The 57,671-nt window shown below is 69.6% G+C and carries 52 protein-coding genes and 2 pseudogenes; 43 read left to right on the top strand and 11 right to left on the bottom strand.

Going from position 1 to position 57,671, the window contains the following annotated elements; genetic code table 11:
* Positions 1-463: 463 nt before the first annotated feature.
* The 10 genes from ACFXI4_RS27765 to ACFXI4_RS27720 all read right to left on the bottom strand — a co-directional run bounded on the left by ACFXI4_RS27765 (position 464) and on the right by ACFXI4_RS27720 (position 7,328).
* On the bottom strand, positions 464-988 hold the full coding sequence (locus ACFXI4_RS27765; RefSeq protein ID WP_384995893.1) for a hypothetical protein: 525 nt from the start codon (positions 986-988) through the stop codon (positions 464-466).
* A gap of 32 nt (positions 989-1,020) precedes the next feature.
* Entirely contained in the window at positions 1,021-1,599 is a 579-nt protein-coding gene (locus ACFXI4_RS27760; RefSeq protein WP_384995890.1) for a hypothetical protein, read from the bottom strand.
* 218 nt (positions 1,600-1,817) lie between these two features.
* Entirely contained in the window at positions 1,818-2,054 is a 237-nt protein-coding gene (locus ACFXI4_RS27755) for a hypothetical protein (protein WP_384995888.1), read from the bottom strand.
* A gap of 277 nt (positions 2,055-2,331) precedes the next feature.
* Positions 2,332-3,159 (bottom strand): hypothetical protein, encoded by an 828-nt coding sequence (locus ACFXI4_RS27750; protein WP_384995885.1) that lies wholly within the window; start codon positions 3,157-3,159, stop codon positions 2,332-2,334.
* Entirely contained in the window at positions 3,156-3,596 is a 441-nt protein-coding gene (locus ACFXI4_RS27745; protein WP_024126623.1) for a hypothetical protein, read from the bottom strand. The genes ACFXI4_RS27750 and ACFXI4_RS27745 overlap by 4 nt, the downstream gene beginning before the upstream one ends.
* Before the next feature lie 8 nt (positions 3,597-3,604).
* Positions 3,605-4,648 carry a hypothetical protein gene (locus ACFXI4_RS27740; RefSeq protein ID WP_384995881.1) on the bottom strand — a complete coding sequence of 348 codons (1,044 nt, stop codon included), beginning with the start codon at positions 4,646-4,648 and terminating at the stop codon, positions 3,605-3,607.
* Positions 4,645-4,806 carry a hypothetical protein gene (locus ACFXI4_RS27735; protein WP_384995878.1) on the bottom strand — a complete coding sequence of 54 codons (162 nt, stop codon included), beginning with the start codon at positions 4,804-4,806 and terminating at the stop codon, positions 4,645-4,647. Before ACFXI4_RS27735 ends, ACFXI4_RS27740 begins: the two co-directional genes overlap by 4 nt.
* A 61-nt stretch (positions 4,807-4,867) precedes the next feature.
* Complete coding sequence (locus ACFXI4_RS27730; RefSeq protein ID WP_384995875.1) at positions 4,868-6,412, bottom strand: DUF2637 domain-containing protein; 1,545 nt, start codon at positions 6,410-6,412, stop codon at positions 4,868-4,870.
* Positions 6,409-6,693: a hypothetical protein gene (locus ACFXI4_RS27725; RefSeq protein WP_384995872.1), complete on the bottom strand. Its 285-nt coding sequence runs from the start codon at positions 6,691-6,693 to the stop codon at positions 6,409-6,411. Before ACFXI4_RS27725 ends, ACFXI4_RS27730 begins: the two co-directional genes overlap by 4 nt.
* On the bottom strand, positions 6,690-7,328 hold the full coding sequence (locus ACFXI4_RS27720) for a WhiB family transcriptional regulator (RefSeq protein ID WP_384995926.1): 639 nt from the start codon (positions 7,326-7,328) through the stop codon (positions 6,690-6,692). Before ACFXI4_RS27720 ends, ACFXI4_RS27725 begins: the two co-directional genes overlap by 4 nt.
* Positions 7,329-7,474: 146 nt before the next feature.
* Between ACFXI4_RS27720 and ACFXI4_RS27715 the strand changes: the two genes are divergently transcribed.
* The 24 genes from ACFXI4_RS27715 (at position 7,475) to ACFXI4_RS27600 (ending at position 39,728) form a co-directional block, all read left to right on the top strand.
* A complete protein-coding gene (locus ACFXI4_RS27715) occupies positions 7,475-8,251 on the top strand; it encodes a GntR family transcriptional regulator (RefSeq protein ID WP_384995870.1) in 777 nt (258 codons plus the stop codon).
* 1,027 nt (positions 8,252-9,278) lie between these two features.
* Positions 9,279-10,919, top strand: coding sequence for a hypothetical protein (locus ACFXI4_RS27710; RefSeq protein WP_384995867.1), 1,641 nt, complete (start codon positions 9,279-9,281; stop codon positions 10,917-10,919).
* 1,459 nt (positions 10,920-12,378) lie between these two features.
* The gene (locus ACFXI4_RS27705) at positions 12,379-13,332 is read left to right on the top strand and encodes a hypothetical protein (RefSeq protein ID WP_384995865.1); all 954 of its coding nucleotides are present in this window, start codon (positions 12,379-12,381) and stop codon (positions 13,330-13,332) included.
* Between the two features lie 174 nt (positions 13,333-13,506).
* Complete coding sequence (locus ACFXI4_RS27700; RefSeq protein WP_384995863.1) at positions 13,507-13,782, top strand: hypothetical protein; 276 nt, start codon at positions 13,507-13,509, stop codon at positions 13,780-13,782.
* Positions 13,779-14,894 (top strand): conjugal transfer protein, encoded by a 1,116-nt coding sequence (locus ACFXI4_RS27695; protein ID WP_384995860.1) that lies wholly within the window; start codon positions 13,779-13,781, stop codon positions 14,892-14,894. Before ACFXI4_RS27700 ends, ACFXI4_RS27695 begins: the two co-directional genes overlap by 4 nt.
* A 20-nt stretch (positions 14,895-14,914) precedes the next feature.
* Positions 14,915-15,250 carry a hypothetical protein gene (locus tag ACFXI4_RS27690; RefSeq protein ID WP_384995858.1) on the top strand — a complete coding sequence of 112 codons (336 nt, stop codon included), beginning with the start codon at positions 14,915-14,917 and terminating at the stop codon, positions 15,248-15,250.
* A complete protein-coding gene (locus ACFXI4_RS27685) occupies positions 15,247-15,804 on the top strand; it encodes a hypothetical protein (RefSeq protein WP_384995856.1) in 558 nt (185 codons plus the stop codon). The genes ACFXI4_RS27690 and ACFXI4_RS27685 overlap by 4 nt, the downstream gene beginning before the upstream one ends.
* 38 nt (positions 15,805-15,842) lie before the next feature.
* Positions 15,843-18,449 carry an ATP-binding protein gene (locus ACFXI4_RS27680; protein WP_384995854.1) on the top strand — a complete coding sequence of 869 codons (2,607 nt, stop codon included), beginning with the start codon at positions 15,843-15,845 and terminating at the stop codon, positions 18,447-18,449.
* A complete protein-coding gene (locus ACFXI4_RS27675; protein WP_384995851.1) occupies positions 18,446-20,845 on the top strand; it encodes a hypothetical protein in 2,400 nt (799 codons plus the stop codon). Before ACFXI4_RS27680 ends, ACFXI4_RS27675 begins: the two co-directional genes overlap by 4 nt.
* 72 nt (positions 20,846-20,917) lie before the next feature.
* Positions 20,918-21,589 carry a hypothetical protein gene (locus tag ACFXI4_RS27670; RefSeq protein WP_384995849.1) on the top strand — a complete coding sequence of 224 codons (672 nt, stop codon included), beginning with the start codon at positions 20,918-20,920 and terminating at the stop codon, positions 21,587-21,589.
* Positions 21,582-23,033 (top strand): peptidoglycan DD-metalloendopeptidase family protein, encoded by a 1,452-nt coding sequence (locus ACFXI4_RS27665; protein ID WP_384995847.1) that lies wholly within the window; start codon positions 21,582-21,584, stop codon positions 23,031-23,033. Before ACFXI4_RS27670 ends, ACFXI4_RS27665 begins: the two co-directional genes overlap by 8 nt.
* A 211-nt stretch (positions 23,034-23,244) precedes the next feature.
* Positions 23,245-23,730, top strand: coding sequence for a hypothetical protein (locus tag ACFXI4_RS27660; RefSeq protein WP_384995844.1), 486 nt, complete (start codon positions 23,245-23,247; stop codon positions 23,728-23,730).
* 31 nt (positions 23,731-23,761) lie between these two features.
* Positions 23,762-26,248 carry an ATP/GTP-binding protein gene (locus ACFXI4_RS27655; RefSeq protein WP_384995842.1) on the top strand — a complete coding sequence of 829 codons (2,487 nt, stop codon included), beginning with the start codon at positions 23,762-23,764 and terminating at the stop codon, positions 26,246-26,248.
* A complete protein-coding gene (locus ACFXI4_RS27650) occupies positions 26,245-27,279 on the top strand; it encodes a replication-relaxation family protein (protein ID WP_384995839.1) in 1,035 nt (344 codons plus the stop codon). The genes ACFXI4_RS27655 and ACFXI4_RS27650 overlap by 4 nt, the downstream gene beginning before the upstream one ends.
* Before the next feature lie 36 nt (positions 27,280-27,315).
* Complete coding sequence (locus tag ACFXI4_RS27645) at positions 27,316-28,659, top strand: ParB N-terminal domain-containing protein (protein WP_384995837.1); 1,344 nt, start codon at positions 27,316-27,318, stop codon at positions 28,657-28,659.
* The gene (locus ACFXI4_RS27640; protein ID WP_384995835.1) at positions 28,656-29,771 is read left to right on the top strand and encodes a DUF4417 domain-containing protein; all 1,116 of its coding nucleotides are present in this window, start codon (positions 28,656-28,658) and stop codon (positions 29,769-29,771) included. Before ACFXI4_RS27645 ends, ACFXI4_RS27640 begins: the two co-directional genes overlap by 4 nt.
* A gap of 80 nt (positions 29,772-29,851) precedes the next feature.
* The gene (locus ACFXI4_RS27635; RefSeq protein ID WP_384995833.1) at positions 29,852-30,244 is read left to right on the top strand and encodes a hypothetical protein; all 393 of its coding nucleotides are present in this window, start codon (positions 29,852-29,854) and stop codon (positions 30,242-30,244) included.
* On the top strand, positions 30,244-32,862 hold the full coding sequence (locus ACFXI4_RS27630) for a hypothetical protein (RefSeq protein WP_384995830.1): 2,619 nt from the start codon (positions 30,244-30,246) through the stop codon (positions 32,860-32,862). Before ACFXI4_RS27635 ends, ACFXI4_RS27630 begins: the two co-directional genes overlap by 1 nt.
* Positions 32,862-35,105, top strand: a complete 2,244-nt coding sequence (locus tag ACFXI4_RS27625) for a hypothetical protein (protein ID WP_384995828.1) — start codon at positions 32,862-32,864, stop codon at positions 35,103-35,105. The genes ACFXI4_RS27630 and ACFXI4_RS27625 overlap by 1 nt, the downstream gene beginning before the upstream one ends.
* Positions 35,106-35,125: 20 nt before the next feature.
* Positions 35,126-35,596 (top strand): hypothetical protein, encoded by a 471-nt coding sequence (locus ACFXI4_RS27620; RefSeq protein WP_384995826.1) that lies wholly within the window; start codon positions 35,126-35,128, stop codon positions 35,594-35,596.
* Between the two features lie 158 nt (positions 35,597-35,754).
* Positions 35,755-36,183 carry a hypothetical protein gene (locus ACFXI4_RS27615; protein WP_384995824.1) on the top strand — a complete coding sequence of 143 codons (429 nt, stop codon included), beginning with the start codon at positions 35,755-35,757 and terminating at the stop codon, positions 36,181-36,183.
* 309 nt (positions 36,184-36,492) lie between these two features.
* Positions 36,493-36,939, top strand: coding sequence for a hypothetical protein (locus ACFXI4_RS27610; protein ID WP_384995821.1), 447 nt, complete (start codon positions 36,493-36,495; stop codon positions 36,937-36,939).
* Between the two features lie 405 nt (positions 36,940-37,344).
* Positions 37,345-38,118, top strand: coding sequence for a hypothetical protein (locus ACFXI4_RS27605; RefSeq protein WP_384995819.1), 774 nt, complete (start codon positions 37,345-37,347; stop codon positions 38,116-38,118).
* Between the two features lie 266 nt (positions 38,119-38,384).
* Positions 38,385-39,728, top strand: coding sequence for a hypothetical protein (locus ACFXI4_RS27600; RefSeq protein WP_384995816.1), 1,344 nt, complete (start codon positions 38,385-38,387; stop codon positions 39,726-39,728).
* 300 nt (positions 39,729-40,028) lie between these two features.
* Here the strand turns inward: ACFXI4_RS27600 and ACFXI4_RS27595 are convergent, their stop codons facing one another.
* A complete protein-coding gene (locus ACFXI4_RS27595) occupies positions 40,029-41,624 on the bottom strand; it encodes an ADP-ribosylglycohydrolase family protein (RefSeq protein ID WP_384995813.1) in 1,596 nt (531 codons plus the stop codon).
* A 306-nt stretch (positions 41,625-41,930) separates the two neighbouring features.
* Here ACFXI4_RS27595 and ACFXI4_RS27590 point away from each other — a divergent pair.
* The 19 genes and pseudogenes from ACFXI4_RS27590 to ACFXI4_RS27500 all read left to right on the top strand — a co-directional run.
* Positions 41,931-42,389, top strand: a pseudogene (locus tag ACFXI4_RS27590) (HU family DNA-binding protein); the annotation flags it as partial.
* Between the two features lie 372 nt (positions 42,390-42,761).
* Positions 42,762-42,833: pseudogene (locus tag ACFXI4_RS27585) on the top strand (hypothetical protein); the annotation flags it as partial.
* Positions 42,834-42,966: 133 nt separating this feature from the next.
* Positions 42,967-43,863, top strand: coding sequence for an ISAs1 family transposase (locus tag ACFXI4_RS27580; RefSeq protein WP_384995811.1), 897 nt, complete (start codon positions 42,967-42,969; stop codon positions 43,861-43,863).
* Positions 43,864-44,525: 662 nt separating this feature from the next.
* Positions 44,526-45,173: a hypothetical protein gene (locus ACFXI4_RS27575; RefSeq protein WP_384995808.1), complete on the top strand. Its 648-nt coding sequence runs from the start codon at positions 44,526-44,528 to the stop codon at positions 45,171-45,173.
* A gap of 745 nt (positions 45,174-45,918) precedes the next feature.
* Entirely contained in the window at positions 45,919-46,269 is a 351-nt protein-coding gene (locus ACFXI4_RS27570) for a hypothetical protein (RefSeq protein ID WP_384995806.1), read from the top strand.
* A gap of 630 nt (positions 46,270-46,899) precedes the next feature.
* Positions 46,900-47,835, top strand: a complete 936-nt coding sequence (locus ACFXI4_RS27565; protein ID WP_384995803.1) for a hypothetical protein — start codon at positions 46,900-46,902, stop codon at positions 47,833-47,835.
* Between the two features lie 212 nt (positions 47,836-48,047).
* A complete protein-coding gene (locus ACFXI4_RS27560; RefSeq protein WP_384995801.1) occupies positions 48,048-49,409 on the top strand; it encodes a hypothetical protein in 1,362 nt (453 codons plus the stop codon).
* Between the two features lie 789 nt (positions 49,410-50,198).
* Positions 50,199-50,756: a hypothetical protein gene (locus ACFXI4_RS27555; RefSeq protein WP_384995798.1), complete on the top strand. Its 558-nt coding sequence runs from the start codon at positions 50,199-50,201 to the stop codon at positions 50,754-50,756.
* A gap of 156 nt (positions 50,757-50,912) precedes the next feature.
* Positions 50,913-51,326 (top strand): GNAT family N-acetyltransferase, encoded by a 414-nt coding sequence (locus tag ACFXI4_RS27550; protein WP_384995795.1) that lies wholly within the window; start codon positions 50,913-50,915, stop codon positions 51,324-51,326.
* 56 nt (positions 51,327-51,382) lie between these two features.
* Positions 51,383-51,586, top strand: coding sequence for a hypothetical protein (locus ACFXI4_RS27545; RefSeq protein WP_384995792.1), 204 nt, complete (start codon positions 51,383-51,385; stop codon positions 51,584-51,586).
* Positions 51,587-51,769: 183 nt separating this feature from the next.
* Complete coding sequence (locus ACFXI4_RS27540; protein WP_384995790.1) at positions 51,770-51,913, top strand: hypothetical protein; 144 nt, start codon at positions 51,770-51,772, stop codon at positions 51,911-51,913.
* A gap of 217 nt (positions 51,914-52,130) precedes the next feature.
* Positions 52,131-52,598: a hypothetical protein gene (locus tag ACFXI4_RS27535; protein ID WP_384995788.1), complete on the top strand. Its 468-nt coding sequence runs from the start codon at positions 52,131-52,133 to the stop codon at positions 52,596-52,598.
* A gap of 75 nt (positions 52,599-52,673) precedes the next feature.
* Positions 52,674-52,976 (top strand): hypothetical protein, encoded by a 303-nt coding sequence (locus ACFXI4_RS27530; RefSeq protein ID WP_384995785.1) that lies wholly within the window; start codon positions 52,674-52,676, stop codon positions 52,974-52,976.
* Positions 52,977-53,111: 135 nt separating this feature from the next.
* Positions 53,112-53,477: a hypothetical protein gene (locus ACFXI4_RS27525; protein ID WP_384995924.1), complete on the top strand. Its 366-nt coding sequence runs from the start codon at positions 53,112-53,114 to the stop codon at positions 53,475-53,477.
* Between the two features lie 149 nt (positions 53,478-53,626).
* Positions 53,627-54,646: an N-6 DNA methylase gene (locus ACFXI4_RS27520; RefSeq protein WP_384995782.1), complete on the top strand. Its 1,020-nt coding sequence runs from the start codon at positions 53,627-53,629 to the stop codon at positions 54,644-54,646.
* A 49-nt stretch (positions 54,647-54,695) separates the two neighbouring features.
* On the top strand, positions 54,696-55,049 hold the full coding sequence (locus tag ACFXI4_RS27515; RefSeq protein ID WP_384995780.1) for a hypothetical protein: 354 nt from the start codon (positions 54,696-54,698) through the stop codon (positions 55,047-55,049).
* 13 nt (positions 55,050-55,062) lie between these two features.
* Complete coding sequence (locus ACFXI4_RS27510) at positions 55,063-56,058, top strand: DUF4007 family protein (RefSeq protein ID WP_384995777.1); 996 nt, start codon at positions 55,063-55,065, stop codon at positions 56,056-56,058.
* 161 nt (positions 56,059-56,219) lie between these two features.
* Entirely contained in the window at positions 56,220-56,828 is a 609-nt protein-coding gene (locus ACFXI4_RS27505; RefSeq protein WP_384995775.1) for a hypothetical protein, read from the top strand.
* Between the two features lie 128 nt (positions 56,829-56,956).
* Positions 56,957-57,643, top strand: coding sequence for a hypothetical protein (locus ACFXI4_RS27500; RefSeq protein WP_384995772.1), 687 nt, complete (start codon positions 56,957-56,959; stop codon positions 57,641-57,643).
* Positions 57,644-57,671 lie beyond the last annotated feature (28 nt).

Genomic DNA, 57,671 nt, shown 5'->3' with positions numbered 1-57,671 from the left:
GCTCCGGGCTGGCGGGGACGGAGCCTGGGCTGCGGCTAGCACCGTTCTTCGTCGAGGAGGTGCGCGTGGCCCCAGGGGTTCGGTTCCGGGATCGGGCGTCGTGTCAATGTCGCGGAGGCGCTCGCGGCAGCGTTCTTGTACGTAGCCGCGGCGGTGCAGGGGGTTTGGGCCAGGCCGAGGCTGTGGCGCACCAGGGGCAGTGCGGTTTCCTGGTCAGGCGCTGGCTGAGGGCGAGCGCGAGCAGGGTGCCGGCGGCTCCGAACACGGTTCCGAGAACGAAGGGGTGCGTCTGGTGTCTCCCACTGGATGATGCGGGGCCACCGGGTGGTGGCCCCGCATCGGCGGTCGTCGGGGGGCGGGGGTGCTGGGGTGGGTAACTGGTCGCGTGGCAGCGGATCGCCAGGGAAGAGGGACAGGTGTGCCTCGCCGGGGCTCTGTGGCGTCGGTATTCGTGCCGTTTCGATCACCACCAGTGCCGGAACAGGTAGTCACCGCGCGGGAGTTCGCCGCGTCGGATGAGGTCGGCGAGGACCAGGTTCAGCGACGGGGAGAAGGCGCGATCGGCGAAGAATCGGCTCTCGAACACGGCGTTCTCAAGGTCTTGCGTTTCGGGCGGGTTCGCCTCGACAGTGGCTGGTGTGTTCTCGTCAGCGACGCGGATGCTCAGCCAGTAGTCCAGCTCGCTCATGCCGGTCTTGTAAACGACCTCACCGATACTGGAGTCCCAGCCCAAGTACACCCTCGCGTCATCGAGCTGTTCGAGTGCCTCCTCGTAGTCCCCGTCGGAGGTGAGTTCGTACAGCTTCACGCTGTCATTGGGGATGTGCTCGTCGTCCCGCTGACAGTCGCGCAGCGAGTTGTACGGCTTGCCGTAGACGCGCTCGGCAATGGCTCCGATCGGGATGTAGCCGTTCCCGGCGGTCGCATGATCAGCGTGTGGCTCCAGCACGTAGATGCTGTAGGGCGTGTACTCGGGTGCATCGGGCATGACGGGTCCTCCTCGTGGGTCTCCGGGGTCGGTCAGATGTGGTCGTGGAGATCGGTGTCGTTGTAGGTGGTCTCGGAGACCGTGATCCAGCCGGTTCGGTCGCCGTCGCGGAGCTGGAGCTCCCACTTACCCGGCTGCCAGTGCTGACCGGTCTGCTTCCGGCCGACGTACTGCCGCTGGCACTGCTTGGTGGGCTGGCTGCTGCCGCCTGTGGTCGAGCCGGAAGAGCCGGGCTGGGTGGTGCCGGAGGTGCCTCCGTTCGTGAGCGACTTGCCGGGCTGGGCACCGCCGGACGAACCGCCGGAGCCGTCGGGGGTGGTGTCGTTCTTCTTGCCAGTGCTGCCCGACGAGCTGGACTTGCTGCCGCTGGACTTGCTGCCGCTGGAGCCGCCGCTGCGGCCCTCGAAGGCGGTAGTGGTGAACGAGCTGGTGCGGATAGTCGAGCAGTCCCGGCGGTACACGTCCTCGTAGTCGGGGATCCAGTGACCGGCGTAGCCGCGCTTGTCGATGACTTCGCCGTGCTTGACGGGCCCGTTGGCGCAGCCGGTGAGGGCGAGGAGCGCGGCGGCCGTTAGGGCGGTGCCGAGCGTCAGGGTGCGGGGGGTGGGCACGTTGGGCTCCAGGAGGTGTGTGGGTGCGCTCGTCTGCTACAGGTGTTGTGCGCGAGCGCCGTGTGACACAGAGGCGGAACTTTCTCCGCGAAGATCACAGTACACATTGAATTCTCAATACGCAACACACAGTTGGGGTGCCGACCCGTCTCCTCGTCGTGAGGCGTTGGGCAGCCCTGGCGTTGGGCGCGTCAGAGCGCTGTGTGAGCGCTTGCGCGTCAGCTAATGGACTGGATGATCCAGGCGAGTAGGCAGACGCCGGCGATGACCGCCCACATGCGCAGGGCGGCCGGATCCTTAGCGATCGACTTGGCGTTGGACTCGAACACCTCGGCCGTCGGCATCATGCCGGGGTGGACGGTGTCCCGGTGCTCGTCCCGCTTGGCGGCGGCCTGCCCCTTCGGCAGCCACCCGGTCGTGATCCCGCACGGGCCGCACTCGTACCGCCATGCCACTGCGGGCTCCTCTTGCGCCGGTCCTGTCGGATGTGGTTCGACGGTACCGGGGTGCCGCGCCCTACGGGATGGGAACAAGCCGATAGGGAACGGTAGATGGGGGCGGTAGACGCTTCTAGCGTTGGGATAGATGCGCAGGTCAGACGGTCGTAGATGTCACCGATAGATGGCTGGTGGCGCCTCCGCGGGGGAGGGGAGTGATGGCCGGCCGAGAGAGGTTTCGGGCGCCCAGGAGCTCCCTCTGGCCGGCGGCCGGGGGAGCTCCCGGGCGGATGGTTCAGGCACTGTCCGCAGGGGCCTCAAGGAAGGCGACTTCGGGGGGTGGAGCGGGGGGCTCGGCAGGGGGTGCGGCGGGGGCGTTCGGGGTGAGGTCGGGGACCAGCTGGGCGGGGATCTGTAGGGCCCTGCCGAGGGCCTGCTCGAGGTCGGCGATGTGCACCCCGAAGTAGTTCCTCCCCTGGATGCCCATCTGGGTTCGGACGGGGATGTCGAGGGCTTTGCACTTCTGTCTGATCACGGGTTCCGTCCAGTCGGCCAGCATCCTCTCCCGGTGGATCCGTTCGAGGAGAGTGTCGGTGTGGACGCCCTTGCGGCCCTGGCGGACGGCGAAGGCGACGCTGTGCTCGACGAACGCTGCGAAGGCGGCGTCGGCTTCGGCCGCAGCGGCTTGGGCCTGCGTCGTTTCGGGGTCCCACTCCCCCGCCGTTTCATGATCGTTTAGGGTGTCGGTCCCCTGAGGCGCCTCCTCCTCGGCAGTGGTGTGCGCGTCTTCCAGGTCCTTCACCGTACGGCCGGCCGACAGCCCGGTACGGACGGCGACGGTCGTGACGACGACGAGTCCGGCGACGCCGTAGACGTACAACAGCCCTGGGTGCTTCTCCGCGAAGTAGAGGGCGACGTAGCCGACAAGGCCGAGTGCACTGAGGCGGACGAGGAAGCCCCCGCTCTCCTGGTCGCCGTCTCGCAGCCAAGCTCCCACGTAGCGCAGGGCAACCATGGTGGCGCTGACTACGACGGGCACCTCGCGCACGAACGGGATGTGCTCCAGCCTGATTTTCCGCCGTCCCTGCTTGGCAGTGTTCGTCTTGTCCGGCTTCCCGCTCATGCCCCCACCAGGGACAGCCCGGCGGTGGCGACGGCGATGACGGCTCGCCAGATGGAGCCCTGAGCTGCGGACATGGCGGCCGCGGTGAGCATCCCCCACAGGGCGCCGGTGAACGGCACGATGGGAGCGAAGGCGGACAGCACGAGCAGGATGATCACGACGGCGGTCATGCCGATGGATCCCAGGTCGGGATTCTCGGCGATCTGGCGCGGGATGTCCTGGACGGCGGTGCCGAGGTCGTGGGGCCAGGAGCCGGCGCGCAGGAAGGCGAGCTCGGCGAAGAAGCCGATGGCCTGGGCCGGGCCTCGGGCCAGCTTCTTCTTCCCCTTTCCCCAGATGCCGTAGATGAGCGTGACGATCAGGATGACGCTGACGGCGGTGGCGGACATCGGGCCGAGGGCGCTGGTTCCGGCCCCGGCGGCGAGCAGGGTGGTCACGGGTGTCCTTAGAAAGTGGGGGCGGAGAACAGCAGGACGGCGATGCCGGCGGAGGCAACCGGGATGTGGGTGAGGAAGCGGACCGCGGCGCAGAACGAGGGCAGCCGGTACAGCCACTTCTCCACGAAGGCGGAGATGCCGCCGCCGACGACCGCGGCGAGCAGGATCACGCCACCGCCGACGATGAACGGGGTGGACGGCTCGTTACTGCTGGCCGCAGCGTCGTGCATGACGGCGAGCGTCCACTGGGGCAGGCCGGTGTCCCACTGGGCTGTGAACACGCCCCAGCTCCAGGCGCCGGCGGTTGCCGCGGCTCCGTTGTGGAGGATGAACCGCTGCAGCGGCGTGAGCGACGCCCACCAGGCGGTGAGGGAGCTGCGGTTGCGGCCCCGGCCGACCAGGCCGGTCCCCTCCCCTGCGGGTGCCGACGGCTCCTGGCCGGTGCCGTAGGAGTGGTTGTGCACCTCGTAGGGGTACGGATCCGTTGCCTGCGGATCGGCGGTCTTCCGTACGCGGAACCAGTCGGGCCCCTCGTCCCCCGGGCCCGGGAGGTCTTCGCCCGCATTCGCGACGGCCGGGCCCTCGGCTCCCTCGGTCAGGTCGTCTTCCTTGCGCCGGCGCCAGGGGACACGAGGCGGCCACGTGCTGTTCGCCGGCTGTGCCTCCGCGGGCCCGGCCGGGTCAGACGTGGCGTCCTGGTCGTCGGCGGGCATCGGCTCGTCGGCCGGGGCCTGCTGCTCGGGGAGGTCCGTGAGGTCGATGGTCTGGCCGGGAACGGGCAGCCGTCCGCCGGGCGACATTGAGATCCGACGGGTGGAACCGGCGGACTCCAGGTCCTGGGCGGGGCGATCCGTGCCCGGCTCGGGCTCCTCCCCGACGGGCTGCTCGGCGTGGCCGAGCGGCCGGACGCCGATGCGGGACAGGAGGCGGCGCAGCTGCGTCTCGTCGTCCGGCATGCCGTTGCCCGTCTCCGAGGTCTGGGGCGGTTCGTTCTCGGGGGTGTCGGTGTGTGCCTGGTTGATCGGGCCGCGGGTGGAGGGGGTCGTGCTCACTGCTCGCTCCCCTCGTGGGAGGCGGGGTGCCGTACGAGGGCGAGGCGGGTCCGGCCGTGCTGCGGGGTGCCGGTGGATGGGGCGGTCACCGGGCGGCGGGCCGGGGCGATGAGGGCGAGGGCCTCGTTGACGTGCTGGTCGAATGTGGTGGCGGACATGTGTGGTCCTCACGGTCGTGCTCGCGGGCAGCCCGGCGAGGGCGCCCTGCGGAGCGGGGCGTCAGGGTCGGTTGCCGGCGGCGGGAACGAGGAGGCCGCTGTCGTGCTCCTCGAAGTGGTCACCCGCGCTCGGGTCGAGGCGGAGGAGCTCGTCGAGCGGCTGCTGGCCGGCCGGCGCCGGGGCGGGCTGGGGGTCTTGGGGGTGGGCGGCCGGCTGCGGCGGCTCGTTGGCGAGGGCGAGGGCCTGGTCGAAGTGGTCGGGCTCTTCGCCGTGGGCGTCGTGCGCGGCGGGATGGGCGGCCAGCGCCTTGGGCAGCCATTCGGCCTGGGTGTCCAGGAACTTCTTGGCCCGCCCGTTGCCGATGCCGAGAGCGGCAGAGATCTTGTTGATGCCCCAGGCGAACGTGCCGTCATCCTTGCGCGGGACGGTCTCGACGAAGGCGGCCATGACTTCCTCGTCGGTCTTCGGCCCGGCGGCCGCGTCCTCATCCTGCCCGGCGTCGACGTCCGGGTCCGGCGAGGCGGTGTCCTCGTCGCCGGTGTCCTCCTCGGGCTCGTCTCCTTCGCCCATCCCGGCCTTGACCTGCTGGTCTTCCTCGTCGCCGGAGTGGGATGACGGGGCGGCCTGGGGGTCGGCCGCCTGGGATGGGATGGCCGGGATGGAGCCGATCAGGGTGTTGAGGATGCCCTCGAACGCGACGGGATTGCGCAGGTTCATCCCGGCGATGTCGGACTGGCGTACGCGCAGCTGCAGCCGGGCGACGACGCGCTTCAGGATGGCGGGGTCGGAGCATCCCGCTCGTTCGCTGGCATCCTGGGCGCGGCCGTCGGCATGCATCTCGGCGAGGCGGTATGCCCAGCGGGTCATCCCGCCGGCCCGCTTGACCGCGTCCTGGGCACGGCGCAGCCGGTACCAGCGGTAGGCCGCTCGGGAGATGCGGACCTCGGCGGTGGCCTCCTCCTGGGCCAGGTCCTGGCGGGCGGCGAGCAGCAGCGCGACGCGGAAGGCCTCGACGGGGTGGAGCAGGCGCACCAGCGCGATGCGGCGGTCGGGGCGTCCCCCCTTGTTGCGGGCGGCGCGGCGCTCCTCGAGCGAGCCGATCTCCCAGAGCACGGCCGCCAGGACCGGCCACACCGCGCGGACGGCGCCGCCGAGGAGGGAGTCGGCTTCGGACGCGGAGAAGACCGAGCTGATGCCGGCGAGGATCCAGAAGAGAGCTCCGGACAGACCCGATCCGTCGCCGTCGCGGGCGCGGCGGCGGGCTCGGCGGCCGCAGACCATCGCCGCGACGTCGAGTGCGACGAAGGGCAGGAGGTCGAACGGGGCGTCCAGACCCATCTGGTGGTGGCCGACCCGTCGCAGACCGGTGGCCGACAGGGCTGCCGCGGCTGCGGCGATGACGACGGTGAGGAGGTCCTCGATGCGGCGCCCGCGGCGGTCGGCGGCCGCGGCGCGCTCGCCGTCGGTGAGCGCGGCCAGGGCAATGCGGCGTCGGCGCAGGGCGATCGCCGGGCCGAGGGTGAGGACGAGCGCCCCGAGGACGAACTGCCAGCTGTCGAGGAGTTCGGCGAGAGCCGCGCCGTGGGGGGCGAGGTCGGGTGTCACGGGGAGTCCCTCCGGGCGAGGTTGCTGGCCGCCTGGGCGGCCCGGGCGCGTAGCTGGTCGTCGCTGGGCGGGGTCGGGTCCTGGGTGATCCAGTCCCTGAAGGCGTCGCGCTCGGCCCTGGCCTGGCCGAGCAGGGCCAGGAGCAGCATGGTGAGCGGGTTGACGGGCGGCACGCCGGCGCCGGCTGGTACGAGGACGGGGAGTAAGAGGACGTCGTCGCGGCGGGCGAGGGTGCTGACCAGGGCGCGGTTGAGGGCGTAGGTGTCGCCAGCGGGGTTCATGCGGCGGCCGTCCAGCCGGCGGAGCGGCGGTGGGCGGCGACGAGCTCGTCGCGGTGACGGGCGGCCTCGCGGATGTTCTCGATGTTCTCCAGGCGCTTCTTGGGCTTCCCGGAGGTGCCGAGGTACTGGCCGGCGAGCCGCTGCACCTCGCGCGCCGCGGCGATGCGGGCCTGCTGCTTCTGGGCGGAGCGCTGGTCCTCGGCAAGGGCCTGGTCGAGCCGGTCGCGCTCCATGACGAGCCGGCGCTTGAGCTTCTCCGGGGTCAGCCCGCCGCGGATGCCGACGGTGTCGCCCTCGCGGAGCGCGAGTTCAGCGCACGCGGCGCGCACCGGGCATACGGAGCAGTGGTCGCGTACGGTCTGGGCGCGGCGCCGGCGCCAGTCGGTGTCCGGCTCTCCGTCCTCCTGGTAGAAGTGGCCGATGTCCGGGTCGGCGGTGAGGCAGACCGAGTACTTCATCGTCTGGCGCAGCTGCGGGGTGCGCAGCTCCTGCGCGACGTAGTGGCCGTCCTGTCGGTCGAGGAAGCCGCTGGCGACGAGGCTGTCGAGCGGATCGGTCGCGGCGACGAACTGGGCGATGCTGGCCTCGGCCGTGCCCGGGATGGCGCGGGAGGCCGGCGGGCGGGCTGCCATCATGGTGTTCACGCGTTCTCATCTCCTGTGACGCTCTGGTGGGTGGTGAGGCGCGTTCGCGGCCTCCGGGGGGACCAGCCCCGGGGGTCGCTTGCTTTTCCACGCGCCATCTGCCTTAACTGCCTTAAGGCAGATGCGTCAGATGATGCATGCTGTTGGCGATCACGTCAAGGAAGAAGGTCCAGCGGATGAGCCGTGCGCAATGGCGGGTGCGGCAAGATGTGCCCATGCCCATGACGTCCCATCACCCGCACGAGCAGGTCGCGGCCGCACTGCGCGCCGACATCCTGAGCGGCAAGCTGGCCCCGGGCGAGCAGCTCCCCGGTCAGCGCGAGTTGGGTGAGAAGCTCGGCGTCGCACCGAACACCGTGGCCCAGGCCCTACGACTCCTCGAGAAGGAGGGCCTGGTCGAGACGGCACCGCGCCGCCGCAGTCGGGTACTGCAGCCGGCCTCCGCCATACAGGTCCGACTGCACGAGGACGGGCTGCTCCGGCCGAGGGATCCCGGCGACAGCGGCCACGACGACATCAGGCGCGGGGATCCCGGCACTGATGCCGCAGCCGTCGAGGCTCTGGCCGTCGCGCCGGACGCCGCCCTGTCCGTCCGGCAGGCGGTGCTGCTGCAGGCCGGCACTCCATGGGCACTGCAGACCCTCTTCACCCCGGCCGCGCTCACGGTGACCGCGGCCGAAGCCGCCACCGTCGCGCCGTTCACGGTTGGCCCGCTGCGGCGCGAGGACAGCCACGCCAGCAACTGGGACGCGAGGCCGGCCACCACCGAGGAGTGCTCGCTCCTCAAGTCCAAGGTCGGCACCACGGTGTTCGAGATTCGAAGAGTCGGCTTTACGGATGAGCGCCCAACTTCATACCTTTTGACGGTAGTACGGGCGGATCGCGTGACCATCCGTACGGAAAGCGCCAGTTAGAAACTCTCCGAGTCAACTGCCCCTTTTGGCCGCACTTTTCAACGTCGAGTGGACAACGCGCCGAGTGCGTGTGCACGACGGGCGTCAGGGGATAGGGTGACTTTCGCTTGATCCAATACGCCTCCCCTCGGGCCCCCGGCGCACGGCGCCGAGCCCGGCGAACCGAGAAGGCGGTTCTCCCATGACCAGCACCGCACAGGCCCCGAGCGGATCCACTGCGCCGGGCGCGGAGCTGCCGTGGGCGCTGCCCGGCGTGTCCGGGCCCAGAAGCGCGAATGCCCCCTGGAAGGGGGAGTTGAGGATGTCGTAGGTCTTCCGGGCGGGCGCCTCTAGCAAAGGCTGCTCCTCGCCCCTCTCCGCCGGCTTCGGAGTTAGCAGCTCCTCTGCCGGCCGTCACCGCTCAGTCCTGGGTTAGCGGCCCAGCTTGAGCGAGGGCCAGACCGAATGGTCCGGCAATCACTGCCCTCCAGCAGCAATTCCCCCGAGGGGGTTTGTCGTTTCCCGGGGCGACCCGGGAGAACGGGGTCCATCTTGCAGTACATCCATGCCCTTTGTCAGCTCGGACGCCACCGAAGCACGCCGATCACGGCTGTTTTTCGCCCGTCCGTGACCTCAGCGCCACGCTGCGTACCCTCTCTCGCGACCGGCGCTCCCGCCGGGACCGGCCGGAGCGCAGCGCGGCCCGGTGGTCGGCCCTTGCCCCGCTGCAGCCGGCAACCCTTGACCACCTCGCTTCCCACGCCTGCCCGACGGGCCTTCACAGCCCCGGCCAGGTGGCCGGTCAAGGGGGTCTGCCGCCGCCCCGGACACCCCCTTGACCCGCAGGTCACAGGCTCGCCAGGGATTTTCTCGGCCGGACTGTCACACCGTCGGCTTTTTCAACACCCGTAGCAGCTGAAGGACCCGTTCCTTCAGCTTCCGCCCGAGTGCCTCTGGCCAGACCCCAGACCGCGCGTCCTTGCCGGACGCCGTCGAGACCCAGCGCACCCGACTCGCCGCCCCGCGGCACCGGTGCGCCAGGAGAAGCGTGCTCCGCACAGCAGCAGTTCCCAGTAGCCCGCCGCCGGCGGGCGATCAGGCGCGCCCGCAGCGCCGCCAGCGGGTGAAGGTGCCCCTGCGCCTCGTCGCCAACCCGCACTACGCCGACGTCGCGGTGACCGTCTACGTGAAGATCGCCGCGCTGGCGTCGCGTCCGGAAGGGTGCACGGCGGCGACCGTGACCATCGCGGAGTACCTCGGCCTGTCGAAGTCCTCCGTCGAGCGCGGGATGACGCAGCTGATGCGCCCCGGACCCGACGGCGTCGTCGAGTTGTCCTCGACCCGGCGTTCCCTGCCCGGCGGGAACGGCACTTCGGCGGTGCGCCGTACCCGACCGCTGTCCGCGACGGAGCGGTTCGTGTGGATCCCGGTGGCCGCGTCCGAGGACCTCACCCCGCGCCAACTGCGCGCGTACGCGCTCATCGCTTATGCCCAGGCCCAGAAGATCCCGCTCACCGAGTCGGAGATCGCAGGGGCGCTGCACCACCACAGCGGCCAGCGGGCCGGTCAGCCGCTCACCACCGCGGCCGCCGGCGAGATCGTCGACGAGCTGGAGGCGACGCGGTGGATCACCGTGGAGCGGCGGGCGGGCGTACGCGGCCGCCACCACTTCGTCGCTCACGACATCCCGACCGCCGCTCAGGACGCGGCCTGTGGACAGCCGTCCTCCACGGGCGTCGCGCCCTCCTCCACCTCTAGTCCTGGTGAGGGATCGAGTTCGTCGGCTGGTGCGGGATCACTCGCGACTATGGAAGAACCTAGGACTGACCGACCTTATGACGAGCGCGCCCTCTTCTCACCCGCCGTAGGCGAGGTACAGGTAGGTGAAGGTGTGGAAAACCGCGGTCCGCAGCCGCAGCACGGCACCGGCGAAGGTGGGATCGCGCTGCGCGCGGATGACCACCAGACCCCCTTGACCGAGCCCTCGGGCACCCCCTTGACCAACCGCGCAGGCGCCTACGGCGGGCCCGGGCTGACCATCAACGCCCGGGTGCACGCCGTCCTCGAGCCGGTGCACCGGCTCTATCGGCAGACCAGCGTCTACATGCAGCGGCGCATCGCCCGGGAAGTCGGCAGCCAGCTGCGTTCCGGCATCGATGACGCCAGGCTTCGGCAGCGCCTGGAGACGCGGGTCTGCCGCACGTTCACCGACGAGATCCGCGATCCCGGCCGGTGGATACTCGGCGTCGGCCTGCCCCGCTGGGGCTGCGGCATCTTCGACTGCGAGGCCGGCGTCCTGTGGAGCAGCGGCCGCCAGTGCTCAGTGTGCGAGGAGATCGTCCGCGACCGGTGCCAGGGCACCACGCAGTCCTACGCCTCCACTCTCACCATCGTCCGCCCCACCCCCGCTCGGGTTCCCGTCCCGCGGTCCGCTCCTGCGGCTCCGCGGGGCCGGTGCCCTGAGTGCGGCTGCGCCGTCCTGGTGCTGACCCCCGCCGCCTCGGCCGCACCCCGGTGCAAGCCGTGCCGAGAGGAGCACGAAAGTGGACGTGTCAGCGGGCCGTTCCTCTCGGAGCATCCAGAGGTGTGCGCGGGGTGGGACGGGAGTGGATGCACCCGTCCGGCGCTCGGCTCCACCGGCATCTGCGTCCGGTGCCGGACCCGCCAGATGGATTGGGCCGCGTCATAAGCCGTCCGCTCCGCCCTGCCCGAGATTCGACATTGCCGGGTGGGGCTGAGCCCCAACCACCGGAGCACGTTCCACTCCGCGGACGCCGATGGGGCAGAGATCGGCTACCAACCGCACCGCCGCTTCAGCGGCCGTTCCGGACACCGGGGCGCTGGCGTGGTCGACGTTCATAAACCGGGCCCAGGCCCAAGGCCCCCTTGACCGGCCTCCCTGACAGCCGGGTTCCTCCTTGACCCGCAGTCCAGGTCGAGAGGAAACCGCGTCGGCAATCGCCCAGTGCTGGGGCATCAATAGCGCAAGCGCGAAGTGTGGCGGGAGAGTCGTCCACCCGCCGAGAGGACGCCTACACCGCGGCCTGTGCGACCACACCCTCCACCCCGGCCCACACGAGAAGCCCGCCGCCCATCGCCCGCACCGCGCACTAGGTGGGCCTCCATCCGGCTCGCGAACCCGGTGGAGCCCACCCAGTGGAGTGGAGTCCGGCCTCCGTCACCGAGTGGCGCCCATCGGCCCACCCCATTCAATGGCGATGGGATGGACAACACCCCATGGAGCGGCCATCCACACGGTCGACTCCACTCGATGCCCGATGCCACTACGCCGGTGGCACCCACTCTCAGCCCACCGATGGGGGATGGGCGACAGGCGGGAAGACACCGTCAGCCCGAAGCACGAACCGGTCGCGGTGGAGCGGACCGCGTTCCCCGTGTCCGCCGGCGGACACCTTCAGTCGATGCCGCCTTCTCTCCGCTACGCCCCCTTGACCAAACTCACCGCACGAGCTGCTCCCCCTTGACTGACCTCGCCCCCCTTGACCATGGGCCAAGGCACCTGCCGTTTCTCCTTGACCTCGGTCCGGGGCAAGGGGAAAGGCGGCGGCCGTTCATTCTGCGTCACCCGACGAGACTGGGGCTGCACCAACGCCAACTGCAGCCGACCCGAGAGACGACGGCCGGCCAGGAAATGGGCGGCGCGGCCGGAGTGGACTTCCTCCCGACCGCCCGCCGGAGTCGTACAGAACGCCGTGCGGATGCGACGGCAGCCCGGGAGCTCCAGCCCGAGTTCCCGGTGGCGTCCATCGCGATGGACGGATCGGTAGGAGTGGCGGCCCACCGGGGACCGGAGTGCGGGTGGATCTGAAAGCCCTGCGGCGGTTCAGGTCCATCCACTCGGTGTGCTCCATCCGCTTCAGTGGATGGAACCGGGCCTATGCGCCGCAGTCCATCCACTACCAGTGGTCTCCACCCCGTCCTCGGGAGAGTGGCGCGCGCCCGTCCCCCCTTGACCACTCCACCCACCCCTTGACCGCGGCCCCCTTACCGAGCTGGACCACCCAGGTGCCCAGGCTGGCTTCCCCTTGACCTCGTCATGCCGCCATCGCGGTCAGACCGCGGTCTAGGGGGCCGTCGGGAGTGTGAGCGCCATCGAGACCAGATGGCGCGAAAGGACGGACACGGACGTGGCCACCACCCAGCACACCCCGGCGCTCAACTTCTCCGGGTCCACACCCCGCTACGACACGCTCACCGTGATGAACCGCGACTGGGCCGCGCTCTGCCGCGACCTCCGAGCGGCGGACCGCGTCGCCGCGTGGGCCGGGGAGCACCCGGACCTCGCCGGAGCGGCCGGCCCCCAGGACGTGGTCGACAAGATCTCCGTGTACCACCGCCGCGGAGACCTCGATGGCCACGACCGCGTGATGCACCTGCTGGTCGAGCGGGCCAGCGGGACCGGCTTCGACGCCCACCTCGCGTGGCGGTTGGCGGTGCGGGTCCTGCTGCCCAAGGCGGTCTTGATGGCGAAGACGCAGCGGAGGTGCTACGGCCTGCCGTGGGACGACGTGTGCGCGACGGTACTGGGCGCGGCCTTCGAGGTCATCCGCACCTACCCGCTCGACCGGCGGCCGCGGCGGATCTTTAACAACCTCGCGCTCGACACCCTGCAGCTGACCCGCCGCACCCTGGCTGCCTGCCTCGACGACGTGGAGGACGTCGAGGAGTTCGCCGTCGGCGTCGCGCCCCTGGCCGCAGCCGAGTGCCACACCCGATACGCGCACGTTGTCGCCAGCGAGGACCCCGACACCCCGCACCACACGGTCGAGCTCGCCGACCTGCTGGTGCGGGCCGCCCAGATGGAGCTCGTCGATGTCGACGAGCCGGCGCTGTCCCGTCACGAAACGCGGACGGAGGTCCTCGATCTGCTGCTGTGGGCGGTGGAGGTCGGAGCCCTGAAGGAGCTCGAAGCCCAGCGCATCGCCCGGTACTACCTGTCCACCTCGCAGCGCCCCGACCAGCGCCACATGACCACCCGGTCCATGGGCCACGAGGGAGACCTGCTGCGGCAGCACGCCAGCCGTGCCGTTCGCACGCTGCGCGCGAAGTCGGACCTCGCGCAGTACCGCGCCGCGGCCTGAGAGCCGCCGGCGCCCCTCGGATCGGGCGCCGCAGAAGTCGCTCGAAAAATCCTCGGCCCGATTGTCACACCGCGCGCCTTCTCAACACCTGTAGCAGACGAGAGGGCCGCCAGATCGGCCCAGCCCCACCTGAACACCCCTGCCCCGCCCCTTCTCAATTCCGGGAGAACCGACGTGACCACGACGTCCCCGGCCGGCACCGGCCGACAGCTGCTCGACGCCGACGAGGCCCGTGTGGCCTGTGCTTCGCGCGAGCTGACCAAGATCGCCGCCGCGCTGGTGATCCGGCCGATGGACCGTGACCTGCACGAGCAGATGCGCGCCTTTCTCGACAAGAAGTCGGAGGCCTCTCTGGCGTCGTGGGACGTGCTGCTGCAGCGCACACCGGACCAGCTCAAGGAGCGCATCTCGACGGTCCTGACCGTCCAGGCCCTGCGGACGGCGTTGTGACGCGACATCGTCGTTCGCGCAAGGCGGCCAAGGAGCAGCTCGTCGAGGCGGAGGCCTGGGACGAGGGGGTCGACGAGCCCCAGGAAGCTCCGGCGGACGAGCCGGATGAGACTGGGTGGCAAACGAGCACGGCCCAGATGGCCAGCCTCTCCCGGCTTGTCCGTGCCGGTGTCTGGGCGCTCGTGGTCTCCGGCCCGCTCCTCGGCACGCTCGCGTTCCTCACCTCGTCCGCTCCCGCCCAGGGCGTGTCCAAACCGGCCGCCGCAGCGACAACGGCGTCGTCGGTCGGGCCGGCCGGTTTCGCCGAACTGTTCGTCTCCGCCTATCTGCAGGCCGGCCAGGGCACCGAGCGGGACCTGGCGCCGTACTACTCCGGCTCCGTCGCGCTCGCGGTCAAGCCCGGGACCCGCACGGCCACGCAGTCCACCGTGATCGCGTCCCGCGAGGTCCAGCCCGACTACTGGTCCGTCACCGTCGCCGCCGACGTCACCGCCCACGACGACAAGGGCAAGTCCACGCGGCTGGGCGTCCAGTACTTCCGTGTCGGCATCCAGGCCACCGATCCGGCAGGCGCCAGCGGCACCGAACAGGGCGCCATCGCCGCCTACGCGGCGACGTCGTTGCCGGCGCAGGTGGCCGCGCCTGCCGCGCTCAAGCCGGGTGGCCTGGCGTACGAGACGGACCGAGGGTCGAGCAGCGCGGACCCGTCAGTCGAGACCGCGAGCGGATTCCTGGCCGCCTACCTGACCGGCACGACCGAACTCGACCGCTACACCTCGCCCGGCACTCGGCTCCAGCCGATCAGCCCTACGCCGTACGCCGAGGCCAAGGTGACCGGAGTTCAGGACGACTCCACCAGTGCCAGCCAGCAGAAGGTGCCCGCCGACAGGACCGTGCTCCACCAGCTGGTCCAGGTCGATGCCACCGACCTAGGCGGAAGCACGGTCTCGCTGAGCTACGCGCTCACCCTCAAGTCACGCGCCGGCCGCTGGGAAGTCGCGTCTGTCGACGACGCCCCGGCCCTGCGCGTGAGCGGCACTCCTTCCGCAGCGCCGCACACCACCCCTGCCCCCGACGCCGCGGAGGCGACGCCTTCGCCGTCGGCCTCCTGAAGAAGAAAGAGGAATCGTTCATGCGCACACTGGCCAACCCCGACCACGTCGTCCTCGCCGGCGACATCCTGGACTGGGCCAACACCAAGACCGGACAGGTCCGCACACTGGTCCTGACCGTCGCCGGCCTGATGGCGATCATCGCCGTCCTCATGGCTTGGTGGCGCACGCGCTCCTTCGTCGGCACCCTCGTGGCCTTCGTCCTGGCCGCCCTGGTGCTGTGGGGCATCAGCAACCTGTCGGTGCTGAAGACCAAGGTCGGATCCGAAATCGACGACGGCGCGGCCGCGATATCCGTCGTCCACGTCATCGGCGACGCGTCCGCGCTGACGGGCGACGGCTGGCGCGCGTCGTGAGCGCGTCGGAGGAGGAGCTGATCGGGCGCTCGTACACGCGAGCCCGCAGACACCCGCTCGTCATCGGCAAACTCCCGGGAGCTGGCCGGCTCCCGGGAGGGCCCTACACGATCACCCAGGTCATGACGATGGTGATCACCTTCGGGCTCCTGGTGATGACCAGGGGTCTGTGGGCCCACTTCGGCGCCATGAACTTCGTCCTCATGGTCTTGGTGCCGTGGGGCCTTGCCTGGGTGCTGCGCTATGCGCGGCTGGACGGCCGGGACCCTGCCCGCGCGGTACGGAGCCTGTTCATCTACTCCTCCACCCCGGCCCAGGGCCGTCTCGCCGGCAAGCCGCAGCGGGCGACTCGACCGCGCCTGGCGTCCGTCACCTGCACGGTGCGCGTGCGGTCCGCCGAGCGGCCCCCGCCGGCATCAGGGTTCGTCCGCGTCGCGAAGCCGGCGTCCGTTCCGGCGCGGACGACCCGGCCGGCCGCCGCGCCGGTGACCGGCGCGCGGCCGGCTCCCAAGACCGGGCTGCAGGCCCTTCTCGCCTCCCTCGACGAGAGCTAACCAGCCAGCTCACCGCCCCGCACAGAAAGCAGATCGCCATGCGTCTCCCCGTCCGGCACATCAGCGGCCACCTTCTTTGGACCACCGCCGCCACCGTGTGGGCGGTCTGGCGCGTCGACACCGACAACTACACCCATGCCTCGAAGTCGACCAAGCGCGAGCGGCTGGACTTCCTGGAGGCGCTCTTCAAATCGTTGCGGGGCGAGGCCCTGCTGCTGAGTCTGTGCCCGAGCGTCGACGCCGCCTCCGTCGTCACCCGCATGACCGCCGGCGTCGACCTGGACCAGTCCCCCGAGTACGTCGACCTGTCGCTGAAGGTCCTTGACCAGCTCCAGGACCTGGAGCTGACCGGCCGCGTCGACTTCCTCGCCGTCCCCCTGCCCCACCTCGACCTCAAGCAGAGCACCCGCGCCGTCATCTCCTCCCTGCAGGCCGAGGTGATGGGCGCGCTCGGTCTGCCCGTCGGCCCCGTATCCGTCTCCGAGGAGCGCCGGCGCCTGGAGCAGGCGACCCGCCTGGCCGCCGGCTGGCCCTCCGGCATCAAGATGCGGCCCGCCACCGAGGCCGAGATCCTGTGGATCTACGGACACAGCGCTCGCCGCGGCCTGAGCGAACCGCTGCTTCCCGAGGACGGCGCGCCGCGGGCCTTGCGCGGCCGCGGCCACACGGTGGCCGCCCACACCCAGGTGATCTTGGACGAGGGCGGTCGCGGCAACCGTCCCTCCAAGGGCCCCACCAACCCCTTCAAGCGCCGCTACCTGCGCGCCACTTCCGAGCACGGCGACTCCTACCAGGCGTTCTGCGTGCTCTCGGAGATGCCGGAGACCTTCCGTTTCCCCGGCAGCGAGTATCTGGCTGCGCTGGACGACTTCAACTTCCCGGTGGACTGGGCCGTCCGCCTGCACGTCGAGTCCGGTGCGAAGGCCGAACCGAAGAGTCGGCGCCAGCAGCGGGAACTCGCCCACCAGCGCGGCGAATACGAGGGTGAGACCACCGGCGTACCCGCCTCCCTCGACAAGGCCTCCTTCGCCCTCGACGAGTACCGCGACCGGCTCACCGCCTCCGCGACCGAGGTCGAGATCCGCGCGACCGTCGCCACCTGCGTCTGGGGCACCACCGCCGAGGAAGCCGACGAGAAGGCGACGTTGCTGGCCAATCACTTCGGCGGCAACGACTACACGCTCGTGCGGCCCACCGGTGACCAGACCGCGCTCTTCCATGGCATGCTGCCCGGCATCACGACGCCCCGGCCGATGCTCGACTACACCCAGTACCTCCTCGCCCGCGACTTCGCCATGTCGATGCCCTTCTGCGGGGCCCAGCTCGGCGACGATACCGGCAGCCTCTTCGGCCTTCAGCTCAACGGCGGCGGTGTGCGGCCGGTGTTGGCGGACTTCTCCCACGGCCCCCGTGTCAACGCCAGCGCGAGCGCGGCGTTCGTCGGCGAGCTCGGCAGCGGCAAGAGCGTCGCGATGAAGTGCGCGATGTACTCGATCCTCACCACCGGTCACCGGGCCGGACAGCGCAACTCCCGCGGCCGCGCCCTGGTCATCGACCGCACCCCGCAGCAGGAATGGTCGCGGTTCGCGAGCGCCTGCCCTGGCACCACGCAGATCATCAACGTCGACGAGAACGCCGGCGTCTCCCTGGACCCCCTGCGCGTCTTCCGCGGCCCGCGCGCCGCCCGCTACACCGAGTCCTTCCTCACCCCGCTCCTGGACATCGGCTCGATGAGCATCGAGGGCATCACCCTCGCCGAGGCGATCGAGGCCACCCGGCTCGGCCCCCGGCCGAGCATGACCGCCCTGATCGACACCCTCGCGAACAGGGCCCGCACCCCCGACCCGGACGAGCCGAACGACGCCGCGGTCCGCGCCGCCGCCTCGGAACTAGTCCGCAAGCTGCGGTCGCTGGCGAAGAAGGACCTCGGCCGCGTCATCTTCGACCCCTCGCTGCCGGTCGTACGGATCACGGACGCCGACAGCATCGTCTTCGCCGTCGACCGCCTGGGCCTGCCCACCAAGGAGGAGCTCTCCGAACACCGCCTGCCGAGTCTGGAGGTCGAGAAGCGGTTCGGCTGGCGGCTGATGTACCTGATGACGGCACTGTGCAGGGAAGTCGCCTTCGCCGACCCCAACGAGTTCACCGGCGTCTTCCTCGACGAGTGCTGGTGGCTGACAGCGTCTGCTGAGGGCTCCAGCCTCCTGCTCGAGCTGATCGCCGACGGCCGCAAGCACAACGCCGGCGCGTTCGCTGGCAGCCACGACCCCTACGACATCGGCCCGAGGTCCGAGGTCGGCGACAAGATCCGGGCCCTGCTGTCCCACATCTTCGTGTTCCGTCACCGCAGCAAAACCCTTGCGGCGCGTTGCCTGGAGTTCATCGACCTGGACCCGGCGGACGTCGAGATGATCAAGGTCATCACCGAGAACCTCAGCCCGCTCAACGTCAGCGAGACCGAGCGCGCCCTGCGGGCCGGCGAATCCCTCTACCGGGACCTGCGCAAGCGAATCGGCGGACTGAAGGTACTCATCCCGGCAGACGAGGACGTCGCCGCGGCGATCCACACCACACCCGGCCAGGGCCACGACGATGACGACGAGGCCGCGGAGCTCGACGCGGTGACAGACGGGGCGCTGGTATGAACGCCGCGCGCCGCACGGCGGCCAACCGGCGGCGCCTCGGGCTGATCGCGCTGCTGCTGGTTCTGTTCACGATGGTCCTGGCGCCGGCAGCCTCCGCCGCCCCCACCCCTGCGCCGAGCACCTCTGCCACGTCCGGGCAGCCGGCCGACGAAAACTCCAAGGCCGAGGACGTGGCGCAGAAGCTGAAGGACCAGCAGCTGAAGGACGCCAGCGACGGCATCCTCCAGCCCTTCAACGTCACCGACCGCGACGGCGTCCCGATCTCCGCCTACACCGTCAAAACGGACACCGGTGGCTGGAAGGACATTGACCTCAAGATCTGGAACATCGTCGCTCAGCTGCTGTTCGGCCTGTCGAAGTGGGTGGTCGGCTTCACCTGCTGGCTGATCAAGTGGGCCCTCAACTTCGGCCTGGCCGACGTCCTGATCGGCCCCGTCGACCACATCTCCACCACGATCAAGAACCAGGTCATCGACCGGCTCGGCCTGCCGGGCCTGTTCCTCCTCTTTGCCGGCTTCTACTCCGGCTGGCTGATCCTCTTCAAGGAACGCGCGCGCGGCTTCGCCGAGATCGGCGTCTCCCTCGTGGTCGCCGCGGTGGCCACCACCGTGCTGGTCTCGCCAGCCCAGGTCCTGCTCGGCCAGCACCACCAAGCGCGGCCGCAGGGCTCGACCATGCTCCTGTCGGACGAGGGCCTGCTGGGCAAGTCCAAGGACTTCACGCTGGAAATCGCCTCCATCGTGCTCGCGGACGATCCGGCGAGCGCCCAAGGCAGCGCCGACCCCGACAACGTGGCGAAGCCGATCACCGACGCGCTCGTCGACGCGTTCATCGTCAAGCCCAACGAACTCATGGTCTACGGGCAAACCTTCGACGGATCCTGCGACAAGGCGTTCCGCGAGTTCAAAGTCGCCGAGTTCAACCTCAACGAGGCCGGCGACAACTACTGGAACGTCGTAGTGATGGACTCGATCTACGACACGAACCTCATCGGGTCCCTCAACAAGGCGTCCGACAAGTTCGAAGCGGCGTGTGGCGAAGACAAGCCCAAGGCCAAACGTGCCTCGGCCGACCTGGCCTTCTCCGCCCTGTTCGTCGCGATCGCCGCCATCATCGTGGCCATCCTCATGGTCCTGGTCACCGGCGGATTCCTCACCGCGCAGGGCTGGCTGGCGTTCGAGGCCATCCGCGGCCACTGGGCCCTGGCCGCCGGCATCCTGCCCGGCGGCGGACGCGCGACCCTGTGGCGCTGGCTCTCCGCGATCACCAAGGCCGTCCTCGGTATCGTCCTCGCCATCTTGTTCCTGGCCATCTTCATCCTGATCGTCCTCGCCCTCATCGACGCGGACACCGGCGACGTGCTGGCCGTCAAGTTCATCGTCATCGACGTCACAGCCGTGGCCGGCCTGGCCGGGCACAAGCGGATCAAGCACACGGCACAGACCATCGCGGTCAACCTGAACCGCCGGCTCGCCAACGCCCGCGTCGGCGGCTCCCGCCGCAGCGTGTTCGCCAGCCCGGGCCGCTACGCCGAGACCGCGCCGGGGCTCAAGCAGATGTGGAGCGAGGCCCGGGGTGAAGCGCGCCGCGTGTCCCAGCCAATGGGCAAGGGCCTCAAGACCGCACGCAACGCCTGGGTCGGCTCGCCGCAGGCCAACCGCAAGGCCACAAGCCGCCTGCGGACGGCGGCGCGTCTCGCCACCAACGCGGCCGCCGCCGTCGGCACCGGCGGCGCGAGCGCGGCGGCGAAGGTCGCGGCCCAGCAGACGGCGAAGGCCACGTTGAAGAAGCGCCTGGCGACAGCGGCCGCCAACAAGATGTCCCAGACCAGAGGCGGGCGGGCCACGATGGCCACCGGCAAGGCCGCCGCCGCCACCGCGAAGTACGGAGCGAAGGCCGGCAAGTTCGCCTTCATGGCCACGGTCGGTGCGCCGGTCGGCATTCCCCGAGGCGTCGCCGCGACCAAGAGGGGCGCGGCCGCGGCGAAGGCCCGCGCCGATGATGTGCGCGGACAGCTCAAGGCCGTCAAGGCGCGGACCGTCGACAAGAAGGTCCAGGAGGCCAAGGACTTCGGCGCCGAGTACAAGCACAACGTCGCCGCGGCCGGCCGGCTCGTCGCGCAGACGGGGACGAAGGCTCAGGTGAACCTCGGGCTGGCCCCGATCCAGTCGAATCCCAAGTCCTCTGCACCGCCCGGGCCGCGGGCCGGGGCCATCGCCCCGAAGGTGCCGGGCACCAAGACGCCGCCCCTGCCCAAGCCCCCCGCGGCCGGGCCCACGCAGGTGCCGACGATGCCCACCCCGCCCACACCTGCCCCGCCGCCGAAGCCCAAGTCCGCGCCCAAGACCGTGCGGCGCGCCACCCGCCCGGCCGGCCCGCCCAAGCCGCGGCCGTAGGCACACCCGGCCGGGGACTTCTGCCCCGGCCGCCCGGATCACCAGCCCAGTACCACCCGACGGGGGACCCTCATGCCCGAAACCGACGACAGGCGCGCCCGCCGCGGCACGATCGCGCTGTTCGCCGCCTCCGCCCTACTCACGGCCGTCGGCGCGACGCTGCTGTCCGGCACCAGCAGCGGCAAAGCTTCTTCCGCCACCGGCACACCGGTGCCCGCGGTGGTCTCGCCGTCACCTTCCACCGCCGGCGCCGCGTCCCCCGCGCCGCGCACGCCGACACCGGGCACGGCGCCAACGTCGTCCGCGCCCGTCACAGCCGCGGCACCGCTGCCGGTGACCAAGCCGATGCAGGACGCGGCCCGCGCCTTCGTGGTCGCGTGGGCGAGCCACGACGCACGGCCCGGCGGGGACTCCTCGTACGACGACGCGTCCCAGCGCGCGGCCGCCTATGCCGCGGGCGACCTGGCGGCGGACCTGCGCACCCGGCACAGCGGCAGCGCCGGCGTCCGCCAGTGGCTGGAGTGGGAGGACCGCCGGGTCCGCGTCACCGCCTCGGTCCTGCGGGTCTCCCTGCCGGACGGAGCCCCTGCCCCCACCGAGGACTCTGGCTACGTCCAGGTCCTCTACGCGGTGACGCAGAAGCCGGCCGCCGGTCCGCCGGCCACATCACAGGAGCACGTCGTGCTCAAGCTCGTGCGGGACGGCGACGGCAGCTGGCTCGTGAGCGCGCTGCCCAATGTCTGAGGAGAAGGAGTCCAAGCTCGGCAGGAACCTGCTGATCGGTGTCCTGGTCACGGCCCTGCTCGGCTTCGGCCTCATCCTGACCGCGGTCCTGGCTCTCTCCGAGGCTATCGGCGAGGACAACACGAGCCAGTTCCTGAAGAACGCGGGGTTCGGAGGCGGCCTCGCAGACAACGCTTACATACCCGACTGGCTGCGCCCGATCATCCTCGACGCCGTCGCGCAGTACGGCTGCACCGAGGTCACCCCTTCGCTGATCGCCGCCCAGCTCTTCCAGGAGTCCGGCTTCCGCACCAACCCGCCCGACGGCGGCGGTGCCGGCGCCCTGGGCATCGCCCAGTTCATCCCGGGCACCTGGGCAGCCGAGGGCGTCGACGGGAACCACGACGGGAAGAAGGACCCGCTCGACCCCAAGGACGCCGTCCCGGCGATGGTGTCCTACGACTGCAAGCTCGCCGACGCCGTGCGTAAGGTGCCCGGCGACGTGGTGGACAACATGCTCGCCGCGTACAACGCCGGCGCGAACGCGGTGCAGGTGTACGGCGGGATCCCTCCGTACGAGGAAACCCGCAACTACGTCCGCGAGATCCGTGAGCGGGCGGAGAAGTGGGCGGCCCCTGCGGACGGGCAGGTCTCCGGCGGTCTGGAGAAGGTCGTGGCCGCGGCGAAGAAGGCCCTGGGCACGCCCTACTTGTTCGGCGGCAACTGCAAGCCGCCCTTCGACGGCGTGAACCGCTGCGACTGCTCGAGCCTGGTGAAGTACGCCTGGAGCTCGGTGGGCGTGAACCTGCCCCGGGACACATACGGTCAGGTGGGCATCGGCACCAAGGTGACGTCGCTCAAGGACCTGCGACCCGGTGACCTGCTCTTCTCCGGGGGGAGCGCATCGGCGCCCGAACACGTGGCCATGTACATCGGCGCCAGCCAGGCCATCGACGCCCCGCACACCGGCGCGACCGTCCGGATCAAGCCGCTGTCGTACTGGACGTCACAGATCCTGGTGATGAAGCGGCCGCCCTACACCGACCCGGTGTCGAGCGGGACGTGGGTCGCTCCGGTCACCGACACCACCATCGGCACCCAGTATCACGCCTCGGGCTCGATGTGGTCCAGCGGCTACCACACAGGTGTCGACTTCCCGGTTCCCACCGGCACTCCGATCCACGCGGTCGGTCCGGGCACGGTGGTCACCGCTGGCTGGTCCAGCGCGTACGGCTATCAGGTGGTGATCAAGCACGGGGACGGCAAGTACTCGCAGTACGCGCACCAGTCCTCGCTGAACGTCTCCGTCGGCCAGAAGGTGAAGGGCGGCGACCGGATCGGATACTCCGGGGCCACGGGCAACGTCAGCGGCCCGCACCTCCACTTCGAGATCCGCACCGGACCGGAGTACGGATCGGACATCGACCCGCTGGCCTACCTCCGCGGTCACGGCGTCGATATTTGACCCGTCGGCCGGTGTCACGAGCCCCTGCAAGGGTTCGTGGCACCGGCCCACGCAGCACCGCGAAGAAATTCGGAGCGGAGTGTCACACCGAGCCGGATCCCGACACCTGTAGCAGGTGAAAGGCCCGTTTGCTCTTTGGAGGTGCCCCCGTGCTCCCGAGTCCCCCGTGCCCGCTCCGGCCGCCGCGCGCCTCATCCTCGGGCGGTCGGCGATGACCACGACCGACCTCGTCGACGGCGCGATCGGTTTCCTCGGGGACCTTCCCGGCCATGCCGAGCGGCTGACGGACTGGGTGATGGCCAATGCCTGGTGGGTCGCGCTGCTCGCCCTGGCTGCCGGCGGTGCCGTTGCCGCAATCCGCTGGGCCCTGTCCCGCGGCCCGATGTCCAACCGAACAGCTCTGGAAGTGCTACCAACCACCAGCTTCGACCCGAAGCCGGAAGAGGTCATCCGCTTCGGACACCAGATGGCCCGCGCGCACAAGAGCGTGTCGCGCTGGCTCGTCTCCTCGACCCGCACCAGTGCCCTCCGAGTCCGCTTCACGTGCTCCAACGGGTCGCTGTCCATGAGGGTCGAGGGCCCGGACCGAGCGATGTCCGTGCTGCGTCACCAAGGATACGCCCAGGTCGAGATGCGGGCCGTGGAAGCCGACGGCCGTGCTGCGCGCGAGCAGCCGCAGATCCGGCTGGGCTCCTGACGCCCCGACGCACACCACAGACAGGTAGACCATGACCATCGCACCAGACACGACCGGCGCCCCGCCGGTCGACCTCGCCAAGCAGGGAGCAGGCGGCCGCGGCAAGCCGGCCACCCGGCAGATGCACTACGCCCGCGCCGAGCTCGCCCTGGCTCTCCCCGATCACCTCGCCCTGCGCGAAGTGCCTCTCACCCCGGATCCGCTCGAGGCCCTGGCCAACGCGGTGGCCGACGTCCGCGAGGACCTCGGCGAGAGCGCCGACGTCGTCCTGGACCTCGTGCCCGTCCCCCCGAACCGTGTCAGCAGCCGCCGCCGGCGCCTGCTGGCCCAGGCCCGCCGCAACCCTTCCGTCGGGCCGGCCATACCCGGCATGCCGCAGCAGCGCACCAACCGGTTCGGCTTCGATCTCGGCGCGGTGATGTCCGAGATCGCCACCGAGATGAAGGGCAATCAAGGCGGCGGTGCCCGGCAGCGGCAGCATCACCAACAACGCACCACGTACCGCATCATGGACATGAAAGCCGCCATGGGCAAGCTCGCCCCAGGCGCCGAGCCCGTCTTCTCCATGCAGCTGCTCGTGCGCACCTGCGCACGCGACGAGTACCGGGCCCAGATGCTACTGGACCAGGTCCTCGCCGCCCTGGAGCCGTGGTCCGGCGACAACCACCTGCGCCCCGTCGGTCTCCACCTCGGGGTCACCCGCGTCCGGGCGGACCACTGGATCTACCGGGGCAGGTTCGACCGCCGCTTCGAGACCGGACTCTTCGTACCGCGCCGGCACTCCTGGGTGACCGCCCAGGAGATCGCCGGGCTGCTCAAGCCGCCCACCAAGCACAACATGGCCCCGAACATCACCCGCTCGGGCGGAGTCGTCCCGCCGCCGCCCGCAGCGCTCCCGACGTGGACGGGGCAGCGCGGTCTGCTGCCTCTCGGGTGGGTAGCGAAGGCTGGCGGCGGGGAGCGCCTCGCCGGTGTCCCGCTGAAGTACCTGCTCTTCGCCCTGTTCCTCGGCAAGTCCGGCTTCGGAAAGACCGAGATGTCGCTCGTCCAGGCGATCGCGATCGCCCATGGCGGGTTCGGCGTGCTCTTCCTCGATCCCCATGGTGACGGCTGGACCCGTGCCCGGCCGTACCTGGCACACAAGGAACTGGCCGACCGGATCTGGGAGATCGACCTCACGAGCCCCGAGCTCGACAAGATGGTCGGCTCCTGGAACCCGCTTTCGATGGAGCGCCGGCGCGAGTCCGAGATCCCCGACATCGTCCAGTACATCGTCACCGGCTTCGCCGCAGCACTGAACTGGAGCGACAGCGCCGGCCGGGCCAAGACCATCCTGACGAGGGCGGTCGAGTCCCTGGTGTACCTGTCGTGGCACGTCTGCCGCGCAGGCCGGCCCGACCTGGCTCCCACCGTCTTCCAGATCCGCACGATCCTCACGGACGCGGTCTGGCGCACCAAAGTGCTGCCGTACCTGCCCAAGGACATCCGGGCCTTCTGGGAGAACGTCTTCCCTGGCTACAGCAGGGAAGCCATCCCGGTCGTCACCAACATCATCGAACGCCTGTCCTCCAGCAACGCGGTCAAGGCGTTCCTCGGGTCGAGCCGGTCGACGTACGACATCCGGCACGCCATGGACACGGGGAAGATCGTCTTCGTCTGCCCCGCCGGCACCGGCGACGTCGACCGGATTATCAGCTCCCTGCTGATCTACGACCTCTTCCGGGCCGGCCTCTCGCGGCGAAACACCCCGCCCGAACAGCGGCGTGACTTCTACACCTTCATCGACGAGCTGACCAGTGTGGACGGTGCGTCCAAGGGCACCCTCGCCCAGATCAGCGAGCAGTTGCGCAAGTACAACGTGAAGCTGCTCGCCCTGACGCAGATGGCGCAGCGTTTGAGCGCCACCACCAGGCAGAGCCTGCTGCAGAACCTGTCCATTCTGTCGACGACCGCGGCCGACGTCGACGAGGCGACGCTGGTCACCCGCCGCTGGGGCAAGAAGGTCGCTCCCGATACGGTCGTTCAGCTCAACCGCTACAGCTACGTGATGTCCGTGACGCTCGAAGCCGGCACGACCGACCCGTTCCGGGTCCGCGGAGCCTCGGTGGAAGACCTGTACGGCGACTACTACCGGCCGCAGAACGAGGAGCGGCTTGCGCGGGCCATCGACGAAAACCTGCAGCGACACTCGGTCCGAGACATCCTCACCGACCTGCGCCGCCTGGACTCGCGGCTGCGCCGGTTCATCGTCACCCTCCCCGTCCCGCCGGACGACGACGAACCGGCCGGCGCCGATCTGCCGCCGGACGAGCCCGACTTCGACAAGGCCGCACCACCCGACCCCGATGGCCCGGACGGACCGGTCGACGGCACCGCGTCCGACAGCGGAGCGGCAAGGCCGCGCGTCCACGACAGCGAAGGCACCGTCATCAGCGGCTCGAAGCCGAACCCGGCCGAGAAAGCCCCCGACAACGTCCACCCGACGAACCCCCACCAGAACCAGTCGAGGCTCGGATGACTCTGCCCTCTATCGAAGCAGCGGCCGCGGCGGCGCCTACGCGTAGCTTCGCGTCACCCACGCGCAGCTTCCACGCGATCGGCGGCGAGGTCCTGGAGCTGCTGTACCAGCACCGGGTGCTCTCCACCCACCAAATGCACGTGCTGCTGACCCTGCCGGAGAAGCGGCCGGCCCGCCCCGTGTACCTGCGCTGGCAGCTCGCCGAGCTGCACCAGGCCGGACTGGTCGACCGGATCCGGGCCCAAGGGCCAGGCGGCCGCGGGCGGGTGCAGAGCCAGCCGTTCTTGTGGTTCCTCACCGAAGCCGGCGCCGAGTCCGTGGAGGAGGCCGGCGAACTGCCCGCGCGGCCGTACCGGGTGACGCCCGAGTCCGTCGCCGGCGCCCGGCAGGCGCACACGCTCGCGGTGAACGAGGTCGGGGTCGCCTTCGTCGAGTGGGCGCGTTGGCTGGGGCACGAGTGCGGGCCGCTGGACTGGACCCCCGAAGTCGCCAACCGGATCCGCGACGGCCAACGACGCTTCGAGGACGACCACGTCATCAGCGACGCCGTCCTCAACTACGTGCACGTGGAGAACGGGCGGCGCACCATGCTCAGCTTCTTCGTCGAACTCGACCGCGCCACGATGACCTCCGCGCGGCTCGCCGCGAAGCTGCAGGCGTACGGCCGACTGTACGAGTACGTCCCGCAGAGCGCGGATCGCACGCGACGCACCCCGAACGCGACCAGGCCGGCGTGGATGTACAACTACCCGGTCTTTCCCCGGGTCCTGGTGGTTCTCGACGCGGCGCCGCCGAAGGCCGGGGAGCCGGACCGGCGCCCGCAACGGCTGGCCGCGCGCACCGAGGACCTCTACACGCGCGCCGGTGCGGACGTCCGCCTTAGCCGGCTCAAGGGCGACATCAACATCGGCGTCACCACCCTGCAGCAGCTCCAGGAGCACGGGCCCTTCGCCCCGATCTTCACTCCGCTGCTGCGTGGCACTCCGGCCACCCGGCCCGCCCCCACCGACCTCTACCTCGCCACGAAGTGACCGGCCGGTCCCCGCGGCCCTGAAGGAAGCAGCGCCATGACCAGTACCTCGTTCGAGGCTCCGCCGGACGGCGGGAGCATGATCCGGCTCACCGAGATCCTGCACCGCAGCGTCAAGCTGCGGCAGCGGCGATTCGAGATGCTGCCGCTACGTGGCCAGGGCGCCCCCTTCACTGAGCCCCACGCCCGCAACCCCTCCGACACCCTGCCGCCGTCGGAACTCGCCGACCTGATCTCCTCCATGTCCGTCATCGGCCTCCTGGAGCCGGTCCTGGCCGAGGAGATCATCGTCGACGGCAAGGCGCCGACAATCCGCCTGGTCACCGGGGAGCGCCGCCTGCGCGCGATGCGCTGGGGCGCCGTCAACCGGCCGGAGAACCCGCACTTCCAGGCGCTGCCAGCCGTGGTATGCCCGGGCCCGTTGTCCGAGGAAGAGCGTCACATGTGGCGCTTCGTCGAGAACTTCGCCCGCGAGCCCCTGCGGCCCGGGGAGCAGGCCGCCGCGTTGCTGTACCAGCGGTGCGCCATCCTCGTTGGCAAGCTCCTCAAGGTCGGCAAGCCCGTGCCGCAGGAGGTCTACGCGATCCCCGACCCGGCCGAACGCTTCCTTGCCCTGGAGAAGATCCGCGGCACCGACAGTTCCTGCGCCGCGCCCTGGAGCGAGGTGCTGGACCGCCTAGGGCTGCAGCTCAACGAGCGCAAGGCCAGTGAACTCGTACGGGCCTTCCGCGCGCTGCCGCGTGACCTCACCGAGGAGATGGACGAAGCCGCGATCCGCCTGAACACGAGGATCAGATTCGCCGAGCTCCGCAACGGCCGGGCACAGGCTGCCGAGGGCATCTGGGCAGCCTTGAAGTCCTCCAAGCGGCTCCACCTGCTCCCGACCGCCGTGAACGTCGGCCTGGAGGAGCCCGAGCTCGGACCAGAAGAGGTCATCACCGAAGCCGAGGAACGGCAGGACGCGGCGAACGCCGACCGCCGGGCGAAGCTCACCCGGGTCCCCACCCACGCTGAGGACCAGGAGGAGACCGACAAAGGCGATGACGCTGCTGTTCCGTCGGCCCTCGGCGCGGATGAAGGGCCAGCGATCGCGGAGCTGGGCCATCCGATGCAGCCGACGGCGCCAGCGGAAGCCGCCGCAGAAGCGATGCCGGCCGACACCGCCCCGAGTCGTCCGGCGGTGGAGTCGAACACGATCCGTACCGCCCTGGACGGCATCCGCGGGCTGCTGGCCGAGGTCCGGGCCGGCAAGGAGATCGCGCGGTACGACTGCGGCTCCCTGCGCCTTGCCCTGCGCGAGCTCCACAACCACCTCGAAGGCGCCACCGCCGACGGCGCGACGGACCACGATGCAACCACCGAAGGAAGCGAAGCAGCATGACCAGTGTCTCCCTGCCCATCCCGACCGTCGGCGTGCCACTTCCGGGCCGCGGCTGCAACTGCAATAGCTGCGCATTCTACGCCGGGCCCGACGGCCGGGGCGGCCCGGCGACCGTCGAGCCCCTATGCACCGGCCAGAACTCCGACTGCCGGTTCTGCGGGTGCTCGGCGGCCGAGGCGGACGCTCCGGCGAACGCGTGCGTCACCCGCAAGTGCCCGATCCGGTGCGGGAGCCGGACCGACATAGCCGGGTGGATGGCGGACGTCGGCGGCACCCTGACCTTCGACGACATCACCGTCGACAGCACGCTGCCCGACGGCCTGCCCGCCTTCATCCCCATGACCGACGGCTCCGCGGTCACCAAGCTCGACGCCAGCCTGAACTGGCCTGCCTACGGAGTCGGTCTGCGGCGCGTATTCTCGCCCGACACCCACACACTCTACAAGCGCTTCACCGAGCAGACCGCACGCCAGGCCCTCGCCCTCGGGGACCACCAGAAGGCCGTGCTAGTCGGCTACGGCGAGGACCCGCTCGTCGAGGCCTTCTGGACTCGCCGCGGCCGCGACAGGCTCGTCGAGCGGATCGCGGAGCAGGAGTGGGACCTGGTGCTCTCGTGCAACTACAGCATCTACGGGGACTGGCCGCGCACCGAGCACCTGCTGAACATGCGCCGCTCGCTCCTGCTCGCGCAGGAATTCGCCGAGGCCGGCGTGAACGTCGTACCGAACGTGTACTGGTTCCGGCTCGAGGATCTCCAGCGCCACCTCTCCTGGATCGAGGACACCCAGCCGGCCGGTATCGCCATCAACGTGCAGACGGTCCGCGACAACGCCGACTGGGACAGCTGGGAGCGGCCCGGCCTGCACTTCCTGGCCGAGACCCTTCCCGAGGACATGCCGGTCTTCCTCACCGGCCTGTCCCGGGCGAACCGCATCGCCGAGATGTCCGAGATCTTCGGCCCGCGGCTGACCCTGATCTCCCAGAACCCCCACCAGTACGCCCTGCACGGCGCGGTCATGACCGCCAACGGCCGCGAGGACGTCCACGCCCGGAGCGAGGACGCTTTCGCCGCGACCGTCCAGTACATGGCCTCGCTCCTGCCCGCCCGCTGAAAACTTCTTCGCCCGCACTGTCACACCGGCGGCTCCTCCCACACCTGTAGCAGGTGAAAGCACCTTTGGGAGGAGCCTCCGTGACGACTGAACCCCACCCCACTGATGCCGAGACGGCGGAACCGTCGCCGGCCGCTCCGTCCTGGCGACTGTGGATCCTGCTCGTCTGGCACCCCGCGCTCGGCCTCCCCGTCGACCCTGTCGCGGTGCTCGGCCTCGACGAGGGCCGGCAGCGGGTCGTGCGCTGGGTTCCCCTTGTCTACGAAGTGGCCGGCCCCTGGCGCGAGCGCCTGAGCGAGACCACCACCAGCGAGGACGTCGCGCGCTGGATCGCTCAGTCCGGGGGTGCCTGCTCGCTTGAGCCCGCCGACGTCCCGGAGGGCGCGCTCGACCTCGCGCACGCAGCCGACATCGTTCTGGATGGACTGCTCGCCGAGGTCATACCGGCGCTCCCGCCGCGGGGTGACGGCTGATGGGCACCGGCAGCAAGTCCTCGCACGCCTCCTACGCGGTGGGACCCACCACAGCGTCGGACGCGCACGCCGTGGTGGCCGAGGCGCCCGGACAGCCGATGTCCGACGAAGAGGTCCAGGCCAAGGCCGACCTCCTGATGGCGATGAACCTCATGGAGGAGATCGCCGACCCGCCGTTCAACGTCGACCCCGAGGACGAAGTCCCGACGGACCCCGTGGAGCGGTACGACCTCTTCGTCGGCCAGGTCGAGCAGGCTCAGGAAGCCATCGAGAAACGGAAGGAGCAGGGCGCCTCCGACGAGGAGATCGAGACCCACACCAAGGCGCTGAAGGCGCAGACGCTGGCCTATCTGAACTCGCTCGACGAGGACGACCTGCACGAGATCGCCGAGGCCAAAGGCTTCGAGCACCCCGCCCTGGTGGGCCTGTCCGGCAAGGGCCAGCATCCTCTGGTCCACTGGCTCGACCCCGCGTACCCGGGTGAGATTCCGTCCAAGGCCAAGATCCAGGCCGCCGCTCTGAGCCGGTACAACGAGCTGCTCGCCGGCAAGACGGTCGGCGGAATGACGCTCGCCGACCTGCACGAGATCGAGGGCACTGAGCCGCCCGTCAGCGGCGGCGCATGGAAAGCCACACCGGACGAGGTCGCTTCCTCCGCCCAGGCAGTGACCTCGTCGATCGACGCCTGGAACGAGGCGAAGAAGACCTACGGGCCCCAGTCTCAGGAACAGAGGGTCAAGGCCCTGCACACGATGCTCGCGGCTGAGCAGAAGCTGGCATCGGCCGACTGTCCCGCGCTCGGCGAGGACCTGGCGAAGGCCAAGGCCGAGGCCAAGTCGGCGGTCGACGAGGCTCTCCACCACACGTATCTGCCACCGAAGGAGCTCCAGCCCCTGGTACAGGAGGCTCTCACTTCGGGGCAGCTGAGCGAGACCGAGGCGATGCACCTCGGTGGTCACCAGCTCGTGGCACTGATGCGGCCGAGCACACCCGAGAGCGAAGTGGAGTCGCTGAAGGCCCTTGCGGCCAAGCGACAGGAGCAGCTGGCGAACCTCGACGCCGGCTACGCCGCCCACGTTGCGATGGCTCCCGGTGGCGACCAGCCGCTGAACCTGCCACCGGCAGGCGACCCGGGCGCGCCGCAGGCGATCGCCGTATGGGCGAAGAACGCCGGCGATGTCCGGGACATACAGACGGACGTGAACGGCTGGTACCCCTACACCCAGCAAGGCGGTGCCAGCGACACCCCGTACGCAGAGCACCCGGCTCTCGGACCGGAGAAGTACCTTCACCCCGGCGATCTGACCAGCGACTTCAAGTCGTGGGCCGCGAAGCAGAAGCTCTCCGACCTGCGCACCGTCGCGGGCGAGCTGGGCATGGACAACAACGCCAAGGCCACGCGTGCCCAGGTCCAGAACTACATAGCCGCGAGCTTCAACAAGAAGTACGACCAGCATGCCATCAAGGACAAGGTCAACGCGGACGTCGCGAAGAAGGAGGCGGCCAAGGCCGCCAAGGCGGCAGCCGCCGCGGCCCCTTCGACGAAGCCCGATGGCGGGTTGGCGTCGGACGAGGCAGTCCAGGCTTTGGCGAGCAAACTGCCGGCGAAGGGCACGGGCTCGGCGGCGAAGCCGGCCGCGCCTGCGGCGAAGCCGGTGAAGGCACCGAAGCCGGGCTCGTTCAACGCCAACGTCCAGGCCATGATGGCTGCCGTCCAGCATGCCAAGGCGACCAACCAGGACCTGCCAGCCCGCGTTGACGCCAAGGAGGTCGCCAGCTGGACCTTCGGCGCCGGCACGACGGCGTCCCACCTCGGTGGGATACACGCCAAGACCATCCATGCCGCCCCGGACGGATCGCCGTGGATGTTCAAGGCCGATCACAACCATGGCGGCGCACTGGGCCACACCGAGGCCGCCGCCTCCCAAATCTTGGCCTTGAGCGGCGTCCCGTCGGTGCCGGTCTACCACCACAAGACCAAGGACGGCACAGCCGGCTCGGTCCAGCCGCTGCTGCAGGGCGCCAAGCCGTTCACCTCCAGCCCGAGCCAGTGGACACAGACCCAGGTGGACACCATCGTGCGGTCGCACGTGGGTTCGTGGCTCATCAGCGATCACGACGGCTACCAGGACAACTGGCTCCAGACGCCCTCTGGAGGACTGGTGCAAATTGATCACGGCCAGTCGTACAAGTTCTTCGGTGCGGACAAGCTCTCGGTCAATTACGACCCCAACGGGGTCACTCCCATCCACCAGAAGCTCTATCAGGCGGCGCTCTCGGGCGGCCTTGCCAATGGCGTCAAGATCAATCCAGCCGCCGCACACCCGGTGATCAAGAAGTTCGAGTCCATGCCGGACGCACAGCTGCGCTCCGTCCTGCACTCCACCGCGTACGAGGGCGCCAAATCCGGTGTGGCCTGGGTCCCGCAGATGCGCAGCCGAGCGGCCAAAGCCCTGAAGATCCCGCAATCCCAGGTCACGCATGACCAGATCGCCACGGCGTTCCTGGACCACGCCGTAGAGAGGAAGAACAACTTGCGCGAGAACTTCTCCGACTTCTTCGTCCAGCAGCTGGGTCTGCCCTCCGGCGCCTCCCTCAAGCACGGCGGTGGTAGCTGATGGGAACCGGATCGAAGTCGAGCCACCAGAGTTACGCGGTCAGCCCCACCGCGCTCGCCGAGGTCCCTGCCGCCCCGTTGGACATCACCGGCGCGCCGGCGGCAGGTGAGGGGGCCGACCTGGCGGGCGTGGCCGTGGGGGCTTCGGGGGAGGCGGCGTTCGAGGTGCCCGAGCTGCCTGAGCCTGTTGCCGAGCTGGCTTCCCCTGCGGAACCTCCTGTCGACGAGGACCCGCTGGCGGAGCTCGATGGGCTCCTGGGCACCGAATCCGAGCCCGAGCCTGTTGCGGCCGCTGCGCCGTCTGAGGAAGAGGCTCAGGAGGCGTCCGCCGAGGGGGAGCTGCAGAGCAGCGGTGAGGAGCCGTCGGCGGAGGAAGACGTGCTGCTCCAGGCAGAGGACATCGAGGAGGTCGAGGAGGAAGAGGAGGAGACAGACCCCCCGCTGACGCCGGTGCCCGCGGCGCCGCCGGTGGGCGAGCCCACCGGGACGCCGATTCTGGTGGGCGGGGACGACTTCATCAACTCCGAAGCAACCCTGGTCGCCTACGACTCGCCGGACGGCCCGCGGGAGGTGCTGCTGACGCACATATCGGAGGAAGCCGAGGAGAAGCTCCTCAACGCGCTGAGCATCCCCGGCACGCACATGGAGGAGATCCAGGTCGAGGAAGAGGTCACGGAGCGCCTCGACCTCGACAAGGAGAAGAAGCTGGCCGAGCTGACCAAGACCGCAATCACCTCCGTGCAGCACAAGCTCAAGGGCAGCCTGCCGATGTCGGACGCGTCGATCGCCAAGCACCAGGCGGCCGTCGACGCGGTCTCCGCCGTCCTCAACGACCCGTCGATCAGCGACGACGAGAAAGCTATGGCCCAGCACTACATGGACCAGCTGGACGTTGTGAAGGACAAGATCGACAATGGCGGGTCAGTCATGCCGTGGATGGACGCCTACGAGGTCACCGCGACCAAGATGGTCACCAAGCAGATACCGGTGCCCGACGGAGATCCGGAGCCCGGCACGCTGGCCGCGACGGTCCGCAAGGCCAGCAGGATCCAGGCGAACCTCGACCCGGCCACCGGGCAGACGTCCTGGGACGGTGTCAGCCGCTCTTCCGCCAAAGGCACGGAGTACGAGATCGACATGGGCGACGGCTGGAAGGCTGTCTACCGTCCGTACAAGGACAACGACCCGGCGAACACGGAGTTCTCGCTGCGGGGACAGCTTGAAGTCCACGCCCCTGCGGGCGCCGGCCACGGCAAGGACCTCGTGGATCGGCTGGAACAGCTGCACCTGATGAACAAGCCGATGACCGCGGCCGAGGGCGAGTGGACGTACCTGGCGAACAACATCCAGGCCCAGGGGCTGGAGGGCTCCGCCGGCATGAAGGCCGCCATGGAGACGGCCCAGGGACTTCAGGATCTGCAGGTCCAGGAGATCGTGCACCAGCGCATGGAGTCCCTCATGGGGCTCGACAGCGACGCGCTGCAGACGGCTATGAAGAGGATCCACCTGGAGGCATCCCACAAGGTGCTGCCGATGAAGGTCGAAGTCGTCCGGGATGCTGTCGCGAAGGCCTCCGGGTTCTCCAGCGGCGCCGAACTGGCGGCCAGCCCGGGCTACGAGCCGACGCCCTCGACCGGAGGGAAGTGGCTGACCTGGTCCCGCTTCGATGTGACCGGCAACAAGGCGGAGATCCAGAGCGCGTTCAAGGGCCGGTCACTGAGCCACAACCTCAACGGCGGCGATCTCGCCAGTCTCCTCGGCATCGGGGTTCTGGCCTCCACGGAGAAGCGGGCCGTGATGGGCATCGGCGGGGGACTGGGCTTGAGCGAGCAAGCCGACAAGATGACCGGCGGCGCCAACAGCGTGTTCCTACGGGTCAAGAAGACGCCCAGCTCCCCGGGTGGGGGTCGGCTGATCTGGGACGACCCGAGCGTACTCATGCAGCGCAGCGACTACTACGCCTACAACAGCGACCATTACGGCGCCATCAACCCCGCGCACCACAACTACAACGCGGGGGCGATCACCCGGGACCCGATGAAGATCGCCAAGTTCTCGGGCGGCAGCAACGAAATCATGTTCCGGAACGGGATCGACCTGCTTGGGGCCGAGGCTCCCAGCAGGATCGTGTGCCATACCGCCGCGGAGCGCAGCAGCATCCTTGCCTCCCTCACCGCGCGGGGCATCACCCAGCTCGGTGGGAAACCCGTCGAGGATGTTCTGTGCACGGAATCCGACTACTAGGGCTGACCAGGAGCGATTCGATGACAGCAACACAGCAGCAGTGGCGCCAGCGCTTCGCGGACCTCGTCGCAGGCAACCACAGTGCGACCGGGGACCCGGTGGATGCCGGCGCGCGACTGGTCGTGTCGGGCCCTGACGGGACGGAGGTCTTCCGCGCCGCTCTCGCCCGCCACCACCGCTTCGAGGACGACGGCGACCATGTCATATGGATCAGGCCTCTGGTCGGTGGCCAGGACGCCGAAGGCGGCGGCTACCTGTTCAACCTCAACCTGGCTCGGCGACGATCCCTTTCGGTGGCCAGTGCCGACCTCGTGGACGACGGCGTGGAGATGGAGCTGACCACGGGGCAGAAGGCACGGGTCGAGCCGGCCGACGGCCCCGAACTCGAGCAGCTGAACCGCTGGGACGACTTCACCAACCGCCTTACCCCAGAGGAGGACGCCGCACTGGGGCGGCTGGACGCGGACTCCTGGCACGGACGCTATGCGTGAGCAGCGCTGTCGCCGGTGCCGACGGGCGGCCGCGGGGCGTGTTGGCATGATGTCCCCGCGGCCCGACCGCCGCGAGACGGACCACTGGCCGGCCCTGGGATTGGGCCGGCCGGCCGCTCTGGCGGAAGAGCAGGACCCCACTCGAGAGGAGGAAGCACATGGCAGATCGAGCACATCCGGTGACCGAACAGCGGCACGCTGATCTGCGGAGCCCGCTGCCGGAGCACGAGCGCGACCTTCCCGTCGACGTGAGCTGGCTGCGCCAGCGCGCCAGGCTGTTCGCCGCGGTGTCCGAGCGCAACTTTCACCTCGTCACCGATCTCGTGGCCTACGCCTCGATCAGCGGCATGTCCTACCTCTCGCACTATGCCGCCCAGGTGTATCTGGGTCCGAAGACCGCGCGGCTGAAGGTGCCGTTGATGGCCATCAACCTCGGGCTGGTGACCACGCGCGAGGAAGCCGATCGCGCGCTGGCGCACGAGACCATGCACCTGGTCGTCCCCTCGTATGGTCACAAGGCGGCCGCCTTCGCCCGGGCCCAACTCCTGCTTGACCAGGTCGGCCAGCTCACCATCGCGCCGGCATAGGCAGACCACGTCCGCAGCACACAGGCCGGCCCAGTCGCTGCCCCACTCGTATCCCTGGGTGCAGCGGCTGGACGCCCGATAATTCCACCATTGTGTTGTGTATTCTTGTTTCAATAGGTACTGTGATTGATGTCGGGCGGGAGATTCCGCCGGCCGAAGCCGCTGTCCGCGGCCTTCGATTCCAGCCCCGGTGTCCATGAGGCGCGCCAGCGTGCCGATACGGACCCGATCCTTCTTCTCGGAGATCCGATGCCGAGCACTACGAGGACGCCTTCCAACCCCATTGAGGCCGCAGCCATCCAGGCCGCGGTGAAGCGCGCGCAAACCGGACAGGCCAGCCAGATCGGTCCGGACCCGGCCCTCCATGGCCACGACACCGAGCTGCGGTGGGTGGAGGCGGTACTGCGCCACCGCCTCTCGCTCAACTCCCTTGGCCGCCCGGTCAGTATCCGCACCGAGGACGACGACACCCATCCGCTCGTCGCGGACGGTCAGCACTTCCCCGCGGTGGCGCTGTCCATCCCCTTCGCGGACAGAACACTGAACTTCCTCGCGACCTACGACAACGACCGCCGCCTCACCTTCGACCTCATCGGCCCGTGCGACCGGTGCGGCAAGCCGGTGCCCATCGAAGAGATCAACTTTCTGGAAGACCTGGGCGACCACCTCCTCCAGACCCGCGACGGCCTCGGGGGATCCCCCCGCCTCCGTACCTCTCCCGCGCACGCCGACGGCTGCCTCGCACGCGGCAACTGATCGCGCTCCCCTCCCCGCAGGGCGCCCCCGGCTGATTCAGCCGGGGGCGCCCTGCGTGAGGCGACACCTCACCACGCCGGCAGCCGCTCGGCCGGGTGCTCGCAACCCCGGGGAGACTGTGCGACGTCCGCGTCGTCGACGTCGCCGGGCTCCAGGGCCTCTTGAAGCCCGAGGTCAAGCGCACCTCCCACGGCCCACCGGCTTGATCGCCAGTCACGATGACGACGCCCAGTTCGGCGGCCACCACCAGAGCAGCGCGCACCGCCAGCGCCGTCGCCAGGACCGGCCGAGTTCGCGAGAGCCGACTGGGGCGTGATCGCGCTCAGATCCACGCACGCATGCGCCCGCACGCGGGATGCCCGGCGCCACGCCCGCCCGCCTCCCCTTCGGAACACAAGGAACGAGATGCCTGAGAGCACGAACGCGACCGCCCGCACCGCCGCCAAGCGGCTCCTCACCCAGAACTCGGATCTGAGGAGGATCGGCGTATTCAACTGGACATTGCCAGCTTTCGTGATCGAAATGCCTGATGGAAGCCATTTCAACGTATGCCCTCAGGCCGGCGCGTGCGCACAGTTGTGCTACGCCCGGGTCGGCACGTACCGGTTCAAGAACGTCCGCGCAGCACACATTCGGAATCTCCTCCTGTGCCGGGACAATCCGGAGGAATTCGAGAGGCAGATGACGGAGGAACTCACGCACAAGAGGTACGTCGGCAAGTGGATTCGCGTGCACGATTCAGGCGAGTTCTTCTCCGACGAATACCTTCTCACCTGGCTGTGTATCATGCGCAGCTCACCGGGCGTTCGCTTCTACTGCTACACCAAGGAGATCAGCCGCTTTAAGCGGCTTGTCGCCAACGATCCGCCCGAGAACTTCCTCTGGTGCTACAGCCTCGGAGGAAAAGAGGACCACCTCATCGACCTGAGCACTGAAAGGCACGCGGACGTCTTCCCTGACGTCGAGGCGCTGATCGCCGCCGACTATACCGACCAGACGGAATCGGACCTTCTGGCGGTGCTCAGCGAGTCCCCCCTCGTCGGAATCCCGGCGAACCGGATTCCGCACCTTCTCAAAAGACAGGGGCAGGAGACGTTCGGCAGCCTTCAGCGAGCGCGCGACGAGAAGCTGCGCGCGAAGAACGCTCGCGCGGGCCAGAAGTTCACGCTGGCGTACTGAATACTCGCGGGGGGTGTCTTCGGGGCCAGACGGACACACGCCCGGCCCCGAAGGCACCTCCGCCGGCGTACGGAGGCGCCACCTCGAGCGCGCGTTGCGTATTACTTTACCGTGATGTACTTTAGCGCCTGCCCCTGCGCGATCGGGGCCGGCGCAGCCGTGGAGCCGGCGGTGCTGGCTCCACCTCGAGCTTGACGACCAGGCCCCCACCCGCGGGACCTCGACCACGGCCTGCGGGTTCACTGCCGGTCCGACAAGGAGTAACGGTGATTCCCGCCGACGCTGATGAACTCGTGACCTCACAGGACATCGCGGAGAAGTACGAGGCCAACGAAGGCAACGTGGCCTACTGGACCACGCTCCCGGGTTTCCCGGAGGGTTGGCCTTCTGGTCCCGGACGGACCTTGGTCCGCGACGCCGCGTTGGTGGACGCCTGGCTTAAGGAAAACCTGCCGGTCCACTGGGCGAAGGGGCAGGACTCGGACAACCCGTTCGGCCTGCCCGCCGGCAGGCCGAAGGACTTGGTGACGCTGTCGGACATCTGCGCGTGGGAGGGGAAGGCCCTTGGACGGACGGAGCCGGTGCCGGAAGCCACCCTGCGCGGGTACATCTCCAGGAAGGTCCTGCCTGGCCCCGACCGCACGCCAGGTGACGGGAAGCGGCCGGAGGTCACGGAGCGGAAGTGGTTCCGCGAGACGGCCTACAACTTCGTGAACCGTAAGCGGCGCATGCGCCGGCAGACGACGGCCGAGGAGTTGGCCGTCAGCAAGCAGGCCCCTGCAGCCGACAGCGAGCTTCCGGGCCGCTCGACCATCGCGCGCACGGAGCACCTGGACGCCCAGGGCATCGCGACCACGTACAGCGTCAGCGGGCAGACTGCCCGGGGATGGATCCGCGCTGAGGGGTTCCCTGAGGCTGGCGAGCAGGGCTACAGCGCGGCCGAGGTCGACGAGTGGGTGCGCGAGAATCGCCGGCGGACCTGGGCCACGGCCCAACGACGCGCTCAGCTGTCCGGCCACGCGTGGGACGACTCGTCGGCAACTGACGAGGACGCCGGCCAGGAGGACCTCGCCGACCCGGCGGCGGAGCCGACAGCAGCGGTGCAGGGCGAACAGGCGGAGCTCACTGCGGAGATGATTGGTCCGCGGTACGGCGTCTCCGAATACACCGGTCTCCAGTGGACCAAGGTCAAGGAGAAGCGCGAGGGCGACAAGGTCGTTCGTCAGGCCTTCCCTGCGCCGCGGAGCACACAGCCGCGTACGTATGACCAGCACGAGGTCGACGCATGGGTGGAGAAGCACCGTCCCCATGTCTGGGCGGCCTTCAAGGGAACCGGGCCGGCCCTGGTCCACAATCTGCCCGAAGGGGACCCGCGGGACCTGCTGGACATCTACGACTTCGCCGAGGTGCTGGGCATGACTACCCGTGGCGAGGCCCTCGCACGCGAGACCATCCGCGCCTACCACGCCCGCGGACAGGTCCCGTTCGCCGACCGGACGGCCGATGACGGCAAGAAGCCTCGGGTCTTCCAGGATCACTGGTATCGCGAGACGGTCTACGGGTTCGTCCTCAGCCGCAGGGGGTCCGGCCGCTTCGGTCGCAGGACCTAGGAAGCCTCGGTGGCCTTGTCCTGCCGACCGGCTGCCGGCTGCTAACCGACCCGGTAGCCCACGGAACGGTAGGGCGGACGGTCGCTGGAAACGAGAGAGCCCGCCGGTCAGACGACCGGCGGGCTCTCGGCTTTCCTCTGGGTGTCTCGCACATCGTGGTGCGATCTATCGGGTGGTCCCAGGTGCGATGTCCGCCGTGGCGACGAGAGCATCGAGTTCTTCATCGCCGACGATGACGAAAGCGCGGCCCCCGGGTGGAGGCCACGCTTCTGGCTTCAGCGGTGTGGCGCGTCGCCCGAGTCAGCTGCGCTTGCGGAAGAAGCGGCGGCGAGGGCGGGGCTGCGGCCGGTGCGGCGGCTGCCCGGCCAGCTCGTAGACGGCGTCGTGGAGCTGCGGGTGCGCCAGCAGAGTCCAGTGCTTGTCCAGGGCCGCCCAGACCTCCGTCAGCGCGGTGCGGGGGTCCGTTCCCAGGAGCGTGCTGTACGTCGCTGCCACGGCCGGGGTGCGCGAGCGGCCCGCGACGCAGTGAAGGAAGACCCGCTTGCCTTCCTTGCGGAGCCGGAGCACCTGGCGGGCCGCCTGGTCGAGGGCGTAGTGGAGGTTGGCGTTCTCGCCTTCCCTGTCGACCAGCCAGACGCGGACGTGTTCGACGTCGGTCCCGGAGAAGATCGGCCCCTGTCCGACGCGGCACAGGGAGACGACCGCTTCGAACGGCGGTGTGCCAGCGAACTCGGTCATGGGGAGGTTGCCGAGCAGGACCCCGTCGTCGGCCGGGTGCTGTGCGACGTAGCCCCTTCCGGCGGAGCCGGGGATCTTGACGCGCGGGGCCGAGGGCCAGCCGTCACCGTCGTCCAGGCCCTTGCGAGCGGTCAGGACGGCCAGGCGGACGAGATCGGGGCCGGACATCGTGGGCCATCCGTTCACTGCCTGCTGCCAGGCGAGGGGGATGGCCGAGACGCCCCAGCGCGCGCCCAGGAGGGCGCCCGCGATCGAGGCCACGGTGTCCGTGTCGTCCCCCGCGCGGACCGCCGCTTCGGTGGCGAGCTGGAAGTGCTGGGCGGGGAACGATCCACGCTCCGGCGCCAGCTCAGGAACGGGCGTGTTGGTGATGGCGGACCACGCGGCCTGGAGGGCGGTGACCACGTACCCGTTGCGGGTCCAGTGGTGCGGCGGGTTCGCCTCGGCCTCGTCCAGCCTCGCGTGCCAGATCTCCTGTCGGTCCTCGGGAAGCAGTGCGATGCCGTCACGGACTCCGTCGAAGGAGCCTTCCAGCACGGCGGTTCGGATGCCCGCGCACCACAGGATGCACGCTTCGACGCACTCGGGGTCGCTGTGGGTGAGGGAGCTGATCATGGTGGCAGCCCGGACCATTCCTTCAACGTCGTCCAGGTAGGCTAGGGCGACGATGCCGGTCCGCATCAGCGAGCCGTTGCCCGCGCTGAACCGGGTGCGGGCGGTGTAGGCGTCGGCTTCCGCCGTCATGGCCTGGGCGGGCGTGCCCGCCTTGTGGTTCTTCGCGGCGCGGAGCACGCTACTGGTCTGGTTCCCGATGTCGCTGGCGCCTCCGTCGCGCCAGCGGTGGAAGTTGCGGGCGATCTGGTCGAGTGCGGTCGAGCTGGTGAGGTCGGCGCCGGTGGACGCGACAGCGGCGATGCAGACTTGCATCTGGGTGTCGTCGGAGTACTCGCCGGGCTTGTAGGGGCCCAGACCGCCGCCGATCATGGCGGGCAGTTCGTCGGCGCCCAGTCGGCGGGCGAACTCGTAGGGGACGCCGAGGGCATCGCCGCACGCAGCGCCGAGGAGGACGCCGGCTGCGCGGTCGGTGGCGTGGGCATTGAGCGGGTGGGCCGCCGGGGTCAGGGTGGGGATCGTGAGGTCAACGAACTTGGCATTCACGGGTGTTCTCCCGATGTCGTGTGCTGCGTGCGTGGTCTGAGGAGGGCGGGGCGGGGAGCGCGGCGTCAACTCGCCGGGCGCTCAAACCCGCTGTCGCCACGTCAGAGTGACACGACCGAACCACTCTCGTCAACATGACGATTAGCGTTGCGTGTTTCCTTTACATTGTGTACTTTAGTTGATGCCGGAGGCGCTCGACCGTCCTGGATGACGCGCCCCGCTTCCCTTCGTCGGCACCGCACCCCCTGAACGTCAGCGGCCGTACGTCGGGCATCGAAGTGCACGCCCACTCACAGGAGTTCTGCCATGAACAAGGCCCAGCTCGTCGAAGCGATCGCGGACAAGATGGGCGGTCGCCAGCAGGCCGCCGACGCTGTCGACCACGTGCTCGACGCCATCGTCCGCGCTGTCGTCGCCGGGGATCGCGTCTCCGTCACTGGATTCGGCTCGTTCGAGAAGGTCGACCGACCGGCCCGCTACGCCCGCAACCCCCAGACCGGCGAGCGGGTGCTGGTCAAGAAGACCTCCACCCCCCGCTTCCGGGCCGGGCAGGGCTTCAAGGACCTGGTCAGCGGCGGCAAGAAGCTGCCCAAGGGCGGCGAGGTCTCCGTCAAGAAGGCCCCCAAGGGAAGCCTCACCGGCACCACCGCCGTGGTGAAGAAGGCCGTCACGAAGAAGTCAGGAGCGGCAGCCAAGAAGTCGGGACCGGCGAAGAGGGATGCGCCGACGAAGCCCGTCAAGGTCACAGCCAAGAAGTCGCTCGCCTGATCCACCGTTGCCGGACCCCCTCCCCCGGCGTTCCCTACTCGACGGCCGGGCGCTGGCGCGCCCGGCTGGACCGGAGAGACTTCTGATGAGCTACCTCTTGATCGACGACGCCCTCGTGGCCAGGGCGGCTTCGTTCCGGCAGTGAATGGGTTGATGGAGCTTCAGGAGCTGGGGCAGGACTGCGGGGTGGTCGGCGGGGGCTGACGCGGAGGCAGGCACGACTTCCGGTGATCATGAGGTGTCGAGTACCTGATCACCACGACGGAAGACCGTGCCTGCCCGCTCATCCCGCGCCCTCTGGGCCAACTCGCCGACACCACGCCGACCGTACCCGATGACCTCCCTGGCCTGCTGACCTGCCTGGCTCAGGTGCCCGATCCCCGCCGGGACCAGGGCCGACGCCACCCGCTCGCCTTCGTCCTCTCCCTGGCCGCGTGCGCGGTCCTGGCCGGAGCGAAGTCCCTGGCCGCGATCGCGGAGTGGGCCCGCCGACGCCCCGCCCAACGTCCTGGCCCGACTCAGTGGCCCATGCCGGGAGCCGGACCGCGGCCCCGTCGCCCCGGCCGAGGCCACCGTGCGTCGTGTCCTCCAACGCATCGACGGCGACGTGCTGGATACAGCCGTCGGAAGTTGGCTCGCCGGGCGCGAACGCGCCGCCGACCAGGAGGAGAACGACAGCGACCGGCGGCCCCTGCCCTCCCTCGCCGTGGACGGCAAGACCGTGCGCGGCGCCCGCCGCACCGACGGCACCCAGGTCCATCTGCTCGCCGCGATGACGGGGACCGGCCTGGTCACCGCCCAGCGCGAGGTGGACGCCACGCCCAACGAGACCACCGTCTTCCAGCCCCTGCTTGCCCCGCTCAACCTGCACGGCACGGTGGTCACCTTCGTCGCCCTCCACTCGCAGACCGCCCACACGCGCTTCCTCGTCGAGGACAAGCACGCCCACTACATCGCGCTGATCAAGGGCAATCAGCCCACCCTGCACCAGTGGCTGAAGGCCCTGCCATGGCGGGAAGTGCCACTCCTCGACAAGACGCGGGCCACCGCGCACGACCGCGACGAGATCCGCCGAATCAAGGCCGCCGCCGTCACCGAGATCGCGCTCCCACACGCGGTGCAGGCCGTCCAGATCGTGCGCCGCCGACGGATCGTCACCGCCAGCAAAGTCACCCTGGAACGCATCTACGGGATGACCGACCTGACCGCGGAGCAGGCGGACGCAACCGAGATCGCCCGCCGCGTCCGCGGCCACTGGGGCATCGAGAAAAAGATCCACCACGTCAGGGACACCACATACGCTGAGGACGCCTCCCGCGTACGCACCGGCACCGCTCCACGTGCCATGGCATCCCTGCGCAACCTGGCCATCGGCGCTCTCCGACTCGCCAACCAGACGAACATCGCCGCTGGACTCCGCCACCACACCCGCGACGCCAACCGTCCACTGATCACCCTCGGCATCATGTGATCAACCAGGACACATCACCTGGACGACGCGGCCCTGCCCTCGTGGCCTCTACCCATCGGACTCTGGCCTCTGCTTGCTCAGCGGAGGCGCAGGGGATCAGGCGCAGCACCGAGCCCGGTCATCTGCTGGGCGGTGATCCAGCTTGGCGGACGCGGCGGAGCGGCGGTGTGGCGGAGGTCGGCATCCTTTGGACTGCCGGGCGCCAGCCGACTCCAGGGCACGCCCAGGGCGCCGCCGCATGCCGCGCCGAGGAGCGCGCCGGCCACCTTCTTGTGTTCGGCGCCCACCGCAACGGGTGAAGGCTCCGCGACAGCCTTGCGGGCCTCCGCAGCGCCCAGCGCGCTCCTCGTCTGCTGCCGATGTCGCTCGCACCACCACACCAGGATGGATGTTGCGGGCGATCTGGTCCAGCGCTGTGGCACTGGTCAGGTCGGCTCCGCACGGCGACAGCAGCGATGCACACGTGCAATTGCCTGTCGTCGAGCGCCAGGCGAGTTGGCGCCGCGTACCCCGCCCCAGACCATCCTTGCCGCACATAAACTCGGGAGATTCCTCGATGTTGCTTCTTAGGGTTTCGATATGTATTGTTGTAGCAGCCGGTCGACCGGTCAATCCCTCAATAGCCGCAACCCCTCAGCGGTCCCATCCACGGGAGGACTTCCATGCCTCGACGCATTCTGATGCGGCTACTGCGCCGCACTCCCCGCCCGGCTCCCGTTCTGCCCGGCCGAACCCACAACTACGACAACGACCACCGCCGCTGGGGTCACGACTACACGCTGTCTCCGTACTCGGCGACCCCCGATCAGGTCACCGCCACCGGCTGGGGCTATGACATCGAAGAGGGCGACTACCTCCTCGTCGGACGCCCCGAGGCACCATGGAAGCTCAAGGTCATCGACATCGTGTACGACCGAGACCCAAGGGATTTCTGGTCCGCCACCCTGTCCGTTGTCGTCCAGCCGCCTGTTCGTGTACTGGAGTGGAAGGGCTCCGCGGGAGAGTTTCTTCAAAGCGCCCTCGGTCGCGCGGGTGTCCAGAGTCACGCGACCGGCGACAGTGCGGGCGAATACATCAAAGTCCCCGCTGGCACTCAGGGTCTCATCACGATCACAGGCGTCAGTGGCCGAGCCAGGGAGAACGAACTCTGCTACCGCCCGAACGACCACCAGGGGTGGGGGGCCGTCATCGAGCAGGAGGGCGCCGACTTCACAGAGTTCTACCAGTCCACCAGTTCCGACCTGGCCGAGGACACTGCCCGGGTCGTAAGGGCCGTACAGGAAATCATCGCCAAATGCTCCGCCAGCTAAGTTCATGCCCGCCACGATCAGCTTCGAGGCCGACCCATGCCCGGGTGGCCGCCGGACCTGCGACGGTTGCCGCTATGCCCCTGTAGTGGTGTGACGTTCCGCCCGCCCCCTGTCGAGCTCGGCATGAAGTCGAGAGAGGCGGGACGGGCCGCTCACGGCAACGTCAACTCGTAGGCGCCCCCCAGTCGTCTCGACCCGTCCTGCGCTGACCGGGCCCATCCGCCGCGTGCGGGTCTCCCCGGGCTCAAGCGCGCCTTTGCCCTGGTCGCGGCGCTCCTGAATCTGGGCGCGAAGCGGCCCTGGTCCACCAGCCGCTGACCCGCTGCGCCGCGAACGGGCGGCCCGGCTCCGCCTGGAGCAAGGACGACGGGTACGGAGTCGCGGTCGACGTGGTGCGCGACGAAGTGTCGGTGCAGTGGTGGCCGGCCGCAGTGCCCAAGTCCCTGGCGCTGTGAGAGCACGGAGGAATCCGGCAGCTCTGTGTGGCGCTGCTGTCGGTCCGGTCCGCCGTGCCCGAAGGGGATGAGCGGATACCCCACTCCATGACGTTGCGTATTTATTGTTCAGTGTGTAGTATACTCACGCCTGGTCGATCGGCTGTCCTCTCCCGCACAGCCCGTACGCCGACCCTCGTCGGCGCCGTGAGGGCGGCCGCCAGGCCGCTGAACCGCTGCGCGGCGAATCCCGCAGCCCTCAATCTCACCGCCCCGGGCCGCTGAAGCCCGCCTCGAACTGGGAGACCGTCATGGGCCCGAGCACCCCCCACCCACGCCGGACACCGCCCCTCGACTCGCTCAGGGAACTGGCGCCGGGCGCCGAGCTGGTCAAGGTCCGCGCCAACCCGCGCAACTGGAGCCAGGCCATGCTCCTCGCCGCGTACACGTGGCCGCAGTACGAGGGCGACCGCCTGGTCCCCCTCGGCCAGGGCAGCTACCTGGACGACTCGCACGACACCGCTCTGACGATCGGCGAGTTCCTCAGCCGGTACCGGCAGCTCCCCGTCGTACGCCAGCTCCAGGCCAGCGACGCCGCCTACACCTTCCTGATCGAGCTCGCCCGCCCCTCCTGGGAGCTCTCTAGCGGTGATTCCCAGTGAGCGCCCCGGCGATCCCCGCGGCGTGCGCGCACCGTCCCACGCACGGCGGCCTGGTCGTCCCGTACGTCTCGTTCGAGCACAACGGTCTGCCGGTCTTCGGCGGGCTCGACCCGGGCAAACGCACCCGAGCCTTCGAGAACGGCCTGTGCCAGATCTGCGAACGGCCGCTGGAGCGGTGGTTCTACGTGCTGGTCCGCCCCCAGGACGTGGGTATCGGGTACGCGCCGGAACCGGGACTCCACCCGCCCTGCCTGATGTATTCGGAGAAGGCGTGCCCGATGCTCATCCCCCGTCAGTTCGCGATTTCTGAAGCACTGATCCGCCGGAACTCACGAGGTAGGGCACGTAACGGCCAGCCTAGACCGTCGGGTTCACGAATCCCGGGTTGTTCCCCGTGGGGCACGTCATGAGTCCCCACGTCTGCCGCAGGGCCCGTAGGCGACCGATCCCGTTCGACTGCAAGTTGGGCGCCGATCACTCAGGTACCTGTAGCCCCTTCACCCACCGGCCACGCCTGCCAAAGAACCCCGACGATCACCCTGCTCTTCTCGAGATGAGCAGGGGCGATCGTCAGTGCGAATCCTGATCAACACTGCTGCCCCTTCGCTGCCCCTTTTCAAGGAGAGCCCTGTGATTGCTGCACTCTTCAACCCGCTGGACATCGAATGCCTCGTCAAGACGGCTGTGGAGCTGTGGGAAGAAGTCGACCCCAGCGATCTATCCGAGCACCAGCAGGACACGCTCAACCGCGCACGCGAGGCATGGCTCGCCGAACATGCTGACCAGCAGCCTTCCTTCCCCGAAGCGGTGAGCCTCATCAGCCCGCGCCCGGTGGGACGGGCCTGGGTGCTGCGCCGCTGGGACCGCCATGAGGACGTCGTGTCGCTCCATGCTGATGAGGACTCCGCGCTGGCCGATCTCGCCACGTACGTGCGCGGGGTCTGGGACAACCTCGTTGGTGAGGAAGGCATCCCCGACCAGCCGCCCACCGACGACCGCGAGGCCGTACGGCTCTACTACGGCCCCGAGCGCGACGGCCGCCCGGACGAGGGTTACGACCTCTACGCCGAGGACATCGCCAGGTGTGGCCGGACCCGCATCGTGCCGCTCGACTACCGCTTTCCCGATGAGGACGCGAGCGAGCAGGCGAACCGGGACGCCACCTTTCATCCGCAGACCGACCTCAACGACCTCCCGTGCGTCGAGGTCGATGGCGTCCTGGTGTTTGCCTACCTCGACCACGAGGCCAGCGCCGTGCGGATCTCCGTGCACCTCGACTCCGCGGAAGACCGGCTGGTCCGTCCCGACGGCTCCGTGCCACTGCGCGTCGAGGTCGAAGACGACGTGGTGCTGGATGACAGTGCAGAGGGCACACCCAAGCGGGATCTGCTGACCAGGCTGCTCGATGCAGCCGATGACCGCCAGGAGCAGGCAATCCGCGAGGCAGCGTTCGCGGCCGGCGTTCTCTGGCGCTGCCCGACCTGTCAGTGGGACAACCTCGGCGAGGCCGCCTGCTGCGAAGGCCCTGGTCCCTGCCGCGTCCCGAAGCCGAAGGCGACCAGCTGACGAGGGAGCCCTGGGCCGGCCAGCCGGTCGGCCCAGGGCGCGACCTCGAAATCCGGAGCGACGACGGCCGCACCGGCCCGAAGCACCGGCCCTACCTCACTCCCGCAGGCCTCGACGCCGCACGCGCCGCGAAGCCGCAGCCCTGATCCTCCTGTCCTCCGGCGGGTGCGACCCTTCCCAGCCGCACTCGCCCCTCCCCCACAGGTACGCCCATGACTTCCCTCACGCTGTTCGAACCCGGCCTCGATGCCGTCCCCGCAACGCCGTCGTCCGGCGGACCGGCTCCGGCCGAGGTCGCCTCCGCGGAGGCTCTGGCATCCTTCCGCGCGACGAAGCACAAGTCGCTCAACTTCGGCCTCGGCGTCGACTCGACGGCGCTGGCCCTGGCGATCATCAACGATCCGACCGCCTTCGGGATCGCCGAAGACTTCTCCGACTTCTCGATCGTGACGGCGATGACCGGGTTCGAGTTTCCCGACACGATCGCCGACGTCGAGAACCACGTCCTGCCGTTGCTGCGGGAGAAGGGCATTCGATACACGCAGGTCGCGCGGGCTGGGCGCCCCGACTCGGCGGGTGTCGAAGTCCTCTCCGACACCAAGAACCCCGGCAAGGTGTTCAGCCGGGGTCCATGGACGCTCATGGACGAACTGGAGGAGAACGGCACGGTTCCCCAGTACGCCGGCGGTCACGTATGCAGCCAGAAGCACAAGGCTTGGACGATCGACCGCCTCCAGCTCGAGCGAGCGGGCGGGCAGACCGTCGGCAAGCTCTTCGGCTGCAACGCGGACGAGTACAAGCGCGCGGTCAAGGCGAACAAGTTCCAGGCCAAGCGCAACAAGAAGGCCGGCTACGAGACCTTCGCCCTGGACTACCCCTTGCTCAGGCTCGGCTGGGGCCGCGAGGACGTGCAGGGCTACGTCAAGGACCGCCTCGGCATCGACATGTCCAAGTCATATTGCCCGGTATGCCCGTTCGCCGGGGTGTGCTCGCCCCAGCCCGACCACCTGAAGCGGCTGCGGAAGTACCCCGACCTCGCCGCGCGCGTGCTGCGCCTGGAGTACCTGTCGATGGCCCTGAACGACAACAGCTCCCTCTACAAGGACGACACCCTGTTCAGGCGGGTCACCGACGACCAGAACGCTGAGGCGCTCGGCCAGTTCAACGCCCGGCTGGACGAGGAGCCGTGGGCGGTCTACCGGTTGCAGCGCGCCTACACCGCCGGCCGCCGGCCCGAGTGCCACACCGCGCACGGCGACCGCTGCTCCAAGCCCGAGTGCCGCGACAGCAGCTTCAAGGGCACGGTCTACCGGTCCGTGAAGACCGTCCGCACCGGCAGCCGTTCCGAAGTCGGCACCTTCCTGCACAACGCCGCCACGGCCCTGGACCGCCCCGTCGAGCACTCCACGAAAGCCCACGGCGCCGGCATCGACCGCGTGCGTACCCGCGTCCGGCCGGACGCCAAGACCTACGGCACGGTCGAGGACTTCTACGTGACCGCCCCGGCCGGCGTGCAGGACAAGGCCCGCTCCGGCTTCGCCGGTGTCTGGGCCGCGATGACCGCCGGCCAGTAGTCCCCCCGATCCCCCTGCGAGGAGAGATGACCCCACGCACCCTGCCCCCCGCCGCCTACGACAGACTCACCGCCGCGGTCGCGCGCGACACCGGCGATCGGCGCGCGGCCGCCCTCTGGAGCCACGCCGCGGCCCTCGTCCGGCACGCCCACGAGCACGGCCTGGCTCCGGCCGACGAACGCCCGCCGGGTCCGGACGGCCCGCTGAATCCCTGGAGAGTCTCGCCGGCTGCCACCCCGCCCTGGCCCCTCTCGCCGATCCGGCCGTACTGCCGCTGTGGGAGCAGCCGCTCGGCTCCGCAGCCTGGACCGCCATCGAGGAGTTCTGGGACCGGCACCCCGCCCTCGAAGACGAGCGCCGCGTGGACGGCTACGCACGCCCAGCCACAGACAGAGCCGCCCCGACAACAGCATGCACAGAGCCAAAACCAGCAACACGCTGAACTTGACAGGGAACATCCTCGTCCACCGGGCCCGCCCACCGGTCGACGACACGGTCACGGTGATCCGGGGCAACCGCGGAGAGCCCCACGTTCCGGAGGACCCCGCGAGAGGGCTGGTCTGGAGAGCGATCGAGGACGCGGTCGACAACCGGCTTGCCTGGGACCGGTTTCAAGCGGGTGCGGACCTCGCACGGCGCGGCGAAGACACCACTACTTGAGATGTTGCGTATTCCCGATTCACTGTGTATTGTCATTCTCAGGTCGGGTCAACGCCCCGCCACACCAACCCACTTGACGAGCGCCGCTCCAGGCGCCGCGCCGTCTCAGCACATCCGGGGGACTGATACATGAAGCGGAACAAGCCGCTCATAAAGCACCGCAAGGCCGGGACGCAGTACCGGCGGCGGAGGCTGCATCCGTGGGGAAAGCACGCCTCCTCGTACTGGGCGCTGGCCGTGCCCCAGGCGTTCACCGGGACCGGCCAGACCGTCCTCGACATGACCGGAGCGGTGCCCGCGGGCGCAGACGAGTCCAAGCCCGACAACCCGCGCTACGGCTCCGTGCTGCGCTGGCGGCTCGACCGCGACGGCCAGAGCCAGTTCGTCTACGGAATCCAGGTTTGGGGGCGGTACCGGAGCGAGAGCCCGTCGGCTTACGGCAAGCGCCTCGCGAACGCGTTCCGCCGGTCCCTCCCCACGTCGGCGGATGTCTACCACGTGTTCGTCGCGGAGCGGCCGGGATGCGAACGCGGGACGCGGTGCCCGCTCACGCAGCACTGGTACACGGCCATCGAGGCCGACCTGTCGACGCACCAGCCGGATCGGTGCCCGATGGGTGTCTTGAACGACGGCCCGCCCTGGCGCCTGATCGGCCGGACAGTCCCTGACGGCCGCCACATCTACTGACGTCCCTCGGCACAGCGCTCCGGGCCGCCCGGGCAGCTCTCAGCTCCGGTCGGCCCGGCCTCAGAGCCCGAACCGCCGTTGAGGCCCCTCCGGCAGCCCTCCTTTCCGCCACCCCAGAGGCGACGCACTGCGCCTCATACCGCCCCAGGAGTCCCTATGGGTAGCACCCGCACACGCCTGCCCGGCATCACCCTCCGCGACGCGGCACCCACCGACACGGACGCCGTCATGCGGCTCCTCGCCGACGTGAACCCCGACGATCCCGTTGCGTTCGAGGACGTGCGGCCGAACCTGTCCCTGCCGCAGGAAGGACCCCTCTCCCACTTCCGGGCCCTGATGGTCGTGGCCGAAAACGACGAAGGCGAGACGCTCGGCGTCCTCATCGGAGGCGTTCCGCTGTGGCTCTTCGACCATCCCGGCATCGACGTGCCGCTGGCGCACCTTCTGGCGGAACGGACCGCGATCGTCACCGCAGTTGCCGTGGATCCCGGGCAGCGCGGGCGAGGCATCGGGGCCGAACTCATTCGGCATTCCGTACGCCGCTTCACGCGCGCCGGCTACGACTGCTGACCCTCAACTGCTTTCCGGAGCTGGAAAGCTACTACCAAGGTCTCGGTTTCTCCATCATGAACGGCCTGAACGTGGCTCTCGGCCCCCTGAACGCGGTCGGGCACCGATGGGGCGATACCCGGGTGGCCGCCCGGCTCCTGGACCGATACACGACCTTCGTCGACGTCCCGGGCCTTACCTCCCCGGTCGTCTCGGGCATCCTTCCCAACACCCGGATGCCCCCTGGCGCGTATTTCGACGGGGAGCAGTTCCGCGCCTGAACCGATCACAGCCCGGGTGCCTGCCCCTCCCGGTCGACAGAACTCACGCACGGATGCAGGTATCAGCCGGCATCCAGAACCAAGGAGGAAATGATGCCGGTTGTCGACGGTAAGAGCCCGAGCCGATGGGGCCGATGGGCGCTGCGATGGGGTGCGCCGAGTGCAGTCGTCGCCCTGGTCAGCGTGTGGGTACTGGAGCCCGCCAGTCTTGTCGGCGCGGTCATTGTGGCCGGGGTGGCACTGACGGCGCTCCTGGTCTTCGTCGGCACGATGCCCCGTCGGCAGCCGCCCGCTCAGCAGCGGGCGCGCAGGGGCGCCGGCGAGTAGAAGGCTTCAGAGGGGCGGCCGGTGCGCGGCATACCCGAGAACTCGGATGGTGGGCCCGGGTCCGTGATCGCCCGGCCCGCCCCGAGTGCGGGCCGGGAGGCGTTCACAACTACCGTGGATGTTGCGTATTAGCGTTTCAGTGTGTAGATTGATTGCATCGCTGGCGGACCTCCAAGTCCACGCCGCACAACACCCCTTACTGCTCCGGAGTCCTCCCATGCTTGCTGTCGCCCACGAGGCAGATGTAGACGCCGCCCTTCTCGCCTACCGGAGGGGCTGGGCCGACCTCTGGCTGACCCTGGTGGACATCACCACCGACTTGATGCACCTGGCCAGTCACATGCGCGCCGACGTCGAACGCTGCCTCGACGGCGACGCGAAGGCGCGACTCGACGAACGGCCCCTGGCCGCCATGCCGAACCTCGACCCGTCCGTCGCGCCGATCCACAACACGGACGATTCGGCCGCCGAAGACCACCTCTTCGACGTGTACGTGCACGCCAGCGACGCCGCTGCCGCCCTCCGCGTGCACATGGCAGACGACCCCTACCTCACCTTCTCGAAGGCGCTGCACGTGCTGCTCAACCAACTGCGCGCCTACGCCCAGAACCTCGGCTTCGACTTCGACGAGGTCATGCGCGCGGCATCGCAGGCCCACCGGGTCGACCAGCGCAAGGCCAAGTAGCCGGATAACGCCCCGGTGTCACCGCCCGCGGTGCCGCCGCCCCCACAAACGATCCCACCTGGAAGGACCTTGACCATGACCACGCCCCTGATCCCCGCCCCGGCTCGATCGGGCCGCGGCTCGATACGCATGCACCTCGACCGCGGGGAACACCCCGCGACCCGGGTGCCGCTCCTCGGCGCCGATCTCGACAACCCGCCCGCCGTCTGCGGAGGCTGCGCCAACACCGTGTTGAAGCAGCTCGATGACGGTCGAGAGCGTCTCAAGTGCGGGCTTCTGCCTCGCGGAAGCCGCGGACTGCGCGGCCCCGATCTGCGCGAGTCCATGCCCGCGTGCGTGAAGTACGCCGCGGCGTCCGCCGCACCGCTGAACACCTGATCTTCCTGACCACGCGCCCGGGCCCCCTCCGCCGGAACCCACGCCGGTCCCGTACACCAAAAGGCGGCGGACCCCGGGCGCGCGGTCAGGATCCCCCTTCACCACCCGCACCCGCCTCACCCCGGAGACGTGATCATGCTGCCCGGCCTCGCCCAGCACATCGACTTCCAGGCCGCCCACAACGACTACACCCGCGGGTTCCTCGTGGTGAGCAAGGCCGACCGCACCACCGCGTACGGGTACGTGTGGGAACACGCCCTCCCGGACGGCACCACCACGTGGGTCGCCCAGCCGGACACGGCCAACGACGCTTCGCGCATCCCGGGGTTCCAGTCCCGGGAGTGGGCCGGGGAGTTCCTGTACGAGCGCGAGTGGCCCAAGTTCGTCCATCGCGGGAACGACAAGGGCGACGCCCTCCCGCAGCCGGGATGCGCCGAAAGCGCGCCGTGCGGGACGTGCTCCCTGTGCGAGCCCGAGCTGGCCCGCCGCGGAGTTCTCTGAACGAGCCGGCTGACGCCCCTGCGCCATGCATCACCACAACGTGCAGGTCCGGGGCTGCGGACGACGCCTTCCCGCTCGCGGCCCCGGCACCGGCTTCCTGTTCCTGTTCCTGACCACAACACACCACCCACCCATGCCCTGGAACCCTCATGCCCGCTGCTGATTCCACCGCCGCCCTCGTGACCGAGGCCGTTGACCAGGTGCTCACCCACAGGGCTCGGAACTGCACCGACCCGAGCTGCGCCCGGCACGCCGGTACGACCGACTGTCCTCCGATCACCGTCAGCCGTAGCGCCGGCTCCGTCCTCGGCGAAGCGGTCGCCGAAGCCTGGCACGCCGCCGGCGGCAGCCGTCTCGACATCCCCGTAGGGGTCGTCGCGGCCCTCGCCCTGTGGCCCCAGAAGTCCCCCGGCGCGGCGGCCGCCGACACGATCGCCGCGTACATCGCCGCGCAACCCCCGCGCGTCCTGGTCCGCGGCCTGGCCGATAGCGCCAACTACTACTACGCCCTTCGCCCCGACCTTTGGGCCACCGCCCGCCCGCTGTTCGACTGGACCAGGGAGGACCTGCACGACACCCACCTCGCGGGCGTGCGTGCTGTGGCCCTTGCCGCGCTGCGCCACGGAGTCCTCCGGCACACGGGAGACACCGACCCCGCCGAGCGGTCCCGGATCGACCTGATGTCCTGGGTGATCACAGCCCTACGCCACCATCACTCCCGGCGCAGCCTCGGCGAGTACCACACTCCGCCCGACATCAGCGATCTGATCGCCGCGATGCTGGCCGACGAAGGCGGCAGAGGAAAGCACCCCCACCACCGCGGTGAGTGGGCGCTTGAGCCGGCCGCCGGTACCGGAGGGCTCTTCCGCTCCGCGGCGCAGGACCTGCGCCGCGACGGCGAGGACCCGGCGGAGCGTGGCTGGGTCATGCTCGAACTTGACCCCCTGGCCGCCGCTGGAGCCGCCGTCAACACCCTCGTCTGGGAACTGGGCCCCCGCGCGGTCGTCGGATGCGGAGACGTCCTCGCACAGCCCGACCTGGCCGAAGAAACCCTTGCCCGGCAACGTGACATGGCGCGCCACCGCGACGACGTCATGAAACTGATCGGCTTCGCCATCGCCACTCGCACCACCGAGCAGCTGCTGAACGCCCTCGAGGCCAGCAGGTAGCCGCCCCGTCCCGGCCCACGCCTCGTGGGCCGGGCCCGAAGGAGGAACCGTGGCACAAGCCCACGACCACAGCGACAGCCAGGCCGTAGCCCGGGCGCTGTGCGCCGTCATGCCGGCACCCAGCCGTACCAGCGTGTATGTGCTGACCTGCGGATGTCCCGACGCTGAGGGACTGTTGTCCTGGTGCATCGACACCGAGACCCGGTCCTACGAACTCGACCTTTCCCGCGCCGCGGCCGGTCCGGCCCAGGTTCGGCTGACCAGCCGGCCGCTTATCGGCGACGGCACCGTCTGGAGCGAGGACCTCCTCGTTCCAGACACCCCGGCCGACTGGGCGCACTCCCTCGCACGTCTCGTCGCCCGGCTCGCCCTTTCCGACCGCAGCCCCCTCTCACTCGACTGAGCAAAGGACCATTGTGTCGAACCGCACTCCTCTGACCGGCTGCCTGCCTGCCTTCGGCCGGCACCGTGGCTACCCACCGCGCTGCGGGTGGCTCCGCAAGGTCTACGACGCCCTGCGCCAGGACCCGACCGCCCTGCGCCGCCCCGACGCGACCGTCGTGCTGGGCGTCGGCAAGAGCATGGTCCCGTCCATGGCCTTTTGGTCCCAGGCCTTCGGCTTGGCCGCCCGCAACGGCCTGGACCTGGTGCCGACGAACCGTGCCCACTGGCTCCTGGACGAGGAAACCGCGGCCGACCCCTACCTCGAACTCGACGCCAGTCTCTGGCTGTTGCACTGGTGGTTGGTGAGCTCCGAGCCGTGTCACGTGCCCACCTGGCGGTATCTCTTCGGACACTCCCCGTTCAGCCGGTCCAGCCGCGCGGAGCTGCAGGGGCGCTTGGCGGCCGCCGCCGAAGCGGCCGGCCACAGGACCCCGGCCGCGTCGGTACTCGCGTCGGACATCGCCTGCCTGGTGAGCATGTACGCGCCCGGCGACCCCACCGCCGCGAACATCGAGGACGAGCTCTCCAACCCGTTCCGCACCCTCCACCTGCTCGACCCCGAGCCGCCCGCCGACCGCACAGCCGACCGCAGCCACCTCGTGGCCCTGCGCCGCATGGCCGGCCGCCACTGCCCCGCGCCCGTCCAGGCGTACGCGAGCTTGGACTTCGCGGCCCGGACCGCCAGCCCCGCGGCCGGCTCTATCAGCCTGGCGCGGCTCGCCTCCGACTCCCTGGGGCCCGGCCGGCTCCTTCTCACCGGTACCGCCGACCTCCGCCGTGCCCTGAATCAAGTCGCGGACAGGCATGCGGATCTGGCCGTCGTGCAGTCCGGCGACGGCGAGGAGTCGCTCGTCTACTCGCGCCCGCCCGTCCTTCTCGCCGAGGACGTCCTGGCCGGCGCCTACCCCGCCCTGCGGTCGGCCACCAGCGGTGCTGCGGAGGAGGGGAGTTCTTCGTCCCTGTCCTGACGGACTCCTTGTTCCCGCGGGCGCGGATCGCTCAGACGAACACAAGCAATGTTGCGTATTGGCGTTTCTATGTGTACTGTGATTCTTGTTGGTGGTGCTCGCCTCCCGGCTTGAGCGCCCCGCGCCCTCCCCTTCCGACGAGACAGGCCCAGGAGACACGCATGCGCATCAAGACCGGTGGACAGCACCAGGGTTGGACCGTGGTCCACCAGGCGCGGCGGGCGTGGCGCGGCTCCTTCGAGGGCATGTGGCTCGGCGTGGAGGAGTCCACGGGGCACTGGATGGTCGGCCGCCAGCACGATGGGCAGTCGATGGACGACGGCTTCGACGCGGACGGCAACTGGGCCACGTCCCGGCACTTCCGGGAGGGCAACGAGTACCTCAACATGCGCCGGGCTCTGGCCGCGTACGACGAGGAGGCACAGAACGCGAGCGACGTCTGGAACGGGATGTGGGACCAGCGTGCCCACGAGGCCGTCGCCCGGCACCTCGCGCACCGCGTTCCCTTCCCCGCGCCGGTCCGGCTCTCGGCCGGATGGATCGGGCGCGGCCTGACCGATTTCCACCTCCCGCGCGGGTCGACGTTCCCGCTCGACGGGCCGGAGGCCAAGTACGAGCTGATCCGCTACCTCCAGGGCCAGACCCGGTTCGACGAGATCGTGACGGAGCCGGGCTCGGTCTCCGAGGAGGAGGCGTACCAGCTGACCATCAACGCGACGGGGCCGATCCGCTTCGTGTGCCGTGGCGTGACCTTCTACCTGAGCGAATGAGCCCGGCGGCACGGGCGCGGGGCCACAGCGCGCACCGCGCCCGTGCCGCCGGACCACAAGTCGTCCAGCCAACCACCGACGTACCCACCGAAGGCGAGGACGCCGCCCCTGGGGGCGGTTGAGACGAGATGGACCACAAGAACCTCATCGGCCACGACGGCGCCGTTCACGAGGGCCTGCTCAACAGCCACACCGGCTTCATGATTGACGTGGCCTGCGACGCGGGCCGGTACGCGGTCGTCCACCACTACGAGAAGCTCGACCCGGCGCGCGTCACCGACGCTCCCCTGTCCTGTCCTGAGTGCGTCGCCGCGAACTCCCCCGCCACCACACAGCTGCACCGCGGACGCATCGCCCATCGGTACGCCGAAGAGGTCCTCGCCCTCGCCGATACCCGCGCATGCCCGCCTGCCCAAGACGACGAAGGGCTCCGACTGGCCTTCGTGGCACTCGCGACAGAGAACCCGCCGCCCCGGGCCCTGTACGCGCTGATCAGGGAGCACGTGACCGACATGCTGACCGATCGCGCCCTGGCGGTGCCGGAAGGGGTCCCGCAGGTCCTCGTGCCCTACAAGCGGTACACCGGCGGCACTGTCCAGGCCCCCGTCGGCCCTGGGGACCGCCTCATGCACTACAGCGCCGCCGGCCGGTACTTCCAGTACGTCTGGGTCGATGGGCTCGATGAGTCTCCGGACGGAATCGTCGTCACGGTCCACGAGAAGGACCGGCGTCCGGTCACGTACTCGGCGCGCGAGGTCAGCCAGCGGTACTCGAAGCTCGACCGGGCGGCACCGCTGCCGTCGAGCGGTGGGTGATCGAAGCTGACGGCTACGGCCTGACCTC

Origin of the sequence: Streptomyces sp. NPDC059224 (assembly GCF_042754285.1) — a bacterium.
Lineage (GTDB): Bacteria > Actinomycetota > Actinomycetes > Streptomycetales > Streptomycetaceae > Streptomyces.
This window is presented reverse-complemented; position numbering and strand designations above follow the sequence as displayed.

What these genes read in the sequence shown, in the direction of transcription:
- ACFXI4_RS27765 (WP_384995893.1), bottom strand. Translation starts at nt 988, where the DNA reads ATGCCCGATGCACCCGAGTACACGCCCTACAGCATCTACGTGCTGGAG.
- ACFXI4_RS27750 (WP_384995885.1), bottom strand. Translation starts at nt 3,159, where the DNA reads ATGAGCGGGAAGCCGGACAAGACGAACACTGCCAAGCAGGGACGGCGG.
- ACFXI4_RS27735 (WP_384995878.1), bottom strand. Translation starts at nt 4,806, where the DNA reads ATGTCCGCCACCACATTCGACCAGCACGTCAACGAGGCCCTCGCCCTC.
- ACFXI4_RS27725 (WP_384995872.1), bottom strand. Translation starts at nt 6,693, where the DNA reads ATGAACCCCGCTGGCGACACCTACGCCCTCAACCGCGCCCTGGTCAGC.
- ACFXI4_RS27720 (WP_384995926.1), bottom strand. Translation starts at nt 7,328, where the DNA reads ATGATGGCAGCCCGCCCGCCGGCCTCCCGCGCCATCCCGGGCACGGCC.
- ACFXI4_RS27715 (WP_384995870.1), top strand. Translation starts at nt 7,475, where the DNA reads ATGCTGTTGGCGATCACGTCAAGGAAGAAGGTCCAGCGGATGAGCCGT.
- ACFXI4_RS27690 (WP_384995858.1), top strand. Translation starts at nt 14,915, where the DNA reads ATGCGCACACTGGCCAACCCCGACCACGTCGTCCTCGCCGGCGACATC.
- ACFXI4_RS27680 (WP_384995854.1), top strand. Translation starts at nt 15,843, where the DNA reads ATGCGTCTCCCCGTCCGGCACATCAGCGGCCACCTTCTTTGGACCACC.
- ACFXI4_RS27675 (WP_384995851.1), top strand. Translation starts at nt 18,446, where the DNA reads ATGAACGCCGCGCGCCGCACGGCGGCCAACCGGCGGCGCCTCGGGCTG.
- ACFXI4_RS27670 (WP_384995849.1), top strand. Translation starts at nt 20,918, where the DNA reads ATGCCCGAAACCGACGACAGGCGCGCCCGCCGCGGCACGATCGCGCTG.
- ACFXI4_RS27665 (WP_384995847.1), top strand. Translation starts at nt 21,582, where the DNA reads ATGTCTGAGGAGAAGGAGTCCAAGCTCGGCAGGAACCTGCTGATCGGT.
- ACFXI4_RS27660 (WP_384995844.1), top strand. Translation starts at nt 23,245, where the DNA reads ATGACCACGACCGACCTCGTCGACGGCGCGATCGGTTTCCTCGGGGAC.
- ACFXI4_RS27655 (WP_384995842.1), top strand. Translation starts at nt 23,762, where the DNA reads ATGACCATCGCACCAGACACGACCGGCGCCCCGCCGGTCGACCTCGCC.
- ACFXI4_RS27650 (WP_384995839.1), top strand. Translation starts at nt 26,245, where the DNA reads ATGACTCTGCCCTCTATCGAAGCAGCGGCCGCGGCGGCGCCTACGCGT.
- ACFXI4_RS27645 (WP_384995837.1), top strand. Translation starts at nt 27,316, where the DNA reads ATGACCAGTACCTCGTTCGAGGCTCCGCCGGACGGCGGGAGCATGATC.
- ACFXI4_RS27640 (WP_384995835.1), top strand. Translation starts at nt 28,656, where the DNA reads ATGACCAGTGTCTCCCTGCCCATCCCGACCGTCGGCGTGCCACTTCCG.
- ACFXI4_RS27630 (WP_384995830.1), top strand. Translation starts at nt 30,244, where the DNA reads ATGGGCACCGGCAGCAAGTCCTCGCACGCCTCCTACGCGGTGGGACCC.
- ACFXI4_RS27625 (WP_384995828.1), top strand. Translation starts at nt 32,862, where the DNA reads ATGGGAACCGGATCGAAGTCGAGCCACCAGAGTTACGCGGTCAGCCCC.
- ACFXI4_RS27620 (WP_384995826.1), top strand. Translation starts at nt 35,126, where the DNA reads ATGACAGCAACACAGCAGCAGTGGCGCCAGCGCTTCGCGGACCTCGTC.
- ACFXI4_RS27615 (WP_384995824.1), top strand. Translation starts at nt 35,755, where the DNA reads ATGGCAGATCGAGCACATCCGGTGACCGAACAGCGGCACGCTGATCTG.
- ACFXI4_RS27605 (WP_384995819.1), top strand. Translation starts at nt 37,345, where the DNA reads ATGCCTGAGAGCACGAACGCGACCGCCCGCACCGCCGCCAAGCGGCTC.
- ACFXI4_RS27575 (WP_384995808.1), top strand. Translation starts at nt 44,526, where the DNA reads ATGCCTCGACGCATTCTGATGCGGCTACTGCGCCGCACTCCCCGCCCG.
- ACFXI4_RS27570 (WP_384995806.1), top strand. Translation starts at nt 45,919, where the DNA reads ATGGGCCCGAGCACCCCCCACCCACGCCGGACACCGCCCCTCGACTCG.
- ACFXI4_RS27560 (WP_384995801.1), top strand. Translation starts at nt 48,048, where the DNA reads ATGACTTCCCTCACGCTGTTCGAACCCGGCCTCGATGCCGTCCCCGCA.
- ACFXI4_RS27555 (WP_384995798.1), top strand. Translation starts at nt 50,199, where the DNA reads ATGAAGCGGAACAAGCCGCTCATAAAGCACCGCAAGGCCGGGACGCAG.
- ACFXI4_RS27550 (WP_384995795.1), top strand. Translation starts at nt 50,913, where the DNA reads ATGGGTAGCACCCGCACACGCCTGCCCGGCATCACCCTCCGCGACGCG.
- ACFXI4_RS27545 (WP_384995792.1), top strand. Translation starts at nt 51,383, where the DNA reads ATGAACGGCCTGAACGTGGCTCTCGGCCCCCTGAACGCGGTCGGGCAC.
- ACFXI4_RS27535 (WP_384995788.1), top strand. Translation starts at nt 52,131, where the DNA reads ATGCTTGCTGTCGCCCACGAGGCAGATGTAGACGCCGCCCTTCTCGCC.
- ACFXI4_RS27530 (WP_384995785.1), top strand. Translation starts at nt 52,674, where the DNA reads ATGACCACGCCCCTGATCCCCGCCCCGGCTCGATCGGGCCGCGGCTCG.
- ACFXI4_RS27525 (WP_384995924.1), top strand. Translation starts at nt 53,112, where the DNA reads ATGCTGCCCGGCCTCGCCCAGCACATCGACTTCCAGGCCGCCCACAAC.
- ACFXI4_RS27520 (WP_384995782.1), top strand. Translation starts at nt 53,627, where the DNA reads ATGCCCGCTGCTGATTCCACCGCCGCCCTCGTGACCGAGGCCGTTGAC.
- ACFXI4_RS27505 (WP_384995775.1), top strand. Translation starts at nt 56,220, where the DNA reads ATGCGCATCAAGACCGGTGGACAGCACCAGGGTTGGACCGTGGTCCAC.
- ACFXI4_RS27500 (WP_384995772.1), top strand. Translation starts at nt 56,957, where the DNA reads ATGGACCACAAGAACCTCATCGGCCACGACGGCGCCGTTCACGAGGGC.